Origin of the sequence: Rhizobium changzhiense (genome assembly GCF_013087625.1) — a bacterium.
In the GTDB taxonomy this organism is placed as follows: Bacteria; Pseudomonadota; Alphaproteobacteria; order Rhizobiales; family Rhizobiaceae; genus Rhizobium; species Rhizobium sophorae.
Window position 1 is genome coordinate 1227740 of sequence record NZ_JABFCQ010000001.1, and the last position, 56049, is coordinate 1283788.

56 protein-coding genes, 2 tRNA genes and 2 pseudogenes (2 of these 60 only partly in view) are annotated in these 56049 nt (G+C 61.9%); 24 read left to right on the forward strand and 36 right to left on the reverse strand.

Going from position 1 to position 56049, the window contains the following annotated elements; translation table 11 throughout:
• Positions 1–1129, forward strand: the 3' portion of a protein-coding gene (locus G9X68_RS06120; RefSeq protein ID WP_171601653.1) for an HlyD family type I secretion periplasmic adaptor subunit. The gene continues 296 nt to the left of window position 1, outside the view; 1129 of the gene's 1425 nt are visible here — the last part of the coding sequence; the start codon falls outside the window, past its left edge; the stop codon is at positions 1127–1129.
• 7 nt (positions 1130–1136) lie between these two features.
• Complete coding sequence (locus G9X68_RS06125; RefSeq protein WP_164986455.1) at positions 1137–1415, forward strand: transposase; 279 nt, start codon at positions 1137–1139, stop codon at positions 1413–1415.
• A 155-nt stretch (positions 1416–1570) separates the two neighbouring features.
• On the opposite strand, the gene G9X68_RS06130 is transcribed toward G9X68_RS06125, so the two are convergent.
• The 12 genes and pseudogenes from G9X68_RS06130 to G9X68_RS06185 all read right to left on the reverse strand — a co-directional run bounded on the left by G9X68_RS06130 (position 1571) and on the right by G9X68_RS06185 (position 8273).
• Entirely contained in the window at positions 1571–1918 is a 348-nt protein-coding gene (locus G9X68_RS06130; RefSeq protein ID WP_171601654.1) for a helix-turn-helix domain-containing protein, read from the reverse strand.
• Positions 1919–1926: 8 nt separating this feature from the next.
• Positions 1927–2170, reverse strand: a pseudogene (locus tag G9X68_RS06135) (type II toxin-antitoxin system RelE family toxin).
• A gap of 148 nt (positions 2171–2318) precedes the next feature.
• Positions 2319–2394, reverse strand: a tRNA-Phe gene (locus G9X68_RS06140).
• A gap of 179 nt (positions 2395–2573) precedes the next feature.
• A complete protein-coding gene (yacG, locus tag G9X68_RS06145) occupies positions 2574–2786 on the reverse strand; it encodes a DNA gyrase inhibitor YacG (protein WP_171601655.1) in 213 nt (70 codons plus the stop codon).
• 32 nt (positions 2787–2818) lie between these two features.
• The gene (locus G9X68_RS06150) at positions 2819–3439 is read right to left on the reverse strand and encodes a Maf-like protein (RefSeq protein ID WP_171601656.1); all 621 of its coding nucleotides are present in this window, start codon (positions 3437–3439) and stop codon (positions 2819–2821) included.
• Positions 3440–3495: 56 nt separating this feature from the next.
• Positions 3496–3714 carry a translation initiation factor IF-1 gene (infA, locus tag G9X68_RS06155; RefSeq protein WP_003545338.1) on the reverse strand — a complete coding sequence of 73 codons (219 nt, stop codon included), beginning with the start codon at positions 3712–3714 and terminating at the stop codon, positions 3496–3498.
• Positions 3715–3837: 123 nt separating this feature from the next.
• Positions 3838–4323, reverse strand: coding sequence for an arsenate-mycothiol transferase ArsC (locus G9X68_RS06160; protein ID WP_171601657.1), 486 nt, complete (start codon positions 4321–4323; stop codon positions 3838–3840).
• On the reverse strand, positions 4320–4793 hold the full coding sequence (locus G9X68_RS06165) for a UPF0262 family protein (RefSeq protein ID WP_171601658.1): 474 nt from the start codon (positions 4791–4793) through the stop codon (positions 4320–4322). The genes G9X68_RS06160 and G9X68_RS06165 overlap by 4 nt, the downstream gene beginning before the upstream one ends.
• A gap of 4 nt (positions 4794–4797) precedes the next feature.
• Positions 4798–6096 (reverse strand): histidinol dehydrogenase, encoded by a 1299-nt coding sequence (hisD, locus tag G9X68_RS06170; RefSeq protein ID WP_171601659.1) that lies wholly within the window; start codon positions 6094–6096, stop codon positions 4798–4800.
• A gap of 55 nt (positions 6097–6151) precedes the next feature.
• Positions 6152–6583, reverse strand: a complete 432-nt coding sequence (locus G9X68_RS06175; RefSeq protein ID WP_171601660.1) for a DUF2948 family protein — start codon at positions 6581–6583, stop codon at positions 6152–6154.
• 95 nt (positions 6584–6678) lie between these two features.
• Positions 6679–7971 carry a UDP-N-acetylglucosamine 1-carboxyvinyltransferase gene (gene murA / locus G9X68_RS06180; protein WP_171601661.1) on the reverse strand — a complete coding sequence of 431 codons (1293 nt, stop codon included), beginning with the start codon at positions 7969–7971 and terminating at the stop codon, positions 6679–6681.
• A gap of 107 nt (positions 7972–8078) precedes the next feature.
• Positions 8079–8273 (reverse strand): hypothetical protein, encoded by a 195-nt coding sequence (locus G9X68_RS06185; protein ID WP_138388150.1) that lies wholly within the window; start codon positions 8271–8273, stop codon positions 8079–8081.
• A 154-nt stretch (positions 8274–8427) separates the two neighbouring features.
• Here G9X68_RS06185 and G9X68_RS06190 point away from each other — a divergent pair.
• Positions 8428–8502, forward strand: a tRNA-Thr gene (locus tag G9X68_RS06190).
• Positions 8503–8750: 248 nt separating this feature from the next.
• Here G9X68_RS06190 and G9X68_RS06195 read toward each other — a convergent pair.
• A complete protein-coding gene (locus G9X68_RS06195; RefSeq protein WP_171601662.1) occupies positions 8751–9716 on the reverse strand; it encodes a DUF4062 domain-containing protein in 966 nt (321 codons plus the stop codon).
• An 842-nt stretch (positions 9717–10558) separates the two neighbouring features.
• Between G9X68_RS06195 and G9X68_RS06200 the strand changes: the two genes are divergently transcribed.
• Positions 10559–10801 (forward strand): DUF982 domain-containing protein, encoded by a 243-nt coding sequence (locus tag G9X68_RS06200; protein WP_171601663.1) that lies wholly within the window; start codon positions 10559–10561, stop codon positions 10799–10801.
• Between the two features lie 238 nt (positions 10802–11039).
• Here G9X68_RS06200 and G9X68_RS06205 read toward each other — a convergent pair whose 3' ends face one another.
• A complete protein-coding gene (locus tag G9X68_RS06205; RefSeq protein WP_171601664.1) occupies positions 11040–11300 on the reverse strand; it encodes a hypothetical protein in 261 nt (86 codons plus the stop codon).
• A 115-nt stretch (positions 11301–11415) separates the two neighbouring features.
• Entirely contained in the window at positions 11416–11676 is a 261-nt protein-coding gene (locus tag G9X68_RS06210) for a BON domain-containing protein (RefSeq protein ID WP_171601665.1), read from the reverse strand.
• A 177-nt stretch (positions 11677–11853) separates the two neighbouring features.
• On the opposite strand from G9X68_RS06210, the gene G9X68_RS06215 reads away from it, so the two are divergent.
• A complete protein-coding gene (locus G9X68_RS06215; protein WP_171601666.1) occupies positions 11854–12129 on the forward strand; it encodes a hypothetical protein in 276 nt (91 codons plus the stop codon).
• A gap of 107 nt (positions 12130–12236) precedes the next feature.
• Positions 12237–14297, forward strand: coding sequence for an ATP-dependent helicase (locus G9X68_RS06220; RefSeq protein ID WP_171601667.1), 2061 nt, complete (start codon positions 12237–12239; stop codon positions 14295–14297).
• Positions 14298–14309: 12 nt separating this feature from the next.
• On the opposite strand, the gene G9X68_RS06225 is transcribed toward G9X68_RS06220, so the two are convergent.
• The 5 genes from G9X68_RS06225 to mscL form a co-directional block, all read right to left on the reverse strand.
• Positions 14310–15362 carry an enoyl-CoA hydratase/isomerase family protein gene (locus tag G9X68_RS06225; RefSeq protein WP_171601668.1) on the reverse strand — a complete coding sequence of 351 codons (1053 nt, stop codon included), beginning with the start codon at positions 15360–15362 and terminating at the stop codon, positions 14310–14312.
• 82 nt (positions 15363–15444) lie between these two features.
• Positions 15445–17406: a putative bifunctional diguanylate cyclase/phosphodiesterase gene (locus G9X68_RS06230; protein ID WP_171601669.1), complete on the reverse strand. Its 1962-nt coding sequence runs from the start codon at positions 17404–17406 to the stop codon at positions 15445–15447.
• A 90-nt stretch (positions 17407–17496) separates the two neighbouring features.
• Positions 17497–18531, reverse strand: coding sequence for a UDP-glucose 4-epimerase GalE (gene galE, locus G9X68_RS06235; RefSeq protein ID WP_171601670.1), 1035 nt, complete (start codon positions 18529–18531; stop codon positions 17497–17499).
• Positions 18532–18718: 187 nt separating this feature from the next.
• On the reverse strand, positions 18719–19885 hold the full coding sequence (locus G9X68_RS06240; RefSeq protein ID WP_171601671.1) for a pyridoxal phosphate-dependent aminotransferase: 1167 nt from the start codon (positions 19883–19885) through the stop codon (positions 18719–18721).
• A 111-nt stretch (positions 19886–19996) separates the two neighbouring features.
• Positions 19997–20434, reverse strand: a complete 438-nt coding sequence (gene mscL, locus G9X68_RS06245) for a large conductance mechanosensitive channel protein MscL (protein ID WP_012755977.1) — start codon at positions 20432–20434, stop codon at positions 19997–19999.
• Between the two features lie 223 nt (positions 20435–20657).
• Here mscL and G9X68_RS06250 point away from each other — a divergent pair, with 223 nt between their 5' ends.
• Positions 20658–24182, forward strand: coding sequence for a PAS domain-containing hybrid sensor histidine kinase/response regulator (locus G9X68_RS06250; RefSeq protein ID WP_171601672.1), 3525 nt, complete (start codon positions 20658–20660; stop codon positions 24180–24182).
• 110 nt (positions 24183–24292) lie between these two features.
• Here G9X68_RS06250 and G9X68_RS06255 read toward each other — a convergent pair whose 3' ends face one another.
• On the reverse strand, positions 24293–24850 hold the full coding sequence (locus tag G9X68_RS06255) for a TetR/AcrR family transcriptional regulator (RefSeq protein ID WP_171601673.1): 558 nt from the start codon (positions 24848–24850) through the stop codon (positions 24293–24295).
• A 137-nt stretch (positions 24851–24987) separates the two neighbouring features.
• Between G9X68_RS06255 and G9X68_RS06260 the strand changes: the two genes are divergently transcribed.
• A complete protein-coding gene (locus tag G9X68_RS06260) occupies positions 24988–26190 on the forward strand; it encodes an MFS transporter (RefSeq protein ID WP_171601674.1) in 1203 nt (400 codons plus the stop codon).
• Positions 26191–26194: 4 nt separating this feature from the next.
• Here G9X68_RS06260 and G9X68_RS06265 read toward each other — a convergent pair whose 3' ends face one another.
• A complete protein-coding gene (locus tag G9X68_RS06265) occupies positions 26195–26638 on the reverse strand; it encodes a YybH family protein (protein WP_171601675.1) in 444 nt (147 codons plus the stop codon).
• Between the two features lie 108 nt (positions 26639–26746).
• Positions 26747–27151: a GFA family protein gene (locus tag G9X68_RS06270; protein WP_171601676.1), complete on the reverse strand. Its 405-nt coding sequence runs from the start codon at positions 27149–27151 to the stop codon at positions 26747–26749.
• 58 nt (positions 27152–27209) lie between these two features.
• On the opposite strand from G9X68_RS06270, the gene G9X68_RS06275 reads away from it, so the two are divergent.
• Complete coding sequence (locus G9X68_RS06275) at positions 27210–27725, forward strand: MarR family winged helix-turn-helix transcriptional regulator (protein WP_171601677.1); 516 nt, start codon at positions 27210–27212, stop codon at positions 27723–27725.
• Between the two features lie 250 nt (positions 27726–27975).
• Here the strand turns inward: G9X68_RS06275 and G9X68_RS06280 are convergent, their stop codons facing one another.
• The 5 genes from G9X68_RS06280 to G9X68_RS06300 all read right to left on the reverse strand — a co-directional run bounded on the left by G9X68_RS06280 (position 27976) and on the right by G9X68_RS06300 (position 34175).
• Complete coding sequence (locus G9X68_RS06280) at positions 27976–28185, reverse strand: cold-shock protein (RefSeq protein WP_003545273.1); 210 nt, start codon at positions 28183–28185, stop codon at positions 27976–27978.
• 268 nt (positions 28186–28453) lie between these two features.
• Positions 28454–30667 carry a 3-hydroxyacyl-CoA dehydrogenase NAD-binding domain-containing protein gene (locus G9X68_RS06285; protein ID WP_171601678.1) on the reverse strand — a complete coding sequence of 738 codons (2214 nt, stop codon included), beginning with the start codon at positions 30665–30667 and terminating at the stop codon, positions 28454–28456.
• 16 nt (positions 30668–30683) lie between these two features.
• Positions 30684–31067 carry a cupin domain-containing protein gene (locus tag G9X68_RS06290; protein WP_171601679.1) on the reverse strand — a complete coding sequence of 128 codons (384 nt, stop codon included), beginning with the start codon at positions 31065–31067 and terminating at the stop codon, positions 30684–30686.
• A 2-nt stretch (positions 31068–31069) separates the two neighbouring features.
• Positions 31070–32278: an acetyl-CoA C-acetyltransferase gene (locus G9X68_RS06295; RefSeq protein WP_171601680.1), complete on the reverse strand. Its 1209-nt coding sequence runs from the start codon at positions 32276–32278 to the stop codon at positions 31070–31072.
• 100 nt (positions 32279–32378) lie between these two features.
• Positions 32379–34175 (reverse strand): acyl-CoA dehydrogenase C-terminal domain-containing protein, encoded by a 1797-nt coding sequence (locus G9X68_RS06300; RefSeq protein WP_171601681.1) that lies wholly within the window; start codon positions 34173–34175, stop codon positions 32379–32381.
• 270 nt (positions 34176–34445) lie between these two features.
• Between G9X68_RS06300 and G9X68_RS06305 the strand changes: the two genes are divergently transcribed.
• From G9X68_RS06305 to G9X68_RS06335, 7 genes and pseudogenes are all read left to right on the forward strand, one after another.
• Complete coding sequence (locus tag G9X68_RS06305; protein ID WP_171601682.1) at positions 34446–35147, forward strand: SDR family NAD(P)-dependent oxidoreductase; 702 nt, start codon at positions 34446–34448, stop codon at positions 35145–35147.
• 9 nt (positions 35148–35156) lie between these two features.
• Positions 35157–35267, forward strand: a pseudogene (locus G9X68_RS06310) (VOC family protein); the annotation flags it as partial.
• 326 nt (positions 35268–35593) lie between these two features.
• Positions 35594–39376, forward strand: a complete 3783-nt coding sequence (locus G9X68_RS06315; RefSeq protein ID WP_171601683.1) for a peptidoglycan-binding protein — start codon at positions 35594–35596, stop codon at positions 39374–39376.
• A 317-nt stretch (positions 39377–39693) separates the two neighbouring features.
• The gene (locus tag G9X68_RS06320; protein WP_003545257.1) at positions 39694–40617 is read left to right on the forward strand and encodes a sulfite exporter TauE/SafE family protein; all 924 of its coding nucleotides are present in this window, start codon (positions 39694–39696) and stop codon (positions 40615–40617) included.
• Positions 40614–41417 carry a TIGR02186 family protein gene (locus G9X68_RS06325; protein ID WP_171601684.1) on the forward strand — a complete coding sequence of 268 codons (804 nt, stop codon included), beginning with the start codon at positions 40614–40616 and terminating at the stop codon, positions 41415–41417. The genes G9X68_RS06320 and G9X68_RS06325 overlap by 4 nt, the downstream gene beginning before the upstream one ends.
• A 162-nt stretch (positions 41418–41579) precedes the next feature.
• Positions 41580–42137, forward strand: a complete 558-nt coding sequence (locus G9X68_RS06330) for a dihydrofolate reductase family protein (RefSeq protein WP_171601685.1) — start codon at positions 41580–41582, stop codon at positions 42135–42137.
• A gap of 143 nt (positions 42138–42280) precedes the next feature.
• Positions 42281–42862 (forward strand): transglycosylase SLT domain-containing protein, encoded by a 582-nt coding sequence (locus tag G9X68_RS06335; protein WP_171601686.1) that lies wholly within the window; start codon positions 42281–42283, stop codon positions 42860–42862.
• 258 nt (positions 42863–43120) lie between these two features.
• Here G9X68_RS06335 and pdeM read toward each other — a convergent pair whose 3' ends face one another.
• The 3 genes from pdeM to G9X68_RS06350 all read right to left on the reverse strand — a co-directional run bounded on the left by pdeM (position 43121) and on the right by G9X68_RS06350 (position 47110).
• Positions 43121–43858 (reverse strand): ligase-associated DNA damage response endonuclease PdeM, encoded by a 738-nt coding sequence (pdeM, locus tag G9X68_RS06340; RefSeq protein ID WP_171601687.1) that lies wholly within the window; start codon positions 43856–43858, stop codon positions 43121–43123.
• A 61-nt stretch (positions 43859–43919) separates the two neighbouring features.
• Positions 43920–46430, reverse strand: a complete 2511-nt coding sequence (locus tag G9X68_RS06345; protein WP_171601688.1) for a ligase-associated DNA damage response DEXH box helicase — start codon at positions 46428–46430, stop codon at positions 43920–43922.
• A gap of 47 nt (positions 46431–46477) precedes the next feature.
• Positions 46478–47110 (reverse strand): YitT family protein, encoded by a 633-nt coding sequence (locus G9X68_RS06350; RefSeq protein WP_171601689.1) that lies wholly within the window; start codon positions 47108–47110, stop codon positions 46478–46480.
• A 133-nt stretch (positions 47111–47243) separates the two neighbouring features.
• Between G9X68_RS06350 and G9X68_RS06355 the strand changes: the two genes are divergently transcribed.
• Positions 47244–47744, forward strand: a complete 501-nt coding sequence (locus G9X68_RS06355; protein ID WP_171601690.1) for an RrF2 family transcriptional regulator — start codon at positions 47244–47246, stop codon at positions 47742–47744.
• Between the two features lie 20 nt (positions 47745–47764).
• Positions 47765–48226, forward strand: coding sequence for a carboxymuconolactone decarboxylase family protein (locus G9X68_RS06360; protein ID WP_011650365.1), 462 nt, complete (start codon positions 47765–47767; stop codon positions 48224–48226).
• A 69-nt stretch (positions 48227–48295) separates the two neighbouring features.
• On the opposite strand, the gene G9X68_RS06365 is transcribed toward G9X68_RS06360, so the two are convergent.
• The 3 genes from G9X68_RS06365 to G9X68_RS06375 form a co-directional block, all read right to left on the reverse strand.
• Entirely contained in the window at positions 48296–48463 is a 168-nt protein-coding gene (locus G9X68_RS06365) for a hypothetical protein (RefSeq protein WP_171600822.1), read from the reverse strand.
• A gap of 147 nt (positions 48464–48610) precedes the next feature.
• The gene (locus G9X68_RS06370) at positions 48611–49246 is read right to left on the reverse strand and encodes a YitT family protein (RefSeq protein WP_171601691.1); all 636 of its coding nucleotides are present in this window, start codon (positions 49244–49246) and stop codon (positions 48611–48613) included.
• A gap of 211 nt (positions 49247–49457) precedes the next feature.
• Positions 49458–50390: a class I SAM-dependent DNA methyltransferase gene (locus tag G9X68_RS06375; RefSeq protein ID WP_171601692.1), complete on the reverse strand. Its 933-nt coding sequence runs from the start codon at positions 50388–50390 to the stop codon at positions 49458–49460.
• A gap of 192 nt (positions 50391–50582) precedes the next feature.
• Between G9X68_RS06375 and G9X68_RS06380 the strand changes: the two genes are divergently transcribed.
• From G9X68_RS06380 to G9X68_RS06390, 3 genes are all read left to right on the forward strand, one after another.
• Entirely contained in the window at positions 50583–50849 is a 267-nt protein-coding gene (locus G9X68_RS06380; protein WP_171601693.1) for a DUF6460 domain-containing protein, read from the forward strand.
• Position 50850: 1 nt separating this feature from the next.
• Positions 50851–51348: a CAP domain-containing protein gene (locus tag G9X68_RS06385; protein WP_171601694.1), complete on the forward strand. Its 498-nt coding sequence runs from the start codon at positions 50851–50853 to the stop codon at positions 51346–51348.
• Positions 51349–51430: 82 nt separating this feature from the next.
• Positions 51431–52777, forward strand: coding sequence for an MATE family efflux transporter (locus G9X68_RS06390; RefSeq protein ID WP_171601695.1), 1347 nt, complete (start codon positions 51431–51433; stop codon positions 52775–52777).
• Here the strand turns inward: G9X68_RS06390 and G9X68_RS06395 are convergent.
• Both G9X68_RS06395 and G9X68_RS06400 read right to left on the reverse strand, forming a co-directional pair.
• Positions 52753–53841 carry a quinone-dependent dihydroorotate dehydrogenase gene (locus G9X68_RS06395; RefSeq protein ID WP_171601696.1) on the reverse strand — a complete coding sequence of 363 codons (1089 nt, stop codon included), beginning with the start codon at positions 53839–53841 and terminating at the stop codon, positions 52753–52755. The genes G9X68_RS06390 and G9X68_RS06395 overlap by 25 nt on opposite strands.
• Positions 53838–54191, reverse strand: a complete 354-nt coding sequence (locus G9X68_RS06400) for a DUF952 domain-containing protein (RefSeq protein ID WP_168312386.1) — start codon at positions 54189–54191, stop codon at positions 53838–53840. Before G9X68_RS06400 ends, G9X68_RS06395 begins: the two co-directional genes overlap by 4 nt.
• A gap of 118 nt (positions 54192–54309) precedes the next feature.
• Between G9X68_RS06400 and G9X68_RS06405 the strand changes: the two genes are divergently transcribed.
• The 3 genes from G9X68_RS06405 to G9X68_RS06415 form a co-directional block, all read left to right on the forward strand.
• Positions 54310–54708, forward strand: a complete 399-nt coding sequence (locus G9X68_RS06405; RefSeq protein ID WP_171601697.1) for a hypothetical protein — start codon at positions 54310–54312, stop codon at positions 54706–54708.
• Positions 54709–54799: 91 nt separating this feature from the next.
• On the forward strand, positions 54800–55447 hold the full coding sequence (locus tag G9X68_RS06410) for a response regulator (protein ID WP_171601698.1): 648 nt from the start codon (positions 54800–54802) through the stop codon (positions 55445–55447).
• A 124-nt stretch (positions 55448–55571) separates the two neighbouring features.
• Positions 55572–56049, forward strand: the 5' portion of a protein-coding gene (locus G9X68_RS06415) for a S24 family peptidase (protein WP_171601699.1). 200 nt of this gene lie beyond the right edge of the window; 478 of the gene's 678 nt are visible here — the first part of the coding sequence; it begins with the start codon at positions 55572–55574; the stop codon falls past the right edge of the window.

The window sequence follows — 56049 nt, forward strand, 5'->3', positions numbered from 1 at the left end:
GGAAGGCGGGATTGTCCGACGGATCCTCGTTAAAAACGGCGATGCGGTCATGGCCGGACAGATCATGATAGAGCTCGACGACACGAAGTCTCGCTCGGAGCGCGACAGCATTCAAGGGCAACTTTGGGACGCCGAAGGAAGCCGCGCCCGCCTGCTTGCGGAGCAGACGGGCGGCGACCATATCGCCTATCCTGAGGACCTCAGGGCAGCCATGGACGGATATCCTTCGGTCAGCGCTATCCTGATCGGGCAACAGAAAATCTTCGAAGCCCGTCGCCGCGTCATGCAGGCGGAAATTCAGATCGCCAATGAAAAGATCGCACAGGTGCGGCAGGAAATCGTTGGACTTGGCGCGCAGAAGGCAGCACTGGCCGACAGAGCGACAATCTCGAGCCAAGAACTGGATCAGGTTACGATCCTCAGCGCCAAAGGGCTGGAAAGAAGGAGCAGACTTCTCAACCTCCAGCGGGAAAAAGCAGACCTTGATGGCCAGCAGGGTCAAGTAGAGGCACAGATCTCTCGCGCCTACCAGGTGATCAGCGGCTCACAGGCCGATCTCGCAAAGCTCGAGAGCGACCGGTTGAGCGAAGTCGCCCAAGGCATGCGCGATACGGAAAGCCGGATCATGCAGCTGCGCGAGCGCTTGCGGGCGATCGACGACCAACTCGCAAGGACCGACATCCGCGCTCCCGACGACGGAACGATCATGAACCTGCGCGTCCACACATCAGGTGGCGTGATCGGCGCGGGTGAACCGCTCGTTGATCTTCTGCCACGCTCCGATCGCCTTGTCGTGTCTGCCCACGTCAGACCAGAAGACATCAATCTCGTTCATGCGGGGCTCGAGGCACAGGTCCACCTCCTTCCCTACAATCAGCGGCGCGTTCCACTCCTGAAAGGTCGGGTCGAGTATGTTTCAGCGGACCGTCTCCTCGATACGCAGAGCGGCCAGCCCTACTTTGCCGCGACGATCCGTGTAACGGACGAGCGATTGGCGAAAATGAGTGATGTCGAACTGGTCGCGGGCATGCCCGCACAAATACTGATCGAAACGGGCAAAAGCAGCGTGGCGCTCTATGCTGTCAGACCACTTCTCGACAGTTTCAACAGAGCATTTCGCGAGGACTGAGACGGTGATGGGCAAGAGAAAATTCGACAACGACCAGATTACGGGCATTCTGAAGGAGCACCAAGCCGGAGTGACGGTGGCAGATGTTTGCCACAGGTACGGTATCAGCGAGCCGACCTTCTATCGGTGGCAATCCTTGCAGTTCGGAAATGTCGGTCTCCATGCCAAAAGATTGAGAGCACTGGAAGAAGAGAACCAGAAGCTCAAAAAGCTTTTGGCCGAATCCATGCTCTCGGCGGCAACACTGAGCGAGATGCTGGCGAAGACATCGAAAGGGCGAAACTAACCTCAACAGAGGGCTTTGTTGGGCACCTTCTGGCCCCGCATATCGGGCGCGCGGCATCATATTTTGACGAGGGAGCCTGCCCAAATGGGGCAAAGGGATACGGCTCGAAAGTACCAAGCTCCATCACAACGTGGCCGCCTTGGGATGCGTATGCATCAAGCCACATCGTCAAGGTCGACGTCCAGCGCGCGGGCGATCGACCTGAGTGCGTCCAGGGAGCCCTCCTTCTTTCCGGTCTCGATTTCGGAAAGATAAGGCTGGGAGAGCCCGGACTTTTCAGCCAGCTCCTTGACACTCATGCCGCGATGCTTACGGAACACCCGGACAGGATCTTCGCCGGCGATCAGTGCTTTGACGACGTCTTCAGGCCAGGTCTCTTCGCCAGCGTCGATACGCGCCTTTGCGGCGCGCGCCTCGCTGAGGTCGACAAGGTCCTGATAGTCGTCTTCGGAAAGCAGCACGTACCCCTTGCCGTCGATGGTCAGTTTTTGGATTTCAGCCATGGTGGTTCCTATTCATTATAGATGTCGCCGCGTGGGCCGGCCTTGATGACGAGGACCTGCATGGTCTGATCGTCGATGATGACACGCTCCTGCCCGACACGAATTCGAATAAAATCGCTGCCTTGCAGCTTCTTGAGGTCGACCGTCTCGGCGTTGGCGAAGGCTTCGACCCTGGCGACGATCGCCGCGGCGCGCTTCGGCTGCATCTTGCGGAGCCTTCGTGGCGGCCTTGCTGTAGGCGATCTTTTTCATGGGTAAATATAGCTGAAAGCGAATTATTTCGTAACAATAATATTGCCAACGGCGATACTTGCGAAATTCTGCAGCTTCTTTCGATCGGATGCCCGCACGCATCGATGATGCGGATATAAAAATACAATGAAAACAAGATTGATAGCAGTGGTGCCCAGGACCGGAATCGAACCAGTGACACGCGGATTTTCAATCCGCTGCTCTACCAACTGAGCTACCTGGGCTAACCTGCTTCAGAAGTTCCCTTTCAGAAAAGGAACCGCGGGGCCTTGGTTCACCCCGGAAGCGAGCGGGGTTATAGCATCTTGTTCGCCCATGGCAAGCGTCAAATGACTCTTTTTTGACGGTCTTGCCGGCTTTGCGGATTCGTGAGGAAAAATAAGAGCTTCGCAGGCGAAATTCTCTAGTTTTCCTCATCGGGATATTCGGCCTTCGTCTCATCATCGGCAACCGGGATGGCATAGGCGCCGGCCAGCCAGCGGGACAGATCGGCCTCGCGGCAGCGGTTGGAGCAGAAGGGGTAATGTTCGCGGTGGGAGGGTTTGCCGCATTCGGGGCAAGGGCGGGTCTTGCGCAGCGGTTCGACCTTGGCGGCCGCTTTCTTGTCTTCAGGCATATCGGTTTGTCCTATGCGATCGGCCGTCAGGCTCAGCCCTCGGGCCACCGGCTATGCACATCGAAGCCTTCGCCGGTCAAAAGCAGAATGGTTTCATAAAGCGGCAGGCCGACGACATTGGTGTAGGAGCCCACCATCTTCTGCACGAAGGTGCCGGCGAGGCCCTGGATGCCGTAGGCGCCTGCCTTGCCGCGCCACTGGCCGGAAGCCAGGTAGTTCTCGATCTCGAAGCCGGAGAGACGCTTGAAGCGTACCTTGGTCTCGACGATCTTCTGACGGACCTTGCGATCCGGGGTCACCAGGCAAACGCCGGTGTAGACCATGTGGTTGCGTCCCGAGAGGAGATGCAACGAATTCAACGCCTCGTCGGCGAACTCGGCCTTGCCGAGGATGCGCCGGCCGACGGCGACCACCGTATCGGCAGACAGGATATAGCTGCCCTTCCAGGTGATATCGCCCTTGATGGCGGCAAGGGCGGCTTCAGCCTTCTCCGCCGAAAGCCTGCGGGCGAGCGAACGCGGATGCTCCGACTTCTTCGGCGCCTCGTCGATATCCATCGGCATCAGGCGCGAAGGCTCGATGCCGGCCTGGTTGAGCAGGTCGACGCGCCGGGGCGAACCCGAGGCCAGAATGAGCTTGTATTTCAGCGTCATAGAACCTCGACCATCGGCAGACGGGAGAAAAACCCTTGCAGGACCTTCGGGCAAACTTACTTGAAACGGTAGGTGATGCGGCCCTTGGTCAGATCGTAGGGCGTCATTTCCACAAGCACCTTGTCGCCGGCGAGAACGCGGATGCGGTTCTTGCGCATGCGGCCTGCCGTATGGGCGATGATCTCGTGTTCGTTTTCGAGCTTCACGCGGAACGTCGCATTCGGCAGAAGTTCGGTGACGATTCCCGGGAATTCGAGGACTTCTTCTTTAGGCATATAAGTGTTTTCTTCCTGTGGGTTGAATAGGCAGCGCAGGGCGCGCCTTCAAAATTTGGGCGGAAACTACACAATCAACGATGGTTTGTGAACCTTGTTGATCAGGCTTTCCTTTATTTGTTTTCATGCCGATTGCGCGGCGATGCCATTTCGTTTGAGTAGCCGGCTTTCGATGAGGCCGGCCAGGTGTTCGCGAACCTCGCGGTAGCTCTCCAGAATCTGCTCGCGCGTTCCGCTGACAACGGTCGGATCCATGGTCGGCCAATAGACGACATCGACCGCACTCGACCGGGTCAGCTCGAGCGCCGCGTGGTGGGCCTGCGGCGAAAGCGTGATGATCAGATCGAAATAGTCGTCCTCGAGTTCTTCCAGCGTCTGCGGCTGGCGGCGCCCGAGGGAAAGCCCGATTTCCTCGAGCACGGCATCCACGAAGGGATCGCGCTCGCCGGCGCGAACGCCGGCCGATCGTATATAGGTATTGGCCGGCAGAATGCTACGGGCGATCGCTTCGGCTATCGGCGAGCGGATGGCGTTCATCCCGCACATGAAGAGGATGGCGCCCGGCCGCTTTCCCTCCTCGATGTCGGCGGCCAGATCCATTGCCATCATCCGCGCCAGTAGAGCACGCAGACCAGCGTGAAAAGGCGCCGGGCGGTGTCGAAATCGATTTCTATCTTGCCGGCCAGCCTGTCCTTCAGCGTCTGCGAGCCTTCATTGTGGATGCCGCGCCGGCCCATGTCGATCGCCTCGATGCGGCTTGGCGTCGACGAACGGATCGCTTCGTAATAGCTCTCGCAGATCATGAAGTAATCCTTGACGATCCGCCGGAAGGGCGTAAGCGATAGGATATGGGTGGCAACAGTGCCGCCCTCTTCGGTGGTGATGGCGAAAACCAGCTTCGAATCAACTAGCGAAATGTTCAGCCGGTAAGGTCCGCCGGCATGGCCGAGCGGCTCGAACCTGTTCTCCTCGATCAGATCGAAGATGGCGACGGCGCGCTCATGCTCGACATCGGGCGTCGAACGGCCGATCGTATCGTCAAGGACGACGTCGCAAAGCCGGAAATCGCCCTTGGCCATGCCCTCACCTTTCGAGGTTGAGGCGGATCGCGACCGATCGCGCATGGGCATCGAGGCCTTCGGAAACGGCAAGGGCGATCGCCGCCGGGCCAAGGGTGCGGAGCTGCTGGGGCCCAAGGCGCAGGATTGAGGTGCGCTTGACGAAATCGAGCACCGAAAGGCCGGAGGAGAAGCGCGCCGAACGCGCCGTCGGCAGCACATGGTTCGAACCGCCGACATAATCGCCGATCACCTCGGGCGTATGGGCACCGATGAAGATCGCGCCGGCATTGCGGATGCCGTCGAGCAGACGGTCCGGATCGACGACGGCGAGCTCCAAATGCTCGGCGGCGATGCGGTTTGCCAAGGGAATGGCCTGTTTCAGATCGGCAACGAGGATGACCGCGCCGAAGTCGCGCCAGCTTGCCGCCGCCGTCTCGGCCCGGTTCAGCGTCTTCAGCTGGCGTTCGACCGCCTGCTCCACCGCCTTGCCGAATGCGGCATCGTCGGTGATAAGGATCGCCTGGGCGCTGACATCGTGCTCAGCCTGGGCCAAGAGGTCGGCTGCGATCCAATCCGGATTATTTTCCTTGTCTGCAATCACCAGCACCTCGGAAGGGCCGGCGATCATATCGATGCCGACGGTGCCGAAGACATGGCGCTTGGCGGCGGCGACATAGGCATTGCCGGGGCCGGTGATCTTGGCGACCGGGGCGATGGTCTCGGTGCCATAAGCAAGAGCCGCGATCGCCTGGGCGCCGCCGACACGATAAATCTCGGTGACACCGACAAGCTTGGCGGCGGCGAGCACCGCCGGATTGACGGCGCCGCCGGTGGCGGGAACGGCGATGACGATCCGATCGACCCCGGCGACCTTGGCCGGCACGGCATTCATCAGCACCGAGCTCGGATAGCTCGCCGTGCCGCCCGGAACATAGAGCCCGACCGCTTCGATCGCCGTCCAGCGCGAGCCGAGGCCGACACCCATATCGTCCTCGTAGATATCGTCCTTCGGCAGCTGCCGGCGATGATGGGATTCGATGCGCAGTGCCGCGAGCTTCAGCGCCCCCAGCACTTCCGAAGGCACCGCCTCGACGGCGGCATCGATCTCTTCAGCTGTGACGCGCATCGGGACGGTGGCATAATCGATGCCGTCGAATTTCAGCGAATATTCGGCAAGCGCCACATCGCCGCGCGCGCGCACATCATCGATGATGGCGCGGACGACCACGTTCACATCCTCGGAGACTTCGCGCTTCGTCGTCAGGAAGGCGGCAAAATGCTGCTCGAAACCTTCCGATGCCTGATCCAGCCAGATTGCCAAGGCCGATATTCCTTCTCAACTCGAAACTGCGATGTTCAAACTTTAGGGCGTCATGTCAGCGGTGGCGAGGCTTGGAGGAAGCCTCCCAGGCGCCGCCGATATCGGCCAGCTGGACCTCGATGCATTCGACATCGAGCGCAATCGAGGCCGTGCCGGACAGCGACAGCTCGACCGTGCCATCCGGCCCCTCGCCCTTCTTCTCGAAGCGCAGCGCCAGCAGCGACAGCACCTCGTCGCGTTTCCCGCGATCGATGCCGAGCGAGCGGACGGCAAGCACGCGTTTGAAGACCAGGGCAGCACGGCGACGTTCGAAACCCTTGCGCTTGCGCTCGGCACCTTCCCAGACGAAACGATTGGCGGCAAGCGCGAACTGCGCGTCGCGCGGCGACCAGTCGATGTCGCCGACCTTGAAGACGCTGTCCTGCATATGCGCGGAAACGACCGCAAGGTCCTCGTCATCGAGCGCAATAAGCTTCAGGTCGGTCATTCAGCCTCATCCCCAGCGGGCACCGCCGGAATGGCGATGCGTCAAAAGGGAAATAAGATGCTGCGGCGGATTACGCAACCGGGATAAGGGCGCGTTTACTCGCTGATGCGCTCGACAATGGCGCCGCAGCGGGTCAGTTTCTCCTCGAGCCGCTCGAAACCGCGGTCGAGGTGATAGACGCGCGACACCGTGGTTTCGCCCTCGGCGGCAAGGCCGGCGATGACGAGCGAGACGGAGGCGCGCAGATCGGTCGCCATGACGGGCGCGCCGCGCAGGCGCTCGACACCCTCGATCTTCGCCGTTTGGCCGGACAGCGAGATCCTGGCACCGAGGCGGGCAAGCTCCTGCACATGCATGAAACGGTTTTCGAAGATGGTCTCGGTGACATGCGAGACGCCGGAAGAACGGGTCATCAGCGCCATGAACTGCGCCTGCAGATCGGTCGGGAAGCCCGGGAAGGGATCGGTGACGATGTCGACCGGCTTGATGCCGGCGCCATTGCGCCTGATGCGCATGCCATTGTTGGTCGAGGAGATTTCCGCGCCGGCGCGGCGTAGCGTTTCCACCGCGGTTTCGAGCAGCGCCACATCGGTATTTTCGAGCACGACGTCGCCGCCGGCCATGGCGACTGCCATGGCATAGGTGCCGGTCTCGATGCGATCCGGCAGGACACGGTGGCGGGCGCCGGAGAGCGAGGTGACGCCTTCGATGGTGATCGTCGCCGTACCCGCGCCCGATATCTTGGCGCCCATGGCGTTCAGGCAGTTGGCGAGATCGACGACCTCAGGCTCGCGGGCGGCATTGCCGATCACCGTCGTGCCGCGGGCAAGGGTTGCCGCCATCATCATCACATGGGTGGCGCCGACGGAAACCTTCGGGAAGGTGTAGCGTGCGCCGATCAAGCCGCCGGCAGGCGCCTTGGCGTTGATATAGCCGGCATCGATTTCCATGGTCGCGCCGAGCGCCGTCAGGCCCTCGATGAAGAGATCGACCGGGCGCGTGCCGATGGCACAGCCGCCCGGCAGCGATACGCGGCAATGGCCTTCGCGCGCCAAGAGCGGGCCGATGACCCAGAAGGAGGCGCGCATCTTCGAGACCAGTTCATAGGATGCGGTCGTATCGACGATGGTGCGGCAGGTGAAATGGATCGTGCGGGCGTAGGAATCTTCCTGGCGCTCGCGGCGGCCGTTGACGGCGACGTCGACGCCGTGATTGCCGAGGATGCGCATCAGCAGCTCGACGTCGGCCAGATGCGGCACGTTTTCGAGCGTCAGCGTATCGCTGGTCAGAAGCGAGGCGATCATCAGCGGCAGTGCGGCATTCTTGGCGCCGGAAATCGGAATGATGCCATTCAGCTCATTACCGCCGACGATTCTGATACGATCCATGTGCGCTTACGGGCAGCGCCCGCCTTTCCTGAAAGTTCTGCCTTGGAATAAGGAGTGAGGTGTTTAGGGGATTTATCGACAGGCTTCAATTCGCGACGGACGGAACATTACGATTCGTCCAATTTTGCGGCGGGCAGCCCATTTGTTTCATCGGCCTGGCCGGAACGGCGGGCGCGGACCTGCTGTTTGCGTCGCCCCAGATTTTCCCTGAGCTTTTCGGCGGCACGCTCGCGGCGCAGTTTTGCCTGCGCTTCGATCGCCTCTTTGCGGCTCTGCTGGCCGGTTTCGGTCTTTTCGTTCATGGAACAGAATTAGCCGAATTCGCGCCGATCCAAAAGGCCCTTGCATGCCAATCCACGCGAAGTTGGAATTTGCTGCTTGCGCTTGCCCTCAAGCTGTGGCAATAGCCGCCCCGTTCCCGCGATTGAGCCACCCGGCTCCACGCGGTCTGGTCCTGCTGCCGTAGCTCAGTGGTAGAGCACACCCTTGGTAAGGGTGAGGTCGGTGGTTCAATCCCACTCGGCAGCACCAGTTTTCTCTAGCAAAACCAGAACGATACAGCAGGAAGCCTGCCCTCATCCGCTGCGCAATTGACCTTGAGAACGCAGAACGGAACGCGAAACGCACAGATAATCCGTGCAGGCTGTTCCGCGAACGTTCCAGGGAAACTGCGCCGTGACACTCTACATTGATGCTGCCAGGCACAAACGCTGGCGCTTGATCATGGGCCAAATGGCGGCCGGCACACGCTCCCACGCTGCGCTCGATGAATGTTCCGGTTATTCGGATGCTTGGGAGGGGATCACACGGCTCTCAAACATCATCTGCTCTCCAATATCCGTTAGTTCCCAATCGAGGCCGGTCCCAATCGCTCTTTTTTTCACCGTAATCAGCCCAAGGGCGGTTAGTTGGATTCGGATTGTTGAAAACACTTCGTCAGTAATCGTCCTAGAGTAAATATGGTCGGCGATTGGTGCGACAAGACCGATCAAAGCTTTGCGGATCGCGGAGCCTTGGGAAAGGGTTTGAATTTCAGGAGCGAGCAGCCCAAACAGCCGCTTCCAAGACATTGAAATTTTCTTGTCCTCTTTATCGTTGATGCGGACAGTGAAAGCAAAGTTCTCGTCCAGTCCGGCAATGTTTACGCCATCTAGCGCGCGTCGCGACAATGGAGCGCTCTCGCGTAGCCTACCGATTTCCTTTCGTAATTCATTTATCTCTGCGAGGGTTTCACGCGACGCCGCACGGTCGGCGCGAACCCATCCGGTAGCCGGATATGTCTTTATTGTCTTTGCCAAACTGAGAGCGACAATGCCTGGAAGTTCCTCGGCAGACTTCCAGAAGCGCACCAGTCTGCCTGCGCTGACACGATCCCGAAAAGCTTTTAGCTTCGCCGCAAGTTCAGGACTGGCGTCTGTTTTGCCGACCGGAATGCTATTGGGGTCTCCATGCAGAAGACAGATGACCTTAATGTTCTTCGAGAGGGCATAGTCATACTCCTTTTCAGTAAAACTGATGCCGTCCGCTGTAACTGATCCGTATCGTCCGCCCATAATCAGGATGTAGTAATCGCAATCGTCGATTATTTTCTTGATAAACTCCCACTGCTCGTCGTCGATCGCCGGAAAAAGCTCCATGCCTGCCGGGATGCAATCCATCTCCATTAGGGTGCGAATAACGTTTTGCCGCTCGGCCTCCAAGTCGGCGAAGGTTGAGCTTACAAATACCTGGTACCTGACATCCATTGTGCGTCTCGTTTATGCAGCGGAGGAGAGGGAGGGGCGTGTAATCGACTTAAGGTCAGGGGGAGGAGGGTTGCCTATCGCTAACGCGCTGTCAACGACCCGAAGTAACGTGCTATTCAGGACCGGAAAGCGGAAATTGAGTTGAATCAATATCGTTAGCTGCGCAGGGCGATGTATCGAACCTTGCCGATAGCCCTAGGCCATGCGATGGCTCGCGACATGAGGTTAGCGACAAGTGGGAAGCAGCACCGTGCTGTCAGCGCAATCAGGAATTTCCGTTACTTCGAGATAGTAAGGTATGAACGGGGATAACTGCCACTGTTCAATCGATTCTCTGGTCACCGCCGCCTTTTCACCTCGCGAGCGAAGCCATGAAGGCGTTCCGTCGGCCATGCCTTCGATATACCACTGGTCAAAATTCATTGACCAGAAGTCGCCAGCGAGATCGATCAGCGTCCCTTCCCCCTAAGATTAGCCCGCAAATGTTCCCGTTGCAGTCTTGGGACGGTTTCAATGGAGAGACGCGTCAGGAGAGCGTCTTCAGCAGACAGCTCTGCCCCGCGGGCGAGGACCGGCATTACCAAGGCCCCGCAGAGAAAAGCAGCCTGGATCAGATTTCGACCTAAGGAGCCCTCAGCTTCGTGAGTATGGTAGCGATGATGCCGCGCCAGCCCGGTCGCTCCGTGAATCTCACAAGCAGACAATTCGCCTCACCAGCCGCAATGCATTCCACCATTGCTGACGGCAAAAATCACGCTAGAGTATTAACTATCGCAAAGTCTCCCCGGAGGAACTGGGAGATGCTGCACTTCGTTTCTGTCGAAAATCGTGGAGGAGCATCGATGGCAACTGAAAGATGGAACAGTCCGGTCAAGGTCGGTTTCGAAGGTGCCGATGCGCGAACGGTCAATGGTCCGTTCGATGCGCTGAAGTGCCTGGCGGATCTCTGGCCGAATGTGCGCGGGCTTCGTTATATCAAGGCCCGCAGCGCCTGCCGGGCAGCGCTCGATGGGCGCAAGAGCGTGGAAGAAGCAAGAGCCGAGTTTCTGGCGGCCGCCGAAGAGGCGAAGCTGAAGCTGCATTAGCACTTCGGCAAGGAATTTCGGGCGATTTTCGCCTTCTGGGCGCGCAAGCGTGCCGGAACAGGACAATGCTTTAGTTTTGGTTTAACCCTGCAACAAGCGCGTGCCGGGTTTCGGTGCAAAGGGCGTTGCGCCTGGTACAGGTGCATCAATAGAAGACGACCAGCCATCATGATGATGGTTAGAGGCTCGTCACCTCTGCGGCAACGCAGGCGAGCCTCGTCCGAGCAAAGCGGACGCCTCAGCAGTCCGCGCCGCCCTCATTCTCCACTTCGATATAGCCGACACCGATGATCGTGCCATCCGAGGCGCGGATGAAGGAGGGGAGATAGTGAGGCTCTACCGGTGTGCAGGCGACGGCCCCGGTATATTCGTTGAGGGCGATCTGGTCCTTCGGCAAAGCGGAATAATTCGTGCCGGTTTCCAGCGAGGCATTGGCGGAGCCGGCAAAGACACCGCCTGTTATCACGGTCATTGCAGAGATGCGAAGAAGCGACTGCATGAGGTTCTCCAGCGTTTAGGTCCGCCTTTCAACCCGCGGGAGGGCGTTTTGGTTCCCTTCATGCGTTGCAAAGACATGAACGTCCAGACCGGCGCAGCATCCCATTCTCAAGACTTCAGCGTCGCAGCAGGCGAGCACGCACATAGCCTCGCCCGACGACGCCCTCGGCGATCTCGATCGCCCGCTCGACGTCGCCCCGCCGCCGCACGAAACCTTCGAGGATGACATAGGAGCCCGATATGCTGACGGTGATTTCGCCGGCTTCGATATCGGCGGCCGCATGAAGGGTGCTCTCCACCGAGGCGCGCGTCGCGGCATCGCTGTGGCCCTGCCGGCCGGGCTCGCCATGCCCCGTGAATGCTGGAAAGCCGAGCACCGTGAACGTTTCCTGATGTTGGTTGATGTCTGTTAACGCCGCAGCGACGCATTCGTTGCGTCCCCCGGAAAAGAAGAGCCTGCTCGACAGCGATACCTGTGCGGTGGCATGGGCTACCCTTGGCGAAAGGTGCCGCCGCTTCCATATCTGGCTGCAGTCGAAAGAGGGATGATGACGATGAAAGCGCTTCTGCCTGCCTTGTTTGCCGGAGGATTGTTTGCCGGGCTTGCCGGCTGTTCCTCGGCCGATAGCCCGGCGCTGGATCCCATTCCCGGCAGCATCACCTATGGCGGCCAGCCGCGAACGAAGCTCAGCAAGTCGCCGGTCGGCAGCGCCGTCTACAACCAGTTCTACAACGGGACGGGACAGCGCGTGGAGGAAACCTATATCCTTCAGGCCGACCGCAGCCTGAAGCTGGTGCGGCGCGAGATCGGCCCGGATTTCCCCGACTGAGATGTTGCTTGCGCGCCAGATCGCTTGACAGAGGCGGCAATCGCGAACATTCAAGGAACATCTAATCTTTCCCCAGTGATTCTGCGGGAGCCCGACCGGACGGCTGGATGTATCTCGAAAAGCTCAATCCGCAGCAGCGCATGGCCGTCGAGCACGGCACGCTCATCGACGGCAACCATATTGCCGGGCCGCTGCTGGTCATTGCCGGCGCCGGCTCCGGCAAGACGAATACCTTGGCGCATCGTGTCGCCCATCTCATCGTCAAGGGCGCCGATCCCCGCCGCATCCTGCTGATGACCTTCTCGCGCCGGGCAGCCGCCGAGATGGCGCGGCGTGTCGAGCGCATCTGCCGCGATGTGCTTGGTTCGAATGCCGGCGTGATGGCGGATGCGCTTTCCTGGTCCGGCACCTTCCACGGCATCGGTGCCCGGCTGCTGCGCGATTATGCGGAGCAGATCGGTCTGGATCCTGGGTTTACCATCCACGACCGCGAAGACAGTGCCGATCTGATGAACCTGATCCGGCACGACCTTGGTTTCTCGAAGACGGAAAGCCGTTTTCCCACAAAAGGCACCTGCCTTGCCATCTATTCCAGGGCGGTGAATTCGGAAACCGCGCTCGACCTCGTATTGCGCGACGTCTTTCCCTGGTGCGCGACGTGGGAGAAACAGCTGCGCGAACTTTTCGCCTGTTATGTCGAGGCCAAGCAGAGCCAGAACGTGCTCGATTACGACGATCTGCTGCTCTACTGGGCGCAGATGGTTGGCGAAGAAATGATTGCCGAGGATATCGGCAGCCGTTTCGACCATGTGCTGGTCGACGAATATCAGGACACCAACCGGTTGCAGGCCTCGATCCTGCTGGCGCTGAAGCCCCAAGGCCAGGGGTTGACCGTCGTCGGCGACGATGCCCAGTCGATCTATTCCTTCCGTGCCGCGACGGTGCGCAACATCCTCGATTTTCCCGCCGCCTTCAGCCCGGCCGCCAATATCGTCACGCTCGACCGTAACTACCGCTCGACGCAGCCGATCCTCGCCGCCGCCAACGCCGTCATCGACCTCGCCTCGGAGCGCTTCACCAAGAACCTCTGGACCGAGCGGCAATCGTCCGAGCGGCCGCGCCTCGTCACGGTGCGCGATGAGGCCGAGCAGGCGCGCTACATCACCGACATGGTGCTCGACAACCGCGAGGAAGGCCTCACGCTCAAACAGCAGGCCGTGCTCTTCCGTGCCTCGCATCACAGCGGGCCGCTGGAAGTCGAGCTGACCCGGCGGAACATTCCCTTCGTCAAGTTCGGCGGGCTGAAGTTTCTCGACAGCGCGCATGTGAAGGACATGCTGGCCGCCCTTCGCTTCGCGCAAAACCCCCGCGACCGTGTGGCGGGCTTCCGGCTGATGCAGATCCTGCCAGGCGTCGGGCCGTCGACGGCGCAGAAGACGCTCGACCTGATGGCCGAGGATGCCAACCCGATTACTGCTCTTGGCGCCATGCCGGCGCCACCGCGCTCCGGCGAGGACTGGACAACGTTCGTTTCGATGCTGCAGGAGCTGAAGACCGGCAAGGCCGGCTGGCCGGCAGAGATCGGCCTGGCACGGGAATGGTACGCGCCGCATCTCGAACGGCTGCACGAGGATGCCGCGACGCGACAGGCCGACTTGTTGCAGCTCGAGCAGATCGCTAGCGGTTATGCCTCACGCGAGCGCTTTCTTACCGAGCTCACCCTCGATCCGCCGGATGCGACCAGCGACCAGGCGGGCGTACCGCTTCTCGACGAAGACTATCTCATCCTGTCCACCATCCATTCCGCCAAGGGCCAGGAATGGACGAGGGTCTTCATGCTGAATGTCGTCGACGGATGCATACCGAGCGACCTCGCCGTCGGCACCACCGCCGAAATCGAAGAGGAACGCCGGCTGCTCTATGTCGCCATGACGCGCGCTCGGGATGGTCTCGACCTCGTCGTTCCGCAACGCTTCTTCACCTATGGGCAGAACTCGCAGGGCGACCGGCACGTCTATGCCTCACGCAGCCGCTTCATTCCGGCAACGCTGCTGCAGTTCTTCGAAGCCTGCAGCTGGCCGCAGGTGAAATCTGGCAGCGCCGCCCAGCAGCAGGCGCGGCAGGTGCGCATCGATGTCGGCGCCCGCATGCGCGGCATGTGGCGATAGGCTGGATAGCGTTCAGAGTGAAAGCGGCGGTTCGGCCGGTTTCAGGAAATGCTCGATCCTTGCTGCTTCAACAGCCTCGACTGAGGCCGGCGACCATTTCGGATTGCGGTCCTTGTCGATGACGGCGGCGCGGATGCCCTCGAAGAAATCGGGATTATCAAGCATTTGCAGGCAGGCGCCGAGTTCACGGCCGAGGCATTCGGCGAGCGAGGCGCTGCCGCGGCCGGCTCTGAGCAGCCGCAAAGCGAGCTTCAGGCTGGTTGGTGAACGCGTCAGCAGCACCCGGCGCGTCTCGGAGGCGAATTCGCCCTCCTCATTGGCAAGTGCTGCGAGGATCTCCTCGACGCTGTCGAAACGGAATGCGCGATCGATTACCGCCGCGTTCTGCCTGAGCCGGCTTTCTCCCTGAGGCTCAGAAAGCGCCTGCAGCACGGCATCGACATCGCCGGATGAGCTGGCGCGCGGCAGGCCGGAGAGAGCATCGATCACCTCGTCAAGCCGTGACGAGGCGATCTGAAGATCGGCAAGGCGAGCGTGGATTGTATCGGCCGCACCGATATCGAGCCCTGTCAGACCGAGCCATGTTCCGGTCTCGCCGGGTGCGCGCGGCAGCAGCCAGGTGGCCCCGACATCCGGGACATAGCCGATGCCGGTTTCGGGCATGGCAAGGCGCGTGCGCTCGGTGACGATGCGGTGGCGGCCGTGCGACGACAGGCCGACGCCGCCGCCCATGGTGATGCCGTCCATCAGCGCGACATAGGGTTTGGGATAGGAGGCAATCATATGGTTGAGGCGGAATTCCTCGCGCCAGAAGCTTGCCGCGAGACCGTCGCCGGCGCGGGCGCTCTCATGCAGGGCGCGGATATCGCCGCCGGCGCAGAAGCCGCGTTGGCCCTCCCCCGTCGCCACGACGCTTGCCACCTCGGAATCTCGGGCAAAGTCGTGAAGGGCTTCGGTGATCGCCCGGATCATCGGCAGCGTCAGGCTGTTCAGTGCCCGCGGCCGGTTGAGGCGGATGATAGCAACAGTCCCCAGCCGCTCAATGATGACTTCGCCGTCTTGCATGGTTCACCTCATCTGTTGAGACCATGAATAGACGACGACGTAGCTTCGCTCCAGTCGATTTAAGACCGGTCGGAGATTGGGTTCAGGCAGACAGCGAATTACGGGCGGAGGCTGAGGCCTCGCACCGGGCGGCGTAATCGATGGCAAGTTCCAGCGGCAGCGGCCGCGAGAAATGATAGCCCTGCGCCAGACGAACGCCCATCGCCTTCAATCCCTCGGCGATCTCTTCGCTTTCGACGCCTTCGGCGACGGAGGCAATGCCGAGATTCTGGCAGAGATTGGCGACCGAGCGGGTGATGTTCATGCAGCGGGCGTCGCGATCGAAATTCATCACGAAGGATTTGTCGATCTTCAGCTTGTCAAAGCCGAGACGATGAATATGGCTGAGGCTCGAATAGCCGGTGCCGAAATCGTCAAGCGCGATCGAGATGCCGGCAGCGCGCAGCATTGATATCACCTGATCGGCGGTGTCGAAATCGGAGAGCAATGCGGTCTCGGTAATCTCGAACTCGATGCGCTTCGGATCGATGCCGGAGCGGGTGATCATGGCAAGCAGCGCCATCGAGGTCTCGTGGTCGCAAATATCGCGCGCCGAGAGATTGAAAGACAGGCTCAGATGCCGTGGAATGATCGCCAGCGCTTCGAGCGCCTTGGCGAAGAGGATGCGGGTCATGCGGCCGATAACCGCCGTGCGCTCGGCAGCGGGAATGAAGGCTTCGGGACTGATGCGGCCGAAGCGGGCGCTGTCCCAGCGGGCGAGCGCCTCGTAAGCGACGACGCGGCCGCTCCTCAAGTCGACGATCGGCTGATAATCGAGTTTCAATTCCTTGGCGAAATCATTCGCCTGCAGTTCGAGTTCGATCAGGTGGCGCTGCGTCAGGATCTTCTCGTGCTCGGCTGAAAAGAATTCGACGCCGCTGCTGCGCTTGCTCTTGACCTGGTAAAGAGCGAAGTCCGCTTTCTCGTAGAGATCTTCGGCGGTGTATGTGCCGATATCGGGATAGACGATGCCGCAGGAGCCGAAGACGCGGACCGAGCCGTCGGGGATTTCGAAAGGGTCGCGGACGGCAGCACAGAGCGCCTGGCCGAGATCGGCGATCGCCTGCCGCGTCATCGAACAGGGGAAGATGATCCCGAACTCATCGCCGCCGAGACGGGAGACGATGCCCTCTTCGCCGACCAGCGCGACAAAGCGGCGGGCCGTCTCCTTGAGCACGAGATCGCCGGCGGCATGGCCGAAGACGTCGTTGACCGGCTTGAAGCCGTCGAGGTCGAGAATGCCGAGGACGGGCGGCGAGGAGGGATTCTTCTGCAGCCGTTTTTCCAGCGAGAGAAAGAAGCTGCGGCGATTGGCAAGGCCGGTCAGCTGGTCATGCAGCGCGTTGCGGCTGTTGACGAGGTTCAGCTCCTCGGCTTCCGCCTGCTTCTGCTTCAGCTCCTCGGTCAATTGCACGAGACCGACGAAATTCTGGAAGTAGCTGTTGATCACACTGAGGAAGGGCAGGATCAGGAAGAGGCCGCTAATGGCCGTCGCGACGAAAACGGGATTGCCCGAGAACAAGAAGGTCGCGACCATGGCCGAGAAGGTGATGACCGTGGTCAGCGCTGCCGCCATCGGCAGGTGCATCAGGCAAAAGATGCAAGAAATCCCAGTCACCACGAGGAAATAGGCGATCTGACCCTGCTGGGAAGCATCGCCATATTGGTAAAGCGCGATCGCCCAGCTACCGAAGGCGACGGCCAGGATGCCAGCCCCCGATATCGTCACCTTCATCAACCTGTAGGCACGCTCGGCGGTGACGTTTTCCTTGCCGCGGATCTCCCACCAGCAGAGACGGAAGACACAGACGACGCTCAAGACCACGGGAATGTAGAGCGAGAGCCAAAGGGGCGCGGATTTGAGATGGGTGATCGCCACCGCAAGGGCGTTGATGATCAAGAGGACATAGAGAATGGGGATCTGCGACGACAGGGCTCGGAACTGCGCCGTCAGAAGTGTCGGGTTGTCTTTTTGCAGCTGCAATGAGGCCAGAAAGTTCTTCATCTTCTCCTTTCCGTCAGCCAGAGCCCGCCAGAGAAAGCTTGATTTTTCCTTATTCAAGTCGTGTCATGCAGGAACCGGCAGGTCGGTCGCTCAGAACGACGCGGCGGCGAGTGCCCGGTGGATGCTGTGCAGGTCGTCGACGTTCTTGTTCGACAGGAACAGTTCCCAATCGAGCGAGCTCTGGACGATGGTTTCCAGCGAATCGTATCTGGGCTTCCAGTCGAGCACCTGCCTTGCGAGCGAAGCGTCCGCGACGACGCTTGCCGAATCGCCGGCGCGGCGCGGCGCCATGTGGATCTTGAAGGAATGGCCGTGCAGTCGGGTGACCATGTTCAACACGTCGAGCACGGAATAACCGCTGCCATAACCGCAATTGGCAACCAGCGAGCCCTTGTTCCTGCGCAGGTGCTGCAGCGCTTTCAGATGTGCATCCGTGAGATCGCTGACATGGATGTAGTCGCGCACGCCGGTGCCGTCGTGGGTGGGATAGTCGATGCCGTAGACATGGACGCTGTCGCGCCTGCCGAGCGCTGCCTCGCAGGCGACCTTGATGAGGTGCGTGGCGCCTGAGGTCGACTGGCCGGCGCGGTGGTGCGGGTCGGCGCCGGCGACGTTGAAATAGCGAAGCGCGACATAGTTAAAGTCATAAGCGGCGGCGGCATCGCGCAGCATGAATTCGGTCATCAGCTTCGACTGGCCGTAAGGATTTTCCGGATTGAGGGGGGCCGTCTCCTTCACCGGCAGGTCGGTCTTTTGCTGGCCGTAGACGGCCGCCGTCGAAGAGAAGACGAAGTTGCGGATACCGGCCTTGACCGAAGCGCTCAGCAGCGCCCGGGTTTTGCCGGAATTGTTGTCGTAATAAGAGAGCGGATCTGCGACCGAGACCGGGACGACGGCGGAGCCGGCGAAATGGATGATCGCCTCGATGTCGTTTTCGATGAAGACCTTTTTCAATATGTCGGGATCGGCAACGTCGCCGAGATAGAAACGCGCCGCCGGCGCCACGGCCCAGCGAAAGCCTGTGGAGAGGCGGTCGAGCACGACCACATCCTCGCCCGCATCGAGCAGCGCCCAAACCATGTGACTGCCGATATATCCGGCCCCGCCCGTCACCAAAACCGCCATGTCCCGCCATCCCTGCTTTCGTTTTTTGGAAGCAGGGGCATCAGGCGCCGGTTTTTCTTTCCAATTTTCTTATCGAACGGCCGTTGGAAGGCCTTTGAACGGGTATGTTTGGAGTCGTGGTTAGAGGCCGATTTCGGGCTTTGCTAGAGTTTTATCGATCCGGCGATTCCGGCACAAAATCGTCCCGTTAGAGCTTGAGGATATAGTCGCAGAGACGCTCGGCCGCGATCGCCACCTGCGTGGGATCACGCAGGAAACAGGCGCGCAGGAAAAGTTCGCCGCCCGGTCCGAAGGCGGTGCCGGGAGCAAGGCCGACGCCTGTCTTGTCGACGATGTCGAGCGCTGCCTTGCGGCTGTCGGCGATGCCGTCGATCTTCAGGAAGGCATAGATCGCGCCATCCGGCTTCAGCGTCTCGACGCGGTTGGTGGCAATCAGCGCATCGCAGAGAATATCGCGGGAGCGGGCCGCCTTGGCGATATTGGCAGCGATGAAATCGTCGCCCTTGTCCAGGGCAGCGACGGCGCCCTTCTGCATGAACTGGGCGACGCCCGACGTCGAATATTGGATAAGGTTTTCGAGCACCTGGCCCATCTCAGGGGGTGCGACGATCCAGCCGACGCGCCAGCCCGTCATCGACCAGTTTTTCGAGAAGGAATTGACGAAGATGATCTTGTCGTCGGGCTCCATCACAACGAGGAAGGAGGCCGCGCGACCGCCTGGAAAATAGTAGAGGGCGTAGATCTCATCCGCCATGATCCAGAGGTCATGCTTGCGGGCCAGCGCCAGGATATCGGCGAGATCCTTCTTCGTTGCTGTCCAGCCCGTCGGGTTCGACGGCGTGTTGATGAAGAGGCCCTTGGTCTTCTCCGTGATGGCGGCTTCGATGCGGTTGAGATCGACCGCCCATTTGCCGCCTTCGAACTGCAGCTCGACACCGACCGAACGTGCGCCTGCGATTTCGAGGGCGGCGGCGATATTCGGCCAGGCGGGGGTGAGATAGACGAATTCGTCACCTGGCGAGGTCAACGCCTGAACGCTGAGCTGGATCGCCTGCATGCCGGAACCGGTGACGTAGAAATGCTCGACCGGAAGCCGGATTCCGAAATGTCTGTTGTAATAATCCGAAAGCGCCTGGCGAAGCTCCGGAATGCCGCGCTGCCAGGTGTAAAAGGTCTCGCCGGCGGCAAGCGCATCCATCGCCGCCCTGCTGATGAAATCAGGCGTCGGCAGATCGCCCTCACCCACCCAGAGCGGCAGCAGGCCTTCACGGCCACGGGCATAGTTGACGAGTTCGACGATCCCGCTTTCGGGCGCCGCCAGGGCGCGCGGGCTGAGGCTGCTGACAATCGACATGCATATCTCCGGTTTCCGCCTTCATAGCGGATTTGCGCCGGCAAATCCCATGACATCCAGTGATGGCATATCGATTTTGGTGATGAATGAGCCCGGCCGAAGCGGACGGGATCAAGCCGTCGGGCGCGTGGCGAGAAGATCACGGATTTCCGTCAGCAGCTGAACGTCTGCCGGCGGCGCTGGCAGCTCTTCCGGTGCCACCTTTTCCTGGCGCTCGACCTGGGCACGCAGGGTGTTCACGCCCTTGACCATCAGAAAAATGATCCAGGCGAGAATCAGGAAGTTGATGAGCACGGTGAGGAAGCTGCCATAGGCAAATACCGCTCCCTGCTCGCGGGCTGCGGCGAGCGACTGCGCGTTGACGGCCGACGAGAGTGGGAGGAAGTAATTCGAAAAATCGAAGCCGCCGAAAATGGCGCCGACGATCGGCATGATAAGGTCATCCACCAAAGATTTGACGATGCCACCGAAAGCGCCGCCGATGATGACGCCGACTGCAAGATCCATGACATTGCCGCGAGCGATAAAGGCCTTGAACTCATTGAGCATTGGATCCGTCTCCCTTTGACGCATTTTCAATGACATGCAATGGGTTTCATTAGCTACATCTTCATTGCAATTAATCAATCGGCAATCGCAATTATTCGACAATACCTCCCCCGCGGTCTTTGACTTAAGGCCTATATGTCCAGCAATTTTCAAAGCGTCTAAAATGACTTAAGCTGGCCACGTTGCGGGAGGTCCCGGCGGTTTTTCCGCCGGCGGAGGGTCAATGCTTCCAGGCTGGGTTATATTCGCGTCTGCCTTCGGCTATCTGCTCCTGCTTTTCGCCGTGGCAAGCTATGGCGACCGCAAGAACCGCGGCCAGGGCACGCTAAATCGCGGCCCGGGCACGCTGGAAGGCGGATGGCCCGTCGTCTATGCGCTGAGCCTTGCGATCTACTGCACCTCCTGGACCTATTTCGGCAGCGTCGGGCTTGCGGCGCAGCGCGGCTTGGAATTTGCCGGCATCTATATCGGCCCGATCCTGGTCTTTACCCTCGGCATGCCGCTGCTTCGCCGCATCATCGAGCTCGCCAAGGCGGAGAAGCTCACCTCGGTCGCCGATTTCGTCGCCGCGCGCTACGGCAAGAACCCGACGGTCGCCACGATCGTCGCGCTGATCTCGCTGATCGGCGCCATTCCTTATATCGCGCTGCAGCTCAAGGCGATCTCGAGCACCGTCAGCGCCATGGTCAATCCGTCCGATTACGGCATAGGCAGCGGCAACCTCTATTTCCTCGACCTGCCGCTCGCCGCGACGCTGGTGCTTGCCTGTTTCGCCATCATGTTCGGCACGCGGCATACGGATGCGACGGAACACCAGGATGGCCTGATCCTCGCCGTCTCGATGGAATCCGTGGTCAAGCTCGTCGCCTTCCTGACGGCCGGCGTCTGCGTCATCTGGTTTCTGTTCGACGGTCCGACCGATCTCTGGCGCAAGACCGTCGACAATGAGCTGGTCATGTCGGCGCTTAGCTACCACACGCCGATCAGCCGCTGGATCACCCTGATCATCTTGTCGGCCTTTGCGATCATCCTGCTGCCGCGGCAATTCCACGTGACGGTTGTCGAAAACCGGACACCGAAACAGCTGAAACTCGCGGGTTTCCTGTTTCCCAGCTATCTCATCGCCATCAATCTCTTCGTGCTGCCGGTGGCGATCGGCGGGCTGCTGACCTTCGGCGGCACCGGCAATGCCGATTTCTACATGCTGTCGCTGCCGCTTGCCGGCCAGATGCCCGTCATTTCGCTGATCATCTTCATCGGCGGTTTCTCCGCTGCAACGGCGATGGTGATCGTCGATTCCGTGGCGCTGTCGATCATGGTGTCGAACGACATCGTCATGCCGATCTTCCTCCGGCGCAAACTTGCCGGTCGCGCCAGCCTGCGCGACAATTTCGCCAAGACACTGCTCAACATCCGCCGCAGCGCCATTTTCGCCGTGCTGCTGTTCGGCTACGCCTATTACCGTTCGACCGACAGCACCGCCGGCCTTGCCTCAATCGGCCTTCTTTCCTTTGCCGCGATCGCGCAAATCGCCCCAGCGCTCTTCGGCGGGCTGATCTGGCGGCGGGCGAATGCGCGCGGCGCAATCCTCGGGCTTTCCTCCGGCTTCATCATCTGGATCTACCTGCTGTTCCTGCCCTCGCTCGGCGGCCCCGACTATTCCTATGTTGCGAGCGCCGTACTCGGCTTCATCTTTCCGGGGACCACGCTGTTCACCGCGCCCGACGCCGATCCGCTGGTCAATGCGACGGCGATGAGCCTGCTCGTCAACAGCGCCTTCTTCGTCGTCGGCTCGCTCACCCGCAACGCCAAGCCGCTGGAGCGCATTCAGGCCGGCATCTTCGTCAAGCGGCATTCGCGCTCGCAATTTGCCACGCGCGGCTGGAAGACCCGCATCAGCGTCGGCGACCTCAAGGCGGCGATCTCACGTTATCTCGGCGAAGAACGCATGCAGCGTTCTTTCACGACTTACGAACAAGGCTCCGGCCGCAAGCTGGAGGACGAGCAGCCGGCCGACATGGCGCTCATCCATTTCAGCGAACAACTGCTCGGCAGCGCCATCGGCTCGTCCTCGGCCCGGCTGGTGCTGTCATTGATCCTGCAGAAGATCGAGGATGCCTCTTCCGACACCGCCTGGTTGCTCGATCAGGCGAGCGAGGCGCTGCAATATAACCAAGACATGCTGCAGACAGCGCTTTCGCAGATGGACCAGGGCATTGCCGTCTTCGACAGTTCCAACCGGCTGACGATATGGAACCGGCGGTTCCGGCAATTGCTGGATCTGCCAGAAAGTGCCGGACAGGTCGGTTTTCCCTTGTCTGATATCGTCACCACGCTCATCCAGCGCGGCGATATCGCGCCTGGCGATCTCAGCCAGACGGTGCGACATTTCCTGACGCTCGACAAACCCTTCTCGCTGGTGCTCGGCGGCGGCGAGCGGATCATCGAGGTGCGCTCCAACGCCATGCCGGACAAGGGTATCGTCGCCACGTTCACCGACATCACCCAGCGCGTGAACGCCGACCAGGCGCTGAAACAGGCGAACGAGACGCTGGAGCAGCGCGTCGCCGAACGCACGGCCGAGCTGACCCGCGTCAACCGCGAACTCGGCGAGGCGCGCGCGGCCGCCGACGAGGCGAATATCGGCAAGACACGCTTTTTCGCCGCCGCCGGCCACGACATCCTGCAGCCACTCAATGCCGCCCGGCTTTATTCCTCGGCTCTGGTCGAGCGCATGGCGCAATCCGACAACAGCCCGATCGTGCGCAACATCGATTCCGCGCTGGAATCGGTCGAGACCATTCTCGGCGCGGTGCTCGATATCTCCCGGCTCGATACGGGCGCCATGCGGCCGCGGCTCGCCTCCGTCGCGCTCTCCGACCTGCTCAAGCGTATCGAGACCGATTTTGCGCCGATCGCCCGCGAAAAGCGGTTGAAGCTGGTGGTCATGCCAACGTCGCTCAGGGTCCGCTCCGATCCCAACCTGCTGCGCCGGCTGGTGCAGAACCTCGTTTCCAACGCCATCAAATACACGATCACCGGCAAAGTGCTGGTGGGCGCGCGGCGGCGCGGCAACCAGGTGATCATCCAGGTGATCGATTCCGGCATCGGCATCCCACCGTCGAAATTCCGCACCGTATTCAAGGAATTCGCGCGGCTGGACGAAGGTGCCAAAACCGCCTCCGGCCTCGGGCTCGGCCTGTCGATCGTCGACCGCATCGCCCGCGTGCTCAACCATCCGGTGGAATTGCAGTCGACGCATGGCAAGGGGACGCAATTCCGCATCGCCATGCCGCTCGACGTCTCACGCCCGGCTGCGGCGGCAGCAGCGGTTGCGCCCGCCGACCGTCCGGGGCAGCCGCTGAGCGGGTTGAAGATCCTCTGCATCGATAACGAGCCGAAGATCCTCGAAGGCATGCGGCTCCTGATCAGCGGCTGGGGCTGCGAGGTGGAGGCGCTGGATTGCCTCGCCGGGGTAACCGCCCTCGATGGCCGGGAGGGACCGCCTGATATCGTCATCGCCGATTATCATCTCGGCGACGGCACCGGCATTGCCGCCATCCTGCATCTGCGCCGACAGTTCGGCGCCGATATCCCTGCCCTGATGATCACGGCCGACCGGACGCCGGAGGTGCGCAGCGAGGCCGAGCGATACGGTATCGCCGTTCAGCACAAACCGGTACGGCCGGCGGCATTACGCGCCTTTATCACCCAGATCTCCGGCCTCAAGCGCGCCGCCGCGGAGTAACTGAAAACTTAGAGAATTTCCGTTTTTCTCCGAATCACGGAGATGCTCTATCTTTTTGTTTTCACGCAATTCCGGACGCAAAACCGCTACGCACTTTTGCTGGAATTGCTCTAGTCCGTCGTGCTCATGACACGCGCAACCAGATCGCGCACACGCTTTGTCGCCGGTACATCGCCAAACAGGATGCGGTACATGATCGGCGCCACGACCTGGTCCATGACGCGATCGACATCCGGAAAGGCCTCGCCGCGGGCCTTCGCCCTCTCGGCGATGACGTCGATCTGCTGGCGGGTATATTCGCTGCATTTACAGGCATTCGCGCCCGCCTGCGCCGCCAGCACGTCGCGGATCATCTCGCGGCCCGGGCCGGAGGACATTTCCTCGGCATATTGCTCGGCCCAGGCTTGAAGATCGGCCTTGCCGCTGCCGGCATCGACTGGCTGCATATCCGGCCGCAGCCGATCGACGGCGACATCGGCGAGAAGCTCCTGCAGGTCGCCCCAGCGGCGATAGATGGTCGACGGCGTCACCCCCGCCTTGCCGGCAATCAGCGGGATCGTCACGTCGGCGCGGCTCATCTCAGCCATCAGCTCACGGACCGCCTTGTGCACCGATGCCTGAACCCGGGCGCTTCTGCCGCCCGGACGGAGATTCTCTTTGACTGTCATGCGTGCAACCCGACTTTCTCCCCTTGGCGGCGATAGTTCAAAATCTTTGACAGACCTATTAACGCAAATAATTTGCTTTTATAGAGCACCTGCTCTACGTAAGCTAACGCAACGGCTTAGCTTTAAGGGGCTTATATATGTTCGCCGCAGCCAAATCCACCGCGAATTCGCCGCGCCCCTCGATCGGCTTTCATGCGCTGACGCTCGCGACCTTTTTCGGCGCCTCGGCGGCGCCGACGCCGCTCTACCGGATCTATCAGGAAAACTTTTCCGTCTCGCCGGTGCTGATCACGGTGATCTTCGCGGTCTACGCCTTCGCGCTACTGGCGGCGCTGCTGATCGCCGGTTCGATCTCGGATCATCTCGGCCGCAAGCCGGTGATCTTTTCCGCCCTCGTGCTTGAAATCGCCGCCATGGGCCTCTTCGTCGCCGCAAGCGGTCCAGGCTGGCTGATCGCGGCGCGGATCGTGCAGGGGCTGGCAACGGGGATCGCCGGCGCCTCGATCGGAGCGGCGCTCGTCGATGTCGACCGGGCAAAGGGACAGATCGTCAACTCGATCGCGCCGCTTTGCGGCATGGCCGTGGGTGCCGTCGGCACCAGCGCCTTGATCCAATATGGCCCCTTCCCGATGCATCTGATCTATGCACTGCTGCTTATCGCCTTCACGCTGCAGGCGGCGGCTATCTGGCTGACAGGCGAGACCGGAGGCAGGCGGCCCGGCGCTCTCGGCTCGCTGATACCGCGGGTCACCGTTCCGCCGCAGGTGAAGCGGCCGCTGTCGCTGGTGACGCCGATCAACATCGCCAACTGGACGCTTGCCGGTTTCTATCTCTCGCTGGTCCCGTCCTTGGTCGCCAGCACGACCGGCAGCCGGGCGCCGCTGACGGGCGGGGCCGTCGTCACCGCGCTGATGGTGAGCGGAGCAATCGCCGTCTATTTCAGGCGCAGCAAGACGGCCTCGGCCAACCTGGTTTTCGGCGTGTCGGCCAAGACGCTCGGCATCCTGACGGTCGTTGCCGGCGTGCATCTTGCCAATGTGCCGCTGCTGCTTGTCGGCACGATTTTTACCGGCGTCGGTTTCGGCACCAATTTCCTCGGGTCGATCGGCACCATCATGCCGCTTGCCAAGGCGGACGAGCGGGCCGGGCTGCTGTCGGCCTTCTACGTCCAGAGCTACCTCGCTTTCAGCCTGCCGGCAATCCTTGCCGGGTTCCTGGCGAAATCGGCCGGTTACGCATTGACGACGGATATCTATGCGACGGCGATCCTGCTTTTGATGGGCGTCGGATTGGTGAGCATTCGCGCCGACCGGCGAAAGGTCGCGGGGAGTGCTGCCTGACACTTCACGGCTTGAGATCGAGCAACGCCCGACCGCTGCCATCCATGGCGAAGGGCACCGAGGCGTGCTGGTGGGCAACCAGCCATCGGCCATCCTGCTTGATAAGGCCCAGCGTCTGGCGGAACCAGAGATCGACCTCGGCGCCATCGGTCTTGGTTCCCGTCATATGCATGAGGCCGCTCCAGAAGGCGACATCTTCGCCGGCCGTCAGTTTGGCATCGCGCACCTCGCCGCCGATCGGGCCTTCCCAGGTATCGAACCAGGCCTGCAGACCCGCTTCGTCCTGGCCGTAATAGGCAAGCGGCGGCGCCAGCGAAAACTCGACGGAATCCTTCGCCTCGTAAGAAAGCGCGTCCTTGGCATTCTTTTCGCCCAGCGCCTTGGCGCGCATCATCAGCATGGCGATAATCGCCTCTTCCTCGATCCTGGCATTTGCTTCGTCTTTCACGATCGTTCTCCTTCTCCGTTATGGACAGAGGACGAAGGGGAGGACGGCAATTCGACAGCGACTTTTAAAATTGAGCATGATGTTGTGCGAAACCGCTCGCATCATGCATTAGAGATAACTCGTCACCGCCGGTTCGTTCCACCAGGCATCGTGCCTGCCGTCGGCGTAACGAATTGGAAGCGCCGCCAGTTCCTCGGGTGTGATATCGTCGAGGCAGGCGATGTTGATCGAGACATAGGCGCCACCGATCGCTTCGACATAACCGTCGCCATAGGCCGGCACACCGCAGGTGCGGCAGAAGCGGTGATGACCGCTCCTGGTGTTGAACTGATAGTCGGACGTTTCCGCCTGGTCGCACATCAGCCGGAAATCCTCCGGCTTGACGTTGGCGCCCCAATAGCGGCGCTTGGCGCAGATCGAACAATTGCAGCGGCCGGTGCCCTCATCGAGGTCCATGTCCACCTCGTAGTGCACTCTGCCGCAATGGCAGCTTCCCTTGTAGGTTTTCTTCATGGCGCTCTCCTCCTTCGGCGTTGCCTTCAGTTTTCGGATATGACAATATGTTGTCATTATGGATGAGATACAAAATCGACAACATGTTGTCAAACAAAATCGACCGGAGCGGACGATGGAGGGGGATGCTTTTTCCGCTTTCGCGATCACCGCCCTTCGCCTCGCCGGCCATCTGACGGCGGCGGGCGACCAGTTGGCAAAGCCGGCAGGGCAAACCAGCGCGCGCTGGCAGGTTCTGGCCGCGGCAAGGCGCGGCAACATGTCGGTGGCGCAGATCGCCCGCGCGCTCGGCCTCGCCCGCCAGGGCGTGCAGCGGCTTGCCGACGTGCTGGAGAGCGAAGGCCTGATCGCCTATGCCGACAACCCGCAGCACCAGCGCGCCAAGCTGGTGCGGCTGACGGAAGAAGGGGCGGCGCGGCTCGGTGTCATAGAGATCGCCCAAGCCGTGTGGGCCGATGGGCTGGGCGCAGCGTTTACATCAACCGAGCTCGATGCGGCGCGGGCGGTGATGGTGCGGGTCATGGAGATGCTGGAGGGTGGCGAGACGGCCGGAGGTAGCGTGTTACCTGTCTAGCGATGCTTGTTATCGCCGGTGACGCACTCGGCCTAGTGATGCGAAAGATTCTCTAAGGCAGGGCAGAGGAGGCTTACACGGCACGACCTATGTGCCAAGGCGATGCCGGCTACCCAGCCAATCGGGCGCAGCATCAGCCGACCAGACACAAAAAAAGGCCGGGTTAACCCGACCTTCCCTGCTATCTCAACGAACCGTGCCAGTACATCCGTGGTCACGATCCGGAGATGATATTTAGAGCCTTGAAGGCTCAGGCCGCCTGGAGGCGGTCTGCCGACATCTTGCCGGACTTGTTGTCGCGGACGAGCTCGTAAGACAGCTTCTGGCCATCCTTGAGATCGCGCATGCCAGCGCGTTCAACGGCGGAGATGTGGACGAAAACGTCGGCTGCGCCGTCATCCGGCTGAATGAAGCCGAAGCCCTTGGTTGCGTTGAACCACTTTACGGTACCTGTGCTCATGACGATATCCTTTTTGAATCGTTCATAGAAGACTGCAGCTCGGATAAATGCCGAGCAGCGATGAAAACCGATTTTGGAGGAAGTTCGCCAGGAACGACACAAAGGCCGTTTCAAAGTTCATCTAGCAAGATCGATGCGCGAACATGTAATCGGAAATTGTGTCCGTGACAAGGCCGCGGCAAGGGAAAGTCGAGTCGGGCCGATGGGGGAATCTTGACGTCGTGCCGTGATCGCCCCCTCTGCCCCACGGCAGGATGGTAAAGGCGGCCTAAGCCGCCTGCCCCATCTTCGCATAGGGATCGAACCGGCCGTAGAACGTCTCGCCCTTGGCGGCCATGTCCTTCAGCAGCGGTGTCGACTTGAAGTGGCTTCCGTAAGCAGAAGCTAACTTTTCCGCCAGTTCCACGAAAGCCTTTGCGCCCATGCCGTCGATATAGCTCAGCGCTCCGCCGGTATAGGGCGCGAAGCCGAATCCGAGGATCGAGCCGACATCGGCCTCACGCGGATCGGTGACGATGCCTTCCTCGACGGTGCGGGCGGCTTCCAGCGCGATGGTGACGAGGAAACGCTGTTTGAGGACGTTGACGTCAACCTCATCCGCCGGCTTCTGCGGGTAGAGGGTCTTGAGGTCGGGCCAGAGGGACTTCTTCGCCGGTTTCGGCGGGTAGTCGTAGAAGCCCTTGGAATTCTTGCGGCCGAAACGGCCCTCCTTTTCCACCATGCGGGAGATGAGTTCCATATGCCTGGGGTCGATGGCTTTTTCGCCGAGATCGGCGACCGTCGCCTTGAGGATTTTCAGCGAGAGGTCGATGGCGACCTCGTCGTTCAGCGCCAGCGGACCGACCGGCATGCCGGCCATCTTGGCGGCATTCTCGATCATGACAGGCGGCACGCCCTCGATCAGCATGTCGTAGCTTTCCGACATGTAGCGCAGCACGCAACGATTGACGAAGAAGCCGCGGGTGTCGTTGACGACGATCGGCGTCTTCTTGATGGCTGCAACATAGTCGAGAGCGACAGCCAGCGCCCTGTCGCCGGTGTCGCTTCCGAGGATGACCTCGGTCAGCATCATCTTCTCGACAGGCGAGAAGAAGTGAATGCCGATGAAATCGGCCGGGCGTTTCGAATTCTTGGCGAGACCGGATATCGGCAGTGTCGAGGTATTGGAGGCGAAGACCGCGCCTTCCGGCAGCACCGCTTCGACCGCCTCGATGACCCCTTTCTTCACCTCGCGATCCTCGAACACCGCCTCGATGACGAGATCGGCATTGGCGAGGTCGGCATAGTCTGCCGAGGGCGTGATTCGGGAGAGCAATGCAGCAGCCTCATCCTGCGTAAGACGTCCCTTACCGACCGAATCCTTGACCAGGCCTTCCGAGACGGTCTTGCCCTTGGTCGCCGCTTCGATGTCGCGATCGATCAGCGTCACGGGAATGCCGGCGGCGGCGGTGACATAAGCAATCGAGGCGCCCATGAAGCCGGCGCCGACGACGCCGACATGTTTCAGCTCGGTCTTCGCGTGACCGGCCGGGCGGCGGGCGCCCTTGCCGAGCTCCTGCATGGAAATGAACAGCGAGCGGATCATCGAGAAGGCTTCGCGGGTCTGCAGCACCTCGGTGAAATAACGCTGCTCGATCTTCAGGCCGGTGTCGAACGGCACCTGCAGGCCTTCGTAGACACATTTCAGGATGGCAAGCGCTGCCGGATAATTGCCCGATGTTTCCCTGCGCAGGATCGCCGGGGCTGCCGGCCAGAGCTGGGCGGAAGCCGGCGTCCAGATGCCGCCGCCCGGCGCCTTGAAGCCCTTCTCGTCCCAGGGGGCTACCGGCTTCAGGCCGTCCTTGATCATCCGCTTGGCGGCCGGGATCAGCTGATCCGGCTCGACCACCTGATGCACGAGGTTCATCGCCTTGGCGCGGGAGCCGGTCAGCGACTGGCCCGTCGTCATCATCTGCAGCGCATCCTGGGCATTCGCCAACCGCGGCACACGCTGCGTGCCGCCGGCGCCGGGGAAGATACCGACCTTCACCTCAGGCAGCGCGATCTTGACGCTCTTGGCATTGGAGGCGACGCGGCCGTGGCAGGCAAGCGACAGTTCGAAAGCGCCGCCCATGCAGGTGCCGTTGATGGCCGACACCCAGGGCTTGCCCGACGTTTCGAGCTTGCGGAACAGGCCGCTCATGCGGCCGACCAGCCCGAAGAGGTTTTGTACGGCCGTCTCTGGGCTCTTTGCCTTCTCCTCCTGATAGGAACTGAACATCGATTTGATCATCGACAGATCGGCGCCGCCGGAGAAGGAGGACTTGCCCGAAGTGACGACGACACCCTTGACGGCGGCATCGGCGGTCGTGGCGTCGATGATGGCGTCGAGCTCGGCCATCACCTCCGCGGTGAAGACGTTCATCGATTTGCCAGGCATGTCCCAAGTGACGAGAGTGATGCCGTCAGCGTCGGTTTCGAGCGTGAAATTGGTGTAGGTCATTGCGTTTCCTCCCCGATCAGGCCGGCAAATGGCTGCGCTGCGCGTCTAAGGTCTTCGTCTTTTCAGTGACGACATCGCCGGTATGCTTGGTCTCAGACGGCTCGAAGAGCACGATCCAGCATTCCTCCTGCGCCACCGGATTATGCTCGACACCCCTCGGCACGACATGAAAGTCACCGGCCTTCAGATGCACATGCGGGCGGTCGCGATATTCGATGGTCAGCGACCCCTTCCAGATGAGGAAAAGCTCGTCCTCGTCGCGGTGCGAATGCCAGGCGAGCTGGCCCTGGACCTTGGCGAGCTTGACGCTCTGGCCGTTGAGATCGGCGATGACGCGGGGCGACCAGTGCTCGCTGACCTCGGCATATTCGGTTTCGATCGTGCCGGTGTTGAAGCCCATCGTCAGACCCTTTCAATAACCGTTGCCGTGCCCATGCCGGCGCCGATGCAGAGCGTCACCAGCGCGGTGTTGAGATCGCGGCGTTCAAGTTCGTCCAGCACCGTGCCGAGGATCATCGCGCCGGTGGCGCCGAGCGGATGGCCCATGGCGATGGCGCCGCCATTGACGTTGATCCTGTCATGGTCAATGTCGAAGGCCTGCATGTAGCGCAGCACCACGGCAGCGAAGGCCTCGTTGAGTTCGAAGAGGTCGATATCGGCAAGGTCCATGCCAGTCCGCTTCAACAGCTTCTCGGTGACGTCGACGGGTCCTGTCAGCATCAAGGCCGGATCGGAGCCGATATTGGCGAAAGCCTTGATGCGGGCGCGCGGCTTTATGCCCATGCTCTCACCGCCGGCTTTCGAGCCGAGCAGGACGACGCCGGCGCCATCGACGATGCCCGAGGAATTGCCGGCATGATGGACATAGTTGATGCGCTCGATCTCCGGATGGGCCTGGATGCCGACGGCCTCGAAGCCGCCCATCTCGCCGGGCATCTGGAAGGACGGATTGAGGGAGGCGAGCGCCTGCATATCCGTGCCGGGGCGCATATGCTCGTCCTTATCAAGGATCGTCAGGCCGTTCTGGTCCTTAACCGGGACGACCGACTTGTCGAACCAGCCCTTTTCCCAGGCATGAGCGGCACGCTTCTGGCTCTCGACCGCGTAAGCGTCGACATCGGTTCTGCTGAAGCCGTATTTGGTGGCGATCAGATCGGCCGAGACGCCCTGCGGCATGAAATAGGCCGGGAAATTCACCGACGGGTCCATGAACCAGGCGCCGCCGGACATGCCGAGACCGACGCGGGACATGCTTTCGACGCCGCCCGCGATGACGATGTCGTCGGCCCCTTGCGCGATCTTGCCGGCGCCGAAATTGACGGCATCGAGGCCGGAGGCGCAGAAGCGGGAGATCTGCATGCCGGGCGCCTTGGTGGAGTAACCGGCTTCGAATGCTGCAGCCTTGGGGATGACGGCGCCGGCATCCATGACCGGATCGACGCAGCCCATGATGATGTCGTCGACCGTTTCCGTATCGAGCCCGTTGCGGTCGCGGATCGCCTCCAGCGTCTTTGCCGCGAGGCGGACGGAGGGCACCTCATGCAGGGCGCCGTCCTTCTTGCCACGGCCGCGCGGCGTACGCACGTGGTCGTAAATGAAAACCTCGGTCATCGTCTCATCTCCCTGACGGCAATCTATCCTGCCTCAAATCTTGGAGGGAGGAGAAAAGACCCCTCCCCAACCCTCCCCACAAGGGGGAGGGAGAACCGGCTCAAAACGCTTCGGCGGCCAGTTCCATCATCGTGTCGGCGCCGGCTTCGATGCGGGCCTTGCGAAGCGCGGTTTCCGGCATCAGGCGTTCCATGAAGAAGCGGGCGGTGACCAGCTTGTTCTTCAGGTAATCCTCGCGGGCGGCATCGCCTGATGCAAGGCCATCCTCGGCGGCTTTCGCCATCTTCGCCCACATATAGCCGAGAATGACCAGGCCGAAGAGGTGCATGTAGTCGGTCGAGCCGGCGCCGGCATTGTCGGGCTTGGCCATGGCGTTCTGCATGAACCACATGGTCGCGCCCTGGACGTCGTTCAAGCCCTTCTTCAGATGCTTGGTGAAGAAGGAGAGCTTTTCGTTGCCGCGGTTCTCCTCGCAGAAATCACCGATTTCCTTGAAGAGGGCCATGGCGGCGCGGCCGCCGTTCAAGGCCAGCTTGCGGCCGACGAGATCGAGCGCCTGAATGCCGTTGGCACCCTCATAGATCATGGCGATGCGGGCATCGCGCACATATTGGCTCATGCCGTGCTCTTCGATATAGCCGTGGCCGCCGAAGACCTGCTGAGCCATGACGGCATGATCGAAGCCCTTGTCGGTCATCACGCCCTTGAGGATCGGGGTGACGAGGCCGAGAATATCGTCGGCCGTCTGGCGCTCCTTCTCGTCGGTGGAGCGGTGGGCAATGTCCGACTTCAGCGCGGTCCACAGCAGGAAGGCGCGGCCGGCCTCGTTGAAGGCGCGGATGGTCATCAGCGAGCGGCGAATATCCGGATGGACGATGATCGGATCGGCCTTCTTGTCCGGCGCCTTGGGGCCGGACAGCGAGCGGCCCTGGATGCGGTCGCGGGCATAGCTGGCGGCGTTCTGATAGGCGATCTCGGAAATGGCGATGCCCTGCAGGCCGACCATCAGGCGGGCCTCGTTCATCATCACGAACATGGCGTTGAGGCCGCGGTTTTCGGCGCCGATCAGGAAGCCGGTCGCCTCGTCGTAATTCATCACGCAGGTGGCGTTGGCGTGGATGCCCATCTTGTGCTCGATCGCGCCGCAGGAGACAGCGTTGCGGGCGCCGACCGCGCCGTCCTTGCCGACGAGGAATTTCGGGACGATGAAGAGCGAGATGCCCTTGGTGCCCTCGGGCGCACCCTCGATGCGGGCCAGCACCAGATGGATGATATTGTCGGTCAGATCGTGCTCGCCGGCGGAGATGAAGATCTTCTGGCCGGAGATCTTGTAGCTGCCGTCAGCCTGCGGCACCGCCTTGGTGCGCAGCATTCCGAGATCGGTGCCGCAATGCGGCTCGGTGAGGTTCATGGTGCCGGACCACGTGCCATCCACCATTTTCGGCAGATAGGTGGCCTTCTGCTCATCGGAACCGTGGACGAGGAGTGCGGCGATCGCACCCTGCGTCAGGCCCGGATACATCATCAGCGACATGTTGGCTGCCGAGGTATATTCGCCGACGGCGGTATGCAGCGTATAGGGAAGCCCCTGGCCGCCGAATTCTTCCGGCACGGCAAGGCCAATCCAGCCACCTTCGCGATAGGCTTTATAGGCCTCCTTGAAGCCCTTCGGCGTCGAGACGCTCGCATCGTCGTGGCGCGTGCAGCCTTCCTGATCGCCGGAATAGTTCAGCGGAAAGAGAGCTTCCTCGGCAACCCTTCCGGCCTCGCCGAGGATCGCTTCGATCATATCGGGGGTCGCGTCGGCAAAACCCGGCAGATTGTTGTAACGTTCGAGACCCAGCACGTCGTTCAGGACGAAGAGCGTATCGTTCACCGGGGCCTTGTAGACTGGCATCTCTCAAATTCCTCCCATTCGGCTGACCGGGTCGCGCCGGCCTTGGGCACTGTCTTACAAAATATTGACGTTTGCGTAAACGTCAAATTTTGCGGTTGCGTCGTCTTTTCTTGAAAAAATCGAGGGCACGAATCCGTGGGCCGTAAAGCGCTGGAGGAGCAGACGCCATCTCATCTTCCTTGTCCATCGCAGAACGAAGTGTCGGCCGGGCAGTAGCGCAAGTCGTTCGGACTTCCTAAGTCTTCGGGACGATTCATCGAGGAAGACATCATGACCGACTTTCCCTATGAGAGTGCGCTTATCGTCGGCGCGGGCTCCGGCATCAGCGCATCGCTCGCCCGGCAATTGTCGGCGCAGGGCGTCAAGGTCGGGCTCGCAGCCCGCGATATCGAGAAATTGCAGGGGCTCATCAAGGAGACCAGCGCCAGCGCCTTTACCGCCGACGTCTCCCAGCCTGCGAGCGTCGTGGCACTGTTCGAACAGGCCGCTGCCGCAATAGGCGGGCCTGACGTGGTGATCTTCAATGCCAGCGCGCGTCAGCGCGGCCCGCTGGCCGAACTCGATCCCGCCGATGTCGAGAAGGCGATTGCGACCACCGCTTTCGGCGGTTTCCTGGTGGTGCAGCAGGCGGCGCGGCGGATGATCCCGCGCGGCCGCGGCGCCATCCTCATCACCGGCGCCTCGGCAAGCGTGAAGGGCTTTGCGGAATCGGCGCCCTTCGCGATGGGCAAGTTTGCGTTGCGCGGCCTTGCGCAGAGTGCCGCCCGCGAACTCGGGCCGATGGGCATTCATGTCGCGCATTTCGTCATCGACGGCGCGGTGCGCTCGCAGATCCGGCCGGACCGGGCGGAAAAGCCTGATGGCACGCTGCTGCCGGATGCGATCGCCCAGACCTATATCGATGTGCTTCGCCAGCACCGCAGCGCATGGTCGCTGGAGGTTGAAGTCCGGCCCTGGACGGAGAGCTTCTGAACCCTGCTGGGCGGCTATCGCTACGAATATTACGATATTCCCGACACCGATCTCGGCCAGGTCTTCGTCTACGGCCCCGAGGGCGTGAAAATCGAGCTGAAATATCCGCGTCCGGCCTGATCGCGCGAGTGGCCATTCGATCTGACGAATTGAACGGCAATTGCCGCCAAAAACGGCGTTTGGAACACAAACGTTAAAAAATTCCCATCGGCATTAACGGCTTGTTTACCACGTTTCGTGAAAGGTGCGGATTGAGCAGTAGTGATCCGCATCCTTTCCCCCGTCTCGCGTTCCCTTAGGATGCCGCTACATCGTTCAGCTTGAGGAAAGTCTAATTGACTATCGTCTTATGAATGGTGCGCTCCCGTCCGCTTAAAGCGGGCAGCAGACGAAAAGCCAAAGATCGAGCTCTGACGAGGGTTCGAGCAGTCGAAGCGAGCAAGAAGATGAACGGATCGCGATCAAATCCTTCCCGACAGTCCGACAGGACCTCGCTCGATGCGCTGAACCGCACGATCGAAGGGCTGGAGGCGCGCATCGAAGGGCTGATGGGCAGCGGGCGCGAACAGCGGCCGCGCACGGCAGCGGCCGAGCGCGATCCTTATGCCGCTTCCCATGCTCCCCGGCCAGCAAAAGCCCCGCCCGAGCCGCGGCCGGATCCGCTCGCCGAAATTCGTCAACGCCAGCGCGCACTCGAAGCCGGCCGCGAGCGGCCCTATGCACGCGAGCAGGCCCCGCAACTTCGTGAACCTGCGCCGCGCGCCGCCGCCGCAGTGCCGGCGCCTGCCTTCCGCGCCGGCGACGACACGATGACGGAGATCGCCCAGGCGCTCGTCAACTTGCGACAAGACCTGAAGCGCGACATTTCCGAGGGCGTCACCCGCGAGATGAACGCGCTGCGCACCGAGCTGCGCGAAATCAAGACAAATGCCGGGGACGGCCGTTTCGCCGACGACATACGCGCGGACATGGGTCGCCTGGCCCAGAGCATCACCCAGCTGACCGGACGCTCCGCTGCACCGGAGGCTGCCGGCCTGCGCGAGGATTTCGAAGAGCTGCGCTCGCTGATGGACGGGCTGGCGCGCGAGGATTCGCTGCGCCATTTGGAAAACCGCTGGGATGGCTTCGAAAACCGGCTTGCGGCGCTCGATACCGAGGGGTTGCAGGAAGAGCTCGTTTCGCTCGCCTATCGGCTCGACGATATCAAGCGCCATATCGGCGGCATGGGCGAAAGCCCGGCCGTTCGGGCGCTGGAAGACAAGCTGATCTCAATCGCCACGGCGATGGAGCATTTCGGCAATATGATCCAGCCGCACGACCGGGTCATGTCCGAACAGTTCGCCGCCATGGACATGCGGCTCGACGAGATCAGCCGGGCAATCGCGGCAAGCGGCCGCACGGCGACTGCGAATGATCCGGGCATGATGCAGCGGCTGGAAAGCCGGCTTGCGGCGCTCGCCGACCAGATCGACCTGATGAGCCATGATGCGGCGAGCCGCGTGAACCCGGCCGACGAACTGGCGATGCGGCTGGAGGCGCTGACGGGACGCGTCGAGGAGTTGACGAAGGCGGAAGCGACGTCGCGGCTCGACGAACGGCTGGAACATCTTTCCTATCTGCTGGAGCGCACGCAGGAGACGGCGCCGCAGGCCGACCTCACCGGCACGCTTTCCGACATTTCCCGCAAGATCGACGCGCTTGAGAACGGCGCCGTCAACGACGTACTGGCGCAGCGGCTCGACCATCTCGCCCGGCGCATCGACGAGATGGCCCATCAGCAGCTGACACCGGCACCGGCCGCGGTAGTCGACGACGGCGCCTTCCTGCGTCTCGAAGGACGGCTGAGTGACATTGCCGCCCGGCTGGAAGAGAGCACATCGGCAGCGCCGACCGATCCGCGGGCGCTGAAGAACCTCGAAGACCAGATCGCCAATCTTTCGGCACTGATGAGCGCGCCGCGCGAAAGCGCTGTAATACCCCCCGAACTCGACCAGCGCATGGGCGCGATCGAAGATTACATGGCGACAAGCGATGAATATATCATCGAGGCGGCACGCCAGGCAGCGGAGGCCGTCGTCGAAGCCTATTCGCGCCATGGCGGCCCGCAGGGTGTCATGCCTGCCGCCGACATGTCGGCGCTGACGGCGCTGGCCGAGGATCTGCGCCACCTCGAGGATCTCAGCCGCGACAGCGAGGAACGCACGCACAAGACTTTCCAGGCGCTGCACGAGACGCTGGTGCATATCGCCGATCGGCTCGACGGCATGGAAGATCGCGGCCGGCCCGCCGCGCAGATGCCGATCGCCGACGTCGATTTCGATGTCGATCCCTATGCGCTGATGGTGGCCGAAGCCGAGATGAACAGGACGCCGGCCGCTGCCCCGACAGCGAAGGCTTCTCCTGTTATCCGCACGGCCGAGGTCGCCGCCGAACCTGCCGCCCCGGCGCAAACCACAGCCATGAGCGGAACGAGCGCGATCGCCATCGAAGCCGCGACCAGGACAACGGAGACGGCAGCGACATCGGCAGGGACACAGGCACCGGCAAAGGCCAGCCTGCTCGCCAGCCTCGGCAAGCGGCTGATACCCGGCAAGAAGGCCGAGAGCCGGGCGACCGAACGCCCGATGATCGACCCCGCGCCGTCGATCGATCCCACCGATGTGGTGCCGACGGATGCGGCAAACGAACTGCTCGAGCCGGGCTCGGGCACACCTGACGTGAAGAAGATCCTTGAACGGGTTCGCGCCAGCCAGAGTGCGGCACGCGGCAAACCTGCCGGCGAAACCGATCGCGCCGATTATATCGCTGCCGCGCGCCGTGCGGCGCAGGCGGCCGCGATGGAGGTGGATGCCAATCCGAAGCAGGCAACCGTCAAGGCCGAGAAGAAGGGCGCGAATGCCGGCAAGGCTTCTGACAAGACTTCCGACAAGACTGGCAAGACCAGCGCCTTTTCGCGCTACCGGCGGCCGATCCTGCTGGCGGTCGGCGCCGTGCTGCTCGCCATCATGGCCTTTCCACTTGCCCGAACGCTGACAAGCGGCGAGCGCGCGCCGCAGCCGCCAGCGGAAGTCTCGGCGCTGACCGGCGCGGAAAACCCGCCGCCGGCCTTGCCTGACGCGACACCTGCCCAGCCGGATGCCGCCGCTCTCGGAACGACCGCTCCGGCAGCGGATGCCACGCCGCCCGCTGCTGAACAGGCGCAGCCGGAAACAACCCCGCCGGCGGCCGGCGAGCATCTGACCGACGTGACGCCGCTTGACGGCGAAGGGGCTGCGACATTCGCCCCTCCCGGTCCGTCGGCTGCGGCACAGGAGACATCGGGCTTCGTTCCAGCACCCGCACCGCAGGCCGCCATCACTATTCCCGACACGGTCCAGCCGAAATCGCTTGCCGATGCGGCGAGCGGCGGCGATGCGCTGGCACTGTTCGAGATCGGCGCGCGTTATTCCGATGGCCGCAACGGCATGGCGGTCGATCAGAAGCAGGCCGCAGGCTGGTACCAGCTTTCGGCCGACAAGGGCTTTGCGCCGGCGCAATACCGCCTCGGCAGCATGTACGAAAAGGGCAACGGCGTCGAACGCGACATCGCCAAGGCGAAGGGTTTTTACGAGCAGGCGGCAAACCAGGGCAATGCCAGCGCCATGCACAATCTTGCGGTGCTCTACGCCTCCGGCGCGCTCGGCCAGCAGGATTATGCGACGGCCGCCTCGTGGTTCACCAAGGCTGCGAACCTCGGCATCACCGACAGCCAGTTCAACCTGGCAATCCTCTGCGCGCGCGGCAACGGCGTTCCGGCGGATCTCGAAGAGTCCTACAAGTGGTTTGCGATCGCCGCTAAGGCCGGCGACAAGGATGCGGCACAGAAGCGCGACGAAGTGGCCAACGCCATGAAACCCGACCAGCTCGAACGGGCGCGCGCCAAGGCCGATCTCTGGAAGGCGGAGCCGGTCGACCATCGCACGAACGCCATCGACATCCCCGACGAATGGGCAGGAACCGGCGCCAAGACGGCGAGCGTCGACATGAAGAAGGCGATCCGCAACATCCAGGCGATCCTCAACAATAACGGCTTCGACGCCGGCGTGCCGGACGGCGAAATGGGCGCGAAGACAGTGACCGCGATCAAAAACTTCCAGAAGTCCGTCGGCCAGGAGCCGGATGGCAAGGTGACCGACGCGACCGTGAAAGCGCTGCTCGAACGCAACAAACTGGGCAGCAAGGCAATCTGAGGCCTGCGTCGCATCGACGCGGGATCGTCTCGACTCTCTCTTCCGGAGATGAAAAACGCCTGGCGGCACTATGCCGCAAGGCTTTTTCCAATTTTGCCGTCGGCTGTCACAAAACCTGAAAAAAGCCGGATTATGCCCGGACATATCGATCCGCGCATCCGGCGAATCCTCTGCCACCGATCTCTCCGTCAATCTCTATGGCTTAATCACGGGGCCGATCGAAAGCCTCTGGCAACGATTTCACAGTATGGTGCGCATTCGAACGGGGACGTGACAAGAAACCGCCCGGCAGGAGCGGTCATCATTCGGGGTCGGCTGTGACAATCTATCTGCCCATCGCAGAATTGTCGGTGAACATCTTCATCATTCTCGGCATGGGGGCGGCCGTCGGATTCCTGTCTGGAATGTTCGGCGTCGGCGGCGGTTTTCTCATCACGCCGCTGTTGATCTTCTACAACATTCCCCCCGTCGTCGCCGTCGCGACCGGCGCCAACCAGGTTGTGGCGTCGTCGATATCGGGCGCGATCACGCATTTCCGGCGCGGCTCGCTCGACGTCAAGCTCGGCACGGTGCTGCTGGTCGGCGGCCTTGCGGGTGCGACGGTCGGCATCTGGATCTTCTCTTTACTGCGCGCTATCGGCCAGCTCGATCTCATCATCTCGCTGATGTATGTGATCTTCCTCGGCACCGTCGGCGGACTGATGCTACTCGAAAGCGTCAATGCAATGCGGCGGGCAGCGCGCAACGAGCCGCCCGCACCGCGCAAGCCCGGCCACCAGCACTGGGTGCACAAGCTGCCGCTGAAGGTGCGCTTCAAGAAATCGAAGATCTTTCTCAGCGTCATTCCGATCGTGGCACTCGGCTTTGCGATCGGCATCCTCACCTCGATCATGGGTGTCGGCGGCGGCTTCATCATGGTGCCGGCGATGATCTACCTGCTGCGTATCCCGACCAATGTCGTCGTCGGCACCTCACTGTTCCAGATCATCTTCGTGACCGCCTATACGACGATCGTGCAGGCGGCGACGAACTTTTCCGTCGACATCGTGCTCGCCTTCATCCTGATGGTGGCAGGTGTCATCGGTGCGCAATACGGCGTGCGCGTCGGCCAGAAACTGCGCGGCGAGCAGCTGCGCGCCCTGCTCGGCCTGCTGGTGCTCGCCGTCGGCGTGCGTCTTGCGATCGCGTTGGTGGTGACGCCGGCCGACGTCTATTCGGTGGTGATGGGAGCGGGCAATTGACGCGTCTGCTGACTTTCGCCATCGCATTGCTTTGCCTGCTGCCGGCTGTTGCCGGAGCGCAGTGGTTGCCGGGGCAAGCAACAGAAGCGGTGCGTGAAGGGTTGGAAATCGGCACGTCCACCAGCGAAATCGCCATCACCTCGGATTTCCACGGCGCGGATCTGACCATCTTCGGGGCGCTCTCGAATACCGACCAGTTGCTGCTCGCCATCGGCCAATATGACGTGGTCGTGGTGCTGGAGGGCCCGCGCGAGGATGCGACGGTGCGCAGGAAGGAACGCGTCTTCGGCATCTGGGTGAACACCCGCTCGATGACCTTCGAAGCGGTGCCGCATTCCTATTCGATGTCGAGCTCGCGCATGATCGACGATCTGACGACACCGCTCGAGCTGACCGATCAGGGGATCGGCATCGACCACATTCCGCTGACGCCGGTCGGCTTCGTCGGCGACGGCAGCAATCTCGGCGAGTTCCGCGATGCCTTCCGGCGACTGCAGCAGGGCGGCGGGCTCTACGACCGCAACCCGAGCGGCGTGCGGTTCGTTTCCTCCAACCTCTTCAAGGCGAGCCTGCGCCTGCCGGCAAACATTCCGAACGGGGTGCACACCGTGCGCGCCTATCTGTTCAAGAGCGGGCTTTTCGTGACCGAGAAATCGCTGCCGCTGCGGGTCATCAAGACCGGCATCGAGCAGACGATCACTGATGCGGCGCATGAGCAGCCGATCCTCTACGGCTTTGCGGCCGTGCTGCTCGCCGTGATCACCGGCTGGGGTGCCAGCCTGATCTTCCGCAAGGACTGATCCACAGCCAAGGCGCTGAGCACGAAGGCCTGCGGGAGCAGCTGCTTGCCCGAATGTTTGCTCAAAAAAACCGCTTGCATTTCGCTATCAGTCGGCCTAACTTCTAACCAGTTGTTAAACGCAATCGGTTTTGATGGACGGCAATTCAGAAGGAGGATGGAAATGAGAAAGCTTGTTGTCTGGAACCTGATGACGCTCGACGGTTATTTCGAAGGCACGAAGCCATGGGATATCGACTTCCACAATCTCGCCTGGGGGCCTGAGCTGCAGTGCTATGCCGAACAGTTCGGCAGGGAAAGCGATCTGCTGGTGTTCGGCCGCAAGACCTATGAGGGCATGGCCTCCTACTGGCCGACCGCCGAGGGCGAAGGTGAGATCAAGGCCTATATGAACGGCATCGCCAAGATCGCCGTGTCGCGGACGATGAGCGAGCCCGGCTGGAACAATGCCCGCGTCGTCAGCGATCCGATCCCCGAATTGACGCGGCTGAAGCAGGAGAACGGCAAGATGATCTTGATCTTCGGCAGCGCCGAGCTTGCCGACAGCCTGCTGAAAGCCGGCCTTATCGACGAAATCAGGGTTTGCCTGGTGCCGGTGATCCTCGGCGGCGGCAATCCGCTTTTCAAGCCGGCAGAGAGCCAGGTGCCGCTGAAGCTCATCGAATCCTCGACGACGGAAGGCGGTGCGATGATCCTGCGCTACGAGCCCGTTAAAGCGTAGTGGATGGGATGCCATCCAGATGGTCAGGCCAGGGTATCGATCCCTGGCCGCACAGGGAAGCAGCCGGGGAAGTTCGCATTCGACTAAAAACCGGTTTTTAACATTTACGAGTTAGTAATCTCTCGGAAACGAGAGGTTTTGTCATGCGTACTCGTATCGTTCTGACGGCCGTGGGTCTCGCGCTGCTTGCCGGCTGCGCGACGGCGCCGAAGCAGACGAGGAACATCTGTGCCGTCTTCGACGAGCGCGACGGGCTCTTCTCCAGCTGGCAGAGCGCCGCCGAACGGACGGAGAAGAAATACGGCGTGCCCGTGCCGATCCTGATGGCGACGATGTATACCGAATCCGGCTTCCAGCCCTATGCGCGGCCGCCGCGCACCAAGCTGTTCGGCTTCATTCCCTGGACCCGTCCTTCGACAGCCTACGGCTATTCGCAGGCCCTCGACGGGACCTGGGATCACTACCAGTCGCAGACGGGGAACTGGACCGCGCGGCGGGCGAACTTCGCCGACGCGATCGATTTCATCGGCTGGTATCATTACCAGAACAGCCTGGAGACCGGCATTCCGCTGAACGATGCCTATAATCTCTACCTTGCCTATTATTCCGGGCCGACGGGATACAAACGCGGAGACTGGCGCTCGAACAGGCAATTGCAGCAGACGGCGCAGAAGTTTGCGCGGATGGCAGGGACGTATCAGCGGCAGCTGCAGGAATGCGATTGAGTTAGGTGGTGCCGTGCCAGCCCCCGTCTGCCCTGCCGAGCCCGGGGTCGAGCCACGCGTCTCGACCCGTCCTTCGGCCCCCCCCACAGGTGGGGAGATTGGCTGGGCTCACTGGCTTCCCCAAACAACTGGCGTCAGCCCGGTGAAACCTTGGAGGGACGCGAAGGTTTGGCCACTTGTGATCTCCCCACCTGTGGGGGAGATGCCCGGCAGGGCAGAGGGGGGTGGACACGGCACGCCGTCCAAATATGAAGGCCCCTACCCCCACAAATTCCCGTACTTGACCGAATAAATCCGGTCCTTGCCGAGCAGATGCGCCACCAGCAAAGCCTTGTCGAACAGGCCCTTCATCGCCTGATGGCCGAGATCGAGACCGCCGCTCATGACGCCGAAGGCCGGCATCAGCAGGCGGGCGCCGTCGGTGGCAAAGCACGGGCGGCGGACGGATTTCTCGCGGCGGCGGACGGTCGCCGACGGGTGCAGGTGGCCGGCGATTTCGCCGCTCTGCAAGCCGTTCTTCGGCTCGTGCCGGAAGGTCAGGCCGGCATAATGCATCTCGTCGACAGATGTGCCCGGCAGATCGACGATGCCATCCGGATCATGGTTGCCATTGATCCAGATCCATTCGCGGCCGCGCGCCATCTCGACGATCAGGGCGCGAAAATTCTCCGGCAGGTGCTTGGAACCGATGCGGTCGTGGAAATTGTCGCCGAGCGAGATGACGAGCTTCGGGTCATAACGCGAGATGACGGCGGCAAGGACAGTCAGCGTCGCCAGCGTATCGTAAGGCGGCAGCATCATGCCGCGGCGGGCGAAGGCTGCTCCCTTTTCCAGATGCAGGTCGGAGACGACGAGCAGGCCGGCGTCGGGCAGATAGAGGGCGCCGAGCGGATCGCAGACGGCGGCAATGCCATGGACCGATGTCTCGATGCCCGGCATCGCGGCAAGTCCCGATATGTCGCGCGCCAGCGCCAGGCGGTTCATCACGGTCGTCATTCCTAAATCGTCGTCAGGGCCTAAATCGTCAGGCCCTCATTCTCATCAGGCCCGATTCTCGTCAAGCGAGCGCTTCGGCGATCAGATCGTCCGCCGCCTCGGCCAGGAGCACGTCATGTGCCTCGCCCGGCACCGCCTCGCGTCCGATTTCCAGCATCACCGGCACGGCGAGCGGGGAAATATGGTCGAGAGCGCGATGGGTGATGTGGCCCCTGATTCGTCTCAGCATATCGCCAAGACGGCCAATATCCAAAAGTCCCGTCGCCGCATCCTGCCGCGTCGCCTGCAAGAGGATGTGATCCGGCTCGTGGCTGCGCAGCACGTCGTAGATCAGATCGGCGGAGACGGTGATCTGGCGGCCGCTCTTTTCCTTGCCCGGATGGCGGCGCTCGATCAAGCCGGCAATCACGGCGCAATTGCGGAAGGTGCGCTTCAACAGGAAGGATTCGTCGAGCCAGGCTTCGAGATCGTCGCCGAGCATGTCCTCATCGAAGAGGTCGGAGAGGTCGAGCCGGCCATTGCGGATCATCAGCCCCATATCTTCGAGGCCCCAGATGGCAAGCGAATAATCGGTGGCGACGAAACCGAGCGGCTTGGCGCCTATACGCTCCAGCCGGCGGGTGAGCAGCATGCCGAGCGTCTGGTGGGCGAGACGGCCTTCGAAGGGATAGGCGACCATATAACCGCGGCTGCCGCGCGGAAAGGTTTCGATCAGGAACTCGTCGCGCTTCGGCAGCATCGACTTGTCGTTCTGCAGCGACAGCCAGTCGCGCACCTGATCCGGCAGGTGTCGCCAGCGATCGGGATCGGCGATCATCGCCCTCACCTGCTCGGCGAGATAGGTCGACAGCGGAAACTTGCCGCCATTATAGGATGGGATTTTCGGATCGAGCGAAAAGGCCTGCGAGGCGAGGCACTCGTTTTCACGGATGCCCTCGAAGCGCAGCACCTTGCCGGAGAAGACGAAGGTATCGCCCGGCGACAATTGCTCGAGGAAATATTCTTCGACCTTCCCCAACGTGGCACCGCCGCGGCCGATTCTGCCGCCCTCGCCGCGCTTGACCATGCGGATATTCAGCATCGGGCTTTCGACGATGGTGCCGAGGTTGAGGCGGTATTGCTGAGCGACCGCAGGATTGGAGACGCGCCAGCGGCCCTCCGCGGTCTTGCGGATACGGGCGTAGCGCTCATAGGTGCGGAGCGCATACCCCCCGGTCGCGACGAAATCGACGATGCGCTCGAAGGTCTCCCAGCTCAGATCGGCATAGGGCGAGGCGCTGATGATTTCATCGTAGAGTTCGAGCATGTCGAAGGGTTCGGCGCAGGCCATGCCGAGCACATGCTGGGCGAGCACGTCGAGCGCGCCGCGGCCGACCGGCGGGGTGTCCTGCGCGCCGATATAATTGGCATCGAGCGCTGCCTGGCACTCCATGACCTCGAAACGGTTGGCCGGCACGAGGATCGCCTTCGAGGGCTCGTCCATGCGGTGGTTGGCGCGGCCGATGCGCTGGGCAAGACGCGAGGCACCCTTCGGCGCGCCGACATGGATGACGAGATCGACATCGCCCCAGTCGATGCCGAGATCGAGGGTGGAGGTGGCAACGACGGCACGCAGCCGGTTTTCGGCCATCGCCGCCTCGACCTTGCGGCGCTGGGCGACATCGAGCGAGCCGTGATGGAGCGCGATCGGCAGGTTGTCGTCATTGATCGTCCAGAGCGCCTGGAACAGCATTTCCGCCTGACTGCGGGTGTTGACGAAGAGCAGCGTCGTGCGATGTTCGAGGAGCTTGTTGTAGACGTCGGGAATGGCGTATCGGGCGGCATGGCCGGCCCAGGGGATGCGCTCCTCGGTCGACAGGATCGAGATATCGGGCTTCGCGCCGCCTTCGACGACCACGAGCCCTGCATGATGCTCGCTACCCTCTTCCTGGCCGACCAGCCATTTCTGCAGGTCCATGGGTTCGGCGACGGTCGCCGAAAGGCCGATCGTCTGGAGACCAGGGGCAAGGCGGCGCAGGCGGGCAAGGCCGAGCGAAAGCATATGGCCGCGCTTGGAGGTGACGAGCGAATGCAGTTCGTCGAGGACGACATATTTCAGGTCCTTGAAGAAGCGCTCGGCCTCGCGGTTCGCCAGAAGCAGGGCGACCTGTTCGGGCGTCGTCAGCAGAATATCCGGCGGGTTGAGCTTCTGGCGCTGGCGCTTGGCGTTCGGCGTATCGCCGGTGCGGTTTTCGACGGTGACCGGCAGGCCCATCGCCTCGACCGGCTTCATCAGGTTGCGCTCGATATCGATGGCAAGCGCCTTCAGCGGCGAGACATAGAGCGTATGGATGCCGGTGAAGGCAGAGCCCGGCGGGATCTTGCCGCGGCGGGTGAGATCGGTGAGCGAGGGCAGGAAACCGGCGAGCGTCTTGCCGGCGCCGGTCGGCGCAATCAGCAGCGTACTGTCGCCGGCCTCGGCGCGGGTAAGCAGCTCCAGCTGATGGGCGCGCGGGCGCCAGCCCTTTTCCGCAAACCAGCGGGCAAAGGCGGCAGGAAGCAGGGCACGGGCTTCGGAATCGATCTGGTCCACGCCCTGAAAGTAGTCAAACGTCGGGGAAAAAGAAGAGCGGCGGCTTTTCACATGGCGATATAGCGGTCCTTGCGGTGGTTGATGGCAATCGTGAGGTTGAGAACGATCGCGCCGAGCACGGAGCAGGCGATGATGAAGGGGCTTGCGACGAAGAAGGAGAGCGCCAGGATGATGCCGTCGAAGCCAAGCTGGACGAAGCCGGCGCGCCAGCCGAAGCGATCCTGGATATAGAGGGCGAGAATGCCGATGCCGCCGAGGCTGGCGCGGTGGCGGAAGAGCGCCAGCATGCCGGCGCCGATGACGAGGCCACCGAACAGCGCACCGGCGATAGGATCGACATGCGCCATGCTGATGAAGCCTGGGACGAATTCCGACAGGACCGAGGTGAGCGCGATGGCGGCGAAGGTCTTCATGGTAAAGGCGGCGCCCAAGCGGCGGAAGGCGAGATAATAGAAGGGCAGGTTCACGACGAAAAAACAGAGGCCGAAGCTGAAGCCCGTCGCATAATGGGCGAGGAAGGCAAGGCCCGCCGTGCCGCCGGCAAGCAGCCCCGCTCCGGAGAGAAGCGATACGCCGAGCACGGCAAGCATGCTGCCGGCGACGATGCCCTGGGCGTCGTCGAACAGCGAATGACGATCGGCGCTGGAATTCAGAAGGCCTGCGAAAGCGTTGGATGCCATGTTGTTCCCCTGTCGGCTTTTCCGTCTTCTATCCGCGGTCAGGATAAAGGCAAGCGGCAAGCAACAAGGACGCCTCTTGACTTCAGACTTAATCATGGATATTTTTTATCCACGAATTGAGGAGGCCACGAGCATGAAAATGAGCGATGGGGTTGAGCAGGCCATTCACTGCGTTGCGATGCTTGCCGGCCTCTCCGAAGGCAGCGTGCTTTCGGCCGCCGCACTGGCGGAATTCCACGGCGTCTCGACAAGTTATCTGCTGAAGCATCTGCAGGCGCTGTCGGGCGCCGGCATCCTCGATACCGTGCCGGGGCCGAAGGGCGGATACAGGCTGGCAAAAGCGCCGAAGGAGATTTCGCTGCTCGACATCGTGCTCGCGGTCGAGGGGTCAGCACCGGCATTCCGCTGCGCTGAAATCCGCCAGCGCGGACCCAACCCGGTCTCCGATCGCTTGTTCGCCCAGCCCTGCACCATCAACGCGGCGATGCTGAAAGCCGAACGGGTCTATCGCGCCGAGCTCGCCAAGACGAGCCTGGCCGATATCGGCATCGAACTTGCCGCCGTCGACGACGGATCGATCGCAGCTAGAGGCTGCGCCTTCCTTGAAATCCATAAACGCAAGACGGCTCGTTGAGCCACAACAAAGGAAAGACCATGCAACCACGCTTCAACTTCGCCAAAGCCGCCCCCGATGCCTACAAGGCGGTCGCAGCACTCGAGCAATATGTCCAGTCCTCCGGGCTGGAGCGCCGCTTCATCCACCTGATCAAGCTGCGCGCTTCGCAGATCAACGGCTGTGCCTATTGCGTCGACATGCATGTAAAGGAAGCCCGCCACGATGGGCTCTCCGAACAATGGATCAACCTGATGTGCGTCTGGCGGGAATCCCCGGTCTATGATGCTCGCGAACGGGCGCTGCTCGGCTGGGTGGATTCAGTGACCAATATCGCCAAAACAGGCGCGCCGGATGCCGACTACGAGACGCTGAAGGCCCATTTTTCCGAGGAAGAAATGACGAAGATCACGGTGGCGATCGGCGCCATCAACATCTGGAATCGGCTTGCCGTCGGCTTCCGATCGCAGCATCCGCTCGATGCGGCGCAGAAGGCAGCGTGATCGAAATCCGCTTGCAGGGAATTCATCCTGGCAACCGACCCGAAAATCTCGGGTCGGTCGAATATCGGGTCACTCGTGATTCCTGGCGGCCCGTACGGCAACGGCGTCAAACCGATCGCCCGAGAGGTCGATGCTGTTGAATAGATCGCGAACGACTTTCGCAATTTCTTCTGCGGAAGTGCCCTTGGCATATTCTTCCTGCATACGGCGTCTCACAAGTTTTTCCAAATCTGACATAGCTCACCTCATCAAATCCGGCGCGAGAAGAGTTTGGCGCCGCGACCGATCACAGGCAAGTTACGTTTTGTTTAGAATGGCTTACCGTTTTGTAACGTTGGAGCATGTCGCGCAAAAGTGTGCGGCGGTTTTACGACATGCGTAAAACTAAAGCGCAATGTAGCGGTCGGCGCGGTGGTTAATGGCGACGAAGAGGTTGAGGACGACGGCGCCGAGCACCGAATAGAAGACGACGGGCTGCGTGGTGACGAAGAAGGCAGCGGCGAGCACGCACATGTCGATGGCGAGCTGGACGAGGCCGGCGCGGATGCCGAAACGCTCCTGCAGGTAGATGCCGAGAATGCCGACGCCGCCGAGGCTGGCGCGGTGACGATAGAGCGCCAGCAGGCCGAAGCCGAGCAGCAGGCCGCCGAGAAGTGCCGCCCAGGCCGGATGAATGCTTGAAATGGACAAGAAGCGCGACTGCACATCGGCAAGCACCGACGTCAGGCCGATGGCGATGAAGGTCTTGATGGTGAAGGCCATGCCGAGGCGCTTCCAGGAGAGATAGAAGAACGGCAGGTTGAGCAGGAAGAAGGCAAGGCCGAAGTTGAAGCCGAAGGCATAATGCAGGAGGAAGGCCACGCCGGCCGTGCTGCCGGTCAGAAGGCCGGCGCTGGCGAGCACGTAGAGGCCGAGGGCGGCAACGAGGCTGCCGGAGAATATGCCCTGCACGTCCTCGATCGGCGTGTGGCGCGTCGCAGTCGTATTCCAGAAACCAAGGGCATTGATGAGCTGTGTCATGTCGCCAGTCTCCACGGCAGACGAGTTCAAAAACGCGCTTGGGAAGGCCCGGGCGCGACGGAATTTTGGATTATGAAAGGAACCCGAGCGCCTCGGCGTAATATTGCCGGGCTCTCAGCCGATGTGGTGCAGTATCGGGTTTTTCGGTCCTGCGATCAAGTGAAATAGGTAAGCCATACTGACCTATTAAAAAATCGCAAGAAATGTTCGCTCACGCTGGCTTCTGCGCAAGGAACAGAATGCCGGAAACCGGTTTGCCGCCATCTTTGCGAATGACCGACTTGACGGTCTTCAGGATCTCCAGCCCGTAACGGGCAAGAAGCGTCCTGACATAGGTTTCCGAATGGGCGTAACGCAGCGACGGGGCGAGATGGAAACCCTCGCCGTCACCCGCATCCTCGACGGAAAAGGCGATATCGGCGCCTGATGCAGCGAGTTCTCCGATGATGGCAAAGACGCTTTCGAGATTGCCGAGATACATCAGCACATCGGCCGCCGTCACCAGGTCGGCGCGATGGCGTGCCGCATCTGCAAAGAGGCTGGAAAGATCGGGCGCGAGCGAGAGATCGGCCTGGGCGAGACTGTCATAGACCTGTTTCTCGGCGGCCTTTGCCAGCATGTTCTGGGAGAGATCGAAGCCTTCGAGGCGGCCGACACGTCCGCGGATTTCAGGGCCGAGCAGGCCGGTGCCGCAGCCGAGATCGACGGCGAGTTCATAGCGCCTGCCGGTTGAGGCGATAAGCGCTGCCAGTTTCTGCGGGACGCTGTAGTCGAGCTTTTCGACAAGGGCTGATTCGAAACGGTCGGCATAGTCGTCGAAGAGGCGCTCGATATAGCGGCTCGGCGGTTGGTCGGGCATGGCCGCGCCGCCGAGAAGGGCGATCTTGAGGGTTGCACCGAAAATATCATCGGGATCGAGGGCAAGCGTCCTGCGATAGGCCTCGATCGCAACGTCGCCCCTGCCCGACTTTTCGCGATAGGTGGCGAGGCGATACCAGCCGGCGGCCCAGGCAGGCACGAGCTCGAGGGCCTGTTCCATCAGCTCGGCGGCCGCTTCCGGCTCGCCGCCTTCTTCGAGCATCCTGGCGTAGTCGGCGCGGCGGTCGGCAATGACGTCGCCGGAGGAAAGCTGGTGGGGCTGCATGAATTGACCTATGGATTTGCCCGCATTTGGCGGCGGCCACAAAAAAACTCAAGTCCTATTTCAGAGGCGAAGCGGCCCAGCCACATAGGGAGCGAATCGGCCAAGCCCGCAAGGGGCTTAGGGGCCAATTCCGGAAAGGGCTTGCGGGCTGAAGGCCGCGACCTTATTCCAAGGGCAAACAGGAGATGGCTTATGTCCGATCAGGCGAACAGGTTCCTCGGCGATTCAATCGGCCGCACATTGATAAAGCTTATCGTGGTGTCGCTGATCGTCGGTTTCGTCATGACCGTCTTCGGCCTGACGCCGTGGGCCATCATCTACGGCATACGCGATTTCATCCTGGAGATCTGGTACCGAGGCTTCTCGGCCCTGGGGCACGTCGGCGACTATCTCCTCCTCGGCGCGACGATCGTCATCCCGCTCTTCATCATCCTTCGTCTTTTCAGCTACCGCCGGTAACATGACATCCTTCGATCTTTCCAGGCGCGGCCTGCTGCGCCTTTCCGGACTTGCGCTCGCCGCCGGCATTGCCGGCTGCACCACGACACCGCGGATGGCCGGCACGCCGTCGGAGGGCGAGGACGAGACGGCGAGCGTACTGCCGCTCGTCAACCAGCTCAGGGCCAAGAACGGCCTTCCGCCGCTTGCCGTCGATCCGGCGGCGAGTACTGCCGCCTTGTTCCAGGCGAAACGCATGGCGAGTGCCGGCAAGATGACGCATCTCATGGGCATGACCGACAGTTTCGGCGCGCGGGTCAAGGCGAGCGGCGTGCGGCTGCCGGCAGCGGAAAACATCGCGTCGGGCCAGCAGAGCGTCGAGGCCGTGGTGACAGCCTGGATTAACTCGCCGCATCACCTGGAAAACATGCTTGGACGGTACGGCGGCCTTGGCGTCGCCGTCGCCCATAATACATCTTCCAGGAACCTGCCCTATTGGGCCATGGTGCTTTCCAGCTGAGGTGATTCCGCCTGCAGCAGTTCAAATGCAGCGTCTTTTGCGCGTCTGAAACGACGCAAGGCGCTGCCGCGACGAGGCCGGCATGGATACACGCAGCAATCACAACGCGCTTGCATTCGACGTGACGCACCTGATGGTGCTGTCGATCGCCATTCCGATGACGCTCGGCTTCATGACGACGCCGCTCCTCGGGCTGACGAACACCGCCGTCGTCGGCCGCATGGGCAATGCGGAAGCGCTGGCCGGGCTGGCGATCGGCGCGATGCTGTTCGATCTGATCCTCGGCAGCTTCAACTTCCTGCGTGCCTCGACGACCGGGCTGACGGCGCAGGCCTATGGCCGTCACAACCTGCACGAGCAGCAGGCGGTCTTTTCCCGGGCGATGATTTCGGCGCTCGGCTGCGGACTGGCGCTGCTCTGTCTTTCGCCGCTGCTGATGGCGGCGGGGTTGAGGCTGATGGGAGCGGAAGGGGCGATCGCCGAGGCGACCAGCACCTATTTTTCCATCCGCATGCTGGCAGCACCCGCGGCACTGGCCAATTATGCCATCCTCGGCTTCGTGCTCGGGCGCGGACAGGGCAATGTCGGACTGCTGCTGCAGGCGATCATCAACGGCATCAACATCCTGCTTTCCATCTATCTCGGCCTGACGCTCGATTGGGGCGTGGCGGGGGTCGCCTGGGGAACGATGGCCGGCGAAAGCGTCGGCGCGCTCGCCGGGCTTTTCATCGTGCTCAGCGGCTTCGGCAAGGCAGCGCGGCCGGCATGGTCCGAGGTCTTTTCCCGGCACCGGCTGGCCGAGCTTTTCGCGCTCAACCGCGACATCCTGATCCGCACCTTCGTGCTGATCGGCGCCTTCACCATCATGACGCGGATCGGCACCAGCTTCGGCGCAGTGACGCTTGCCGCCAATGCCGTGGTGATGAATTTCTTCCTGCTGTCAGGCTATTATCTCGACGGGCTTGCCAATGCCGCCGAACAGATCATCGGCCGGGCAATCGGCGCGCGCTACCGGCCGGCCTTCGACCGCGGGCTGAAGCTCACGACCTTGTGGTCCTTCGGGCTGGCGGCGCTCGGCTCGGCCTTCTTCTTCCTCGCCGGCCCCTGGCTGATCTCGGTGCTGACGACCTCGCCGGAGGTGCGGCAGGCGGCCGAAACCTATCTGCCCTGGGCGGCGGTGACGGGCCTGACAGGCGCGCTCGCCTTCCTGATGGACGGTGTCTTCATCGGCGCCACATGGTCGGTCGACATGCGCAACCGGATGCTGATATCTTTTGCCGGCTATCTCTTGATGCTCGCGGTCTTCGTGCCGCTCTTCGGCAATCACGGCCTCTGGCTGGCGATGAACGCCTTCCTGCTCTTTCGCGGTTTCTTCCTGGCGATGCTGGTCAAGCAACGGGCCGATCAGACCTTTCGCGCTGCCCAGTAATCGACCCTGGAATCGCGCATTTCGCGGATCGAGCCGGCCTTTTCGCGGTCCAGAAGTTTCGACAGGCCGCGGACGATATCGCCGGCCAGGCCGGGGCCCTCATAGACCATGCAAGAATAGAGTTGGACGAGATCGGCACCCGCCCTGATCTTCTCCAGCGCGGTCTCGGCCGAGGAAACGCCGCCGACGCCGATGATCGGCAGATCAGGACCGACCCGCTTGCGCATCCTGGCGAGTACCGCGGTCGACTTTTCGAACAGCGGCACGCCGGAGAGGCCACCCGCCTCCTTCGCCTGGCGCTGATCCTTAAGTCCGTCGCGCGAAAGCGTGGTATTGGAGACGATCAGGCCATCAAGCGCATGCGAGAGCACTTCCGCGGCGATATCGTCCATGCCTTCCTCGGTCAAATCGGGGGCGATCTTCAGAAAGACCGGGATCTTCCGGCCGGAGGCCGCCGCCATCTCGTCGCGCGCCGCAAGCACGGCTGATAACAGCACCGCAAGGCTTTCGCGCCCCTGCAGGTCGCGCAGGCCGGGCGTGTTTGGCGAGGAGATGTTGGCGGTGAAATAGCGCGCGACGGAATAAAAGCGGCGGATGCCGGCGACATAATCGGCGATGCGATCCTCGCTGTCCTTGTTGGCGCCGATATTGACGCCGATCATGCCACCGCCCCTCAGCGCGGCGAGGCGCCCGAAGGCAGCATCATGGCCTTCATTGTTGAAGCCGAGACGGTTGATGACGGCTTCATCCTCCACCAGGCGGAAGATGCGCGGGCGCGGATTGCCGGATTGCGGCTTCGGCGTCACCGTGCCGATCTCGGTAAAGCCGAAACCGAGCTTCAGCAGCGCCTCCGGCACCTCGGCATTCTTGTCGTAGCCGGCAGCCATGCCGAGCGGATTTTCGAAGGTAAGGCCGGCAACGGTCTGGCGCAGGCGCGGATCGGGCGTGATCTGACAGGCCGGCACGAGGCCGGATTTCAAAGCGGCGATCGACATGCCGTGCGCCGTTTCCGGATCGAACAGGAAGAGACCCTTGCGGGCGAGACGCTTGAAGGGATCGATCATGGCGCGAGCTCCGGGAAGACATGGGCGCCGGCTTCGTCGAGCGGCAGCGGCGCCTCCCAGAGTACGGCGGCAAGCGGCAGATCGGCGTAGAGGTGCGGGAAGAGATCGCCGCCGCGCGAGGGTTCGAAGATCAGCCTGTCACCGAAGCCGCTGCCATCGACGGCAATCAGCAGCAGGCCGGACTGGCCGGCAAAATGCAGGGCGGCGGTCTGCTTCACCTGGTCCGCTGTCGAGAAATGGATGAAGCCGTCCTTGAGATCGATGCCGGCGCCATGAAAAGTGCCGGTTTGTCTGGCTTGCTGCCAGAGCGTTTCCGTCACGATCTTGTAAAGGGTCGGTGTCACGGTCATCATGGCCTCGCGATTGCTGGTCCTCGGTCACGAGGGCTTTGCCGGAAAGAGGCGGCGATGTCCACGCCCCGGCGCCGAAAAACGGGACAGCAATTGGCAAAATCCGGAGGATGAGACGATGAAGGTTTTGGTTCTCACACTTGGCGTTACTCTCCTGCCGCTTGCGGCCGCGGCCGTCGAACCTGATGCGGGCCGCTTCCAGCTAGAAAAGAGCGGCGACCATTTCGTCCGGCTCGACCGGCAGACCGGGGCAATGTCGATCTGCCAGGACAAGGACGACGCCCTCGTCTGCCGGATGGCGGCCGATGAACGGGCGGCCTATGAGGACGAACTCGACCGGCTGGCAAAGCGGGTGACGGCGCTCGAACAGGGCGGTGTCATCCAGCGCGCATTGCCGAGCGACGCCGAGGTCGACCGTTCGATCAGCATCATGGAGCGGATGATGAAGAGTTTCATGGGGATGGTGAAGGAGTTCCAGGCCGAGGAAAACACCAATCCCCTTCCGCAGAAGACCTGATCTGATATAGTCACTATGAGCAAGCCGGTATGCAACGCGGAGGGGCGGAGGCACATGCCGGCATGATCGGGCTCTTGGGAGGGAGTTTTCGATGCAGGAACAGACCGTCATTATTGCGGACGATCATCCGCTTTTCCGTGACGCGCTGCGCCAGGCGGTGATCGGCATGGAAGGCCGGCAGTCGATCGTCGAGGCCGGCGATTTCGCCGCCGCGCGCCGGGCCGCCGGCGCCCATGCGGATGCCGACCTGATGCTGCTCGATCTCGCCATGCCCGGGGTCAGCGGCTTTTCCGGCCTGATGGCGCTGCGCTCCGAATTCGCCAGCCTGCCGATCGTCATCGTCTCGGCGACCGACGATGCGACGACGATCCGCCGGGCGCTGGAACTCGGTGCCTCCGGCTTCATATCGAAATCCTCAGGCATCGAGGACATCCGCCGCAGCATCCAAACGGTGCTTGCCGGCGACATCGCCACGCCGGAAAGCTATCGCGACGGGCAGGAGCAGGATCCCGATGTCGCCGACCTGATCCACCGCCTGCATACGCTGACGCCGCAGCAGAGCCGGGTGCTGACCATGCTCGGCGAAGGGCTGCTGAACAAGCAGATCGCCTACGAACTCGGCGTCTCCGAGGCGACGATCAAGGCGCATGTCTCGGCGATCCTGTTGAAACTCGATGTCGACAGCCGGACGCAGGCCGTCATCCAGCTCGGCAAGATCAACATGGCGATGGTCGCCTGAGCATGGCACGCCTGATGTGACAGGATTTTATTCCTCCTTTATCTTTACTCGGGCGGACCGGTCGGTTAACATTCCGCCCGGTTGAAGCGCGCCGTTGAAACAGCCGCGCAGGGATCGGGCGCACATGCTGTCACACGACCAGATTTGGGAAGCGATCGACAGGCTTGCCGGACGGCACGAGCTGACGCCATCCGGTCTTGCGCGCCGCGCCGGCCTTGACCCGACCTCCTTCAACAAGTCGAAACGGCTTTCCGCCGACGGGCGACTGCGCTGGCCCTCGACGGAATCGATCGCCAAGGTGCTCGATGCCACAGGGGCGAGCATGGAGGAGTTTCTGGCCTTCATGCGGCCGGACGCCGGCCCCTCCGAGCAGCACGTCAAGCAACAGGAAAGCGCATTTCCCCAGCAAGGCGGCTCCATTCCGCTGCTCGGCTTCGCCCAGGCGGGCGCCGGCGGCTTTTTCGACGATGGCGGCTTTCCGGCCGGCCAGGGCTGGGACGTTGTGGAATTTCCGGCAACCCCGGCACGGAAGGCCGGCGTCTATGCGCTGGAGGTGCAGGGCGAGAGCATGATGCCGCTCTACCGCGACGGCGACGTTCTGA

Coding starts and splice junctions, on each gene's coding strand:
- murA (WP_171601661.1), bottom strand. CDS start 7,971: ATGGATCGTATCAGAATCGTCGGCGGTAATGAGCTGAATGGCATCATT.
- G9X68_RS06125 (WP_164986455.1), top strand. CDS start 1,137: ATGGGCAAGAGAAAATTCGACAACGACCAGATTACGGGCATTCTGAAG.
- G9X68_RS06165 (WP_171601658.1), bottom strand. CDS start 4,793: ATGGCCAAGGGCGATTTCCGGCTTTGCGACGTCGTCCTTGACGATACG.
- G9X68_RS06175 (WP_171601660.1), bottom strand. CDS start 6,583: ATGACCGACCTGAAGCTTATTGCGCTCGATGACGAGGACCTTGCGGTC.
- G9X68_RS06335 (WP_171601686.1), top strand. CDS start 42,281: ATGCGTACTCGTATCGTTCTGACGGCCGTGGGTCTCGCGCTGCTTGCC.
- G9X68_RS06240 (WP_171601671.1), bottom strand. CDS start 19,885: ATGTCGATTGTCAGCAGCCTCAGCCCGCGCGCCCTGGCGGCGCCCGAA.
- G9X68_RS06260 (WP_171601674.1), top strand. CDS start 24,988: ATGTTCGCCGCAGCCAAATCCACCGCGAATTCGCCGCGCCCCTCGATC.
- G9X68_RS06205 (WP_171601664.1), bottom strand. CDS start 11,300: ATGCAGTCGCTTCTTCGCATCTCTGCAATGACCGTGATAACAGGCGGT.
- G9X68_RS06255 (WP_171601673.1), bottom strand. CDS start 24,850: ATGACAGTCAAAGAGAATCTCCGTCCGGGCGGCAGAAGCGCCCGGGTT.
- G9X68_RS06275 (WP_171601677.1), top strand. CDS start 27,210: ATGGATGAGATACAAAATCGACAACATGTTGTCAAACAAAATCGACCG.
- G9X68_RS06370 (WP_171601691.1), bottom strand. CDS start 49,246: ATGACACAGCTCATCAATGCCCTTGGTTTCTGGAATACGACTGCGACG.
- G9X68_RS06280 (WP_003545273.1), bottom strand. CDS start 28,185: ATGAGCACAGGTACCGTAAAGTGGTTCAACGCAACCAAGGGCTTCGGC.
- G9X68_RS06305 (WP_171601682.1), top strand. CDS start 34,446: ATGACCGACTTTCCCTATGAGAGTGCGCTTATCGTCGGCGCGGGCTCC.
- G9X68_RS06315 (WP_171601683.1), top strand. CDS start 35,594: ATGAACGGATCGCGATCAAATCCTTCCCGACAGTCCGACAGGACCTCG.
- yacG (WP_171601655.1), bottom strand. CDS start 2,786: ATGCCTGAAGACAAGAAAGCGGCCGCCAAGGTCGAACCGCTGCGCAAG.
- G9X68_RS06390 (WP_171601695.1), top strand. CDS start 51,431: ATGGATACACGCAGCAATCACAACGCGCTTGCATTCGACGTGACGCAC.
- G9X68_RS06230 (WP_171601669.1), bottom strand. CDS start 17,406: ATGAAGAACTTTCTGGCCTCATTGCAGCTGCAAAAAGACAACCCGACA.
- G9X68_RS06365 (WP_171600822.1), bottom strand. CDS start 48,463: ATGTCAGATTTGGAAAAACTTGTGAGACGCCGTATGCAGGAAGAATAT.
- G9X68_RS06385 (WP_171601694.1), top strand. CDS start 50,851: ATGACATCCTTCGATCTTTCCAGGCGCGGCCTGCTGCGCCTTTCCGGA.
- mscL (WP_012755977.1), bottom strand. CDS start 20,434: ATGCTCAATGAGTTCAAGGCCTTTATCGCTCGCGGCAATGTCATGGAT.
- G9X68_RS06375 (WP_171601692.1), bottom strand. CDS start 50,390: ATGCAGCCCCACCAGCTTTCCTCCGGCGACGTCATTGCCGACCGCCGC.
- G9X68_RS06270 (WP_171601676.1), bottom strand. CDS start 27,151: ATGAAGAAAACCTACAAGGGAAGCTGCCATTGCGGCAGAGTGCACTAC.
- G9X68_RS06410 (WP_171601698.1), top strand. CDS start 54,800: ATGCAGGAACAGACCGTCATTATTGCGGACGATCATCCGCTTTTCCGT.
- G9X68_RS06225 (WP_171601668.1), bottom strand. CDS start 15,362: ATGCAAGACGGCGAAGTCATCATTGAGCGGCTGGGGACTGTTGCTATC.
- infA (WP_003545338.1), bottom strand. CDS start 3,714: ATGCCTAAAGAAGAAGTCCTCGAATTCCCGGGAATCGTCACCGAACTT.
- G9X68_RS06215 (WP_171601666.1), top strand. CDS start 11,854: ATGAAAGCGCTTCTGCCTGCCTTGTTTGCCGGAGGATTGTTTGCCGGG.
- G9X68_RS06290 (WP_171601679.1), bottom strand. CDS start 31,067: ATGGGCTTCAACACCGGCACGATCGAAACCGAATATGCCGAGGTCAGC.
- G9X68_RS06195 (WP_171601662.1), bottom strand. CDS start 9,716: ATGGATGTCAGGTACCAGGTATTTGTAAGCTCAACCTTCGCCGACTTG.
- G9X68_RS06200 (WP_171601663.1), top strand. CDS start 10,559: ATGGCAACTGAAAGATGGAACAGTCCGGTCAAGGTCGGTTTCGAAGGT.
- galE (WP_171601670.1), bottom strand. CDS start 18,531: ATGGCGGTTTTGGTGACGGGCGGGGCCGGATATATCGGCAGTCACATG.
- G9X68_RS06160 (WP_171601657.1), bottom strand. CDS start 4,323: ATGATGGCAATGGATCTGGCCGCCGACATCGAGGAGGGAAAGCGGCCG.
- G9X68_RS06360 (WP_011650365.1), top strand. CDS start 47,765: ATGCAACCACGCTTCAACTTCGCCAAAGCCGCCCCCGATGCCTACAAG.
- G9X68_RS06150 (WP_171601656.1), bottom strand. CDS start 3,439: ATGACGCTGAAATACAAGCTCATTCTGGCCTCGGGTTCGCCCCGGCGC.
- G9X68_RS06330 (WP_171601685.1), top strand. CDS start 41,580: ATGAGAAAGCTTGTTGTCTGGAACCTGATGACGCTCGACGGTTATTTC.
- pdeM (WP_171601687.1), bottom strand. CDS start 43,858: ATGACGACCGTGATGAACCGCCTGGCGCTGGCGCGCGACATATCGGGA.
- G9X68_RS06220 (WP_171601667.1), top strand. CDS start 12,237: ATGTATCTCGAAAAGCTCAATCCGCAGCAGCGCATGGCCGTCGAGCAC.
- G9X68_RS06400 (WP_168312386.1), bottom strand. CDS start 54,191: ATGACCGTGACACCGACCCTTTACAAGATCGTGACGGAAACGCTCTGG.
- G9X68_RS06285 (WP_171601678.1), bottom strand. CDS start 30,667: ATGACCTACACCAATTTCACGCTCGAAACCGACGCTGACGGCATCACT.
- G9X68_RS06380 (WP_171601693.1), top strand. CDS start 50,583: ATGTCCGATCAGGCGAACAGGTTCCTCGGCGATTCAATCGGCCGCACA.
- G9X68_RS06185 (WP_138388150.1), bottom strand. CDS start 8,273: ATGAACGAAAAGACCGAAACCGGCCAGCAGAGCCGCAAAGAGGCGATC.
- G9X68_RS06250 (WP_171601672.1), top strand. CDS start 20,658: ATGCTTCCAGGCTGGGTTATATTCGCGTCTGCCTTCGGCTATCTGCTC.
- G9X68_RS06395 (WP_171601696.1), bottom strand. CDS start 53,841: ATGATCGATCCCTTCAAGCGTCTCGCCCGCAAGGGTCTCTTCCTGTTC.
- G9X68_RS06405 (WP_171601697.1), top strand. CDS start 54,310: ATGAAGGTTTTGGTTCTCACACTTGGCGTTACTCTCCTGCCGCTTGCG.
- G9X68_RS06350 (WP_171601689.1), bottom strand. CDS start 47,110: ATGGCATCCAACGCTTTCGCAGGCCTTCTGAATTCCAGCGCCGATCGT.
- G9X68_RS06130 (WP_171601654.1), bottom strand. CDS start 1,918: ATGGCTGAAATCCAAAAACTGACCATCGACGGCAAGGGGTACGTGCTG.
- G9X68_RS06300 (WP_171601681.1), bottom strand. CDS start 34,175: ATGCCAGTCTACAAGGCCCCGGTGAACGATACGCTCTTCGTCCTGAAC.
- G9X68_RS06355 (WP_171601690.1), top strand. CDS start 47,244: ATGAAAATGAGCGATGGGGTTGAGCAGGCCATTCACTGCGTTGCGATG.
- G9X68_RS06295 (WP_171601680.1), bottom strand. CDS start 32,278: ATGACCGAGGTTTTCATTTACGACCACGTGCGTACGCCGCGCGGCCGT.